This is a genomic window from Neisseria sp. 20925_1_37 (genome assembly GCF_041433255.1).
Lineage (GTDB): Bacteria > Pseudomonadota > Gammaproteobacteria > Burkholderiales > Neisseriaceae > Neisseria > Neisseria flavescens_D.
In genome coordinates this window covers 1-57,671 of sequence record NZ_JAPWBC010000009.1, presented here as the reverse complement: position 1 = coordinate 57,671, position 57,671 = coordinate 1, and the positions used below count along the sequence as shown (strand labels likewise).

The 57,671-nt window shown below is 50.3% G+C and carries 51 protein-coding genes, 3 tRNA genes and 1 pseudogene (1 of these 55 running past the window's edge); 37 read left to right on the top strand and 18 right to left on the bottom strand.

Annotated features, from left to right (window positions below):
• Positions 1-1,013: the 5' portion of a chaperonin GroEL gene (gene groL, locus O3661_RS08260; RefSeq protein ID WP_049322649.1), read on the bottom strand. The gene continues 622 nt to the left of window position 1, outside the view; only the first 1,013 of its 1,635 coding nucleotides appear in the window; the start codon lies at positions 1,011-1,013; its stop codon lies beyond the left edge, outside the window.
• A gap of 98 nt (positions 1,014-1,111) precedes the next feature.
• Complete coding sequence (groES, locus tag O3661_RS08255; RefSeq protein ID WP_003744509.1) at positions 1,112-1,399, bottom strand: co-chaperone GroES; 288 nt, start codon at positions 1,397-1,399, stop codon at positions 1,112-1,114.
• Between the two features lie 416 nt (positions 1,400-1,815).
• On the opposite strand from groES, the gene O3661_RS08250 reads away from it, so the two are divergent.
• The 7 genes from O3661_RS08250 (at position 1,816) to O3661_RS08220 (ending at position 10,685) form a co-directional block, all read left to right on the top strand.
• Complete coding sequence (locus tag O3661_RS08250) at positions 1,816-3,831, top strand: TonB-dependent receptor domain-containing protein (RefSeq protein WP_371493027.1); 2,016 nt, start codon at positions 1,816-1,818, stop codon at positions 3,829-3,831.
• A gap of 115 nt (positions 3,832-3,946) precedes the next feature.
• Complete coding sequence (locus tag O3661_RS08245) at positions 3,947-4,909, top strand: siderophore ABC transporter substrate-binding protein (RefSeq protein WP_371459741.1); 963 nt, start codon at positions 3,947-3,949, stop codon at positions 4,907-4,909.
• A gap of 231 nt (positions 4,910-5,140) precedes the next feature.
• The gene (locus tag O3661_RS08240) at positions 5,141-6,109 is read left to right on the top strand and encodes an ABC transporter permease (RefSeq protein WP_371459740.1); all 969 of its coding nucleotides are present in this window, start codon (positions 5,141-5,143) and stop codon (positions 6,107-6,109) included.
• Positions 6,099-7,070, top strand: coding sequence for an iron chelate uptake ABC transporter family permease subunit (locus O3661_RS08235; RefSeq protein WP_371493026.1), 972 nt, complete (start codon positions 6,099-6,101; stop codon positions 7,068-7,070). Before O3661_RS08240 ends, O3661_RS08235 begins: the two co-directional genes overlap by 11 nt.
• Positions 7,071-7,212: 142 nt before the next feature.
• Positions 7,213-9,078 (top strand): acyltransferase family protein, encoded by a 1,866-nt coding sequence (locus O3661_RS08230; protein WP_371493025.1) that lies wholly within the window; start codon positions 7,213-7,215, stop codon positions 9,076-9,078.
• Positions 9,079-9,218: 140 nt separating this feature from the next.
• Positions 9,219-9,845 (top strand): FmdE family protein, encoded by a 627-nt coding sequence (locus tag O3661_RS08225; protein WP_371493023.1) that lies wholly within the window; start codon positions 9,219-9,221, stop codon positions 9,843-9,845.
• 81 nt (positions 9,846-9,926) lie between these two features.
• A complete protein-coding gene (locus tag O3661_RS08220) occupies positions 9,927-10,685 on the top strand; it encodes an ABC transporter ATP-binding protein (protein ID WP_371493021.1) in 759 nt (252 codons plus the stop codon).
• A 68-nt stretch (positions 10,686-10,753) separates the two neighbouring features.
• Here O3661_RS08220 and O3661_RS08215 read toward each other — a convergent pair whose 3' ends face one another.
• Entirely contained in the window at positions 10,754-12,046 is a 1,293-nt protein-coding gene (locus tag O3661_RS08215) for a valine--pyruvate transaminase (protein WP_371493020.1), read from the bottom strand.
• Positions 12,047-12,159: 113 nt separating this feature from the next.
• Positions 12,160-12,459, bottom strand: a complete 300-nt coding sequence (locus O3661_RS08210) for a porin (RefSeq protein ID WP_004520970.1) — start codon at positions 12,457-12,459, stop codon at positions 12,160-12,162.
• Between the two features lie 95 nt (positions 12,460-12,554).
• On the opposite strand from O3661_RS08210, the gene O3661_RS08205 reads away from it, so the two are divergent.
• The 4 genes from O3661_RS08205 (at position 12,555) to O3661_RS08190 (ending at position 16,469) form a co-directional block, all read left to right on the top strand.
• On the top strand, positions 12,555-13,385 hold the full coding sequence (locus O3661_RS08205; protein WP_371493018.1) for a carbon-nitrogen hydrolase family protein: 831 nt from the start codon (positions 12,555-12,557) through the stop codon (positions 13,383-13,385).
• Positions 13,386-13,394: 9 nt separating this feature from the next.
• Positions 13,395-13,940 (top strand): crossover junction endodeoxyribonuclease RuvC, encoded by a 546-nt coding sequence (ruvC, locus tag O3661_RS08200; protein WP_371493016.1) that lies wholly within the window; start codon positions 13,395-13,397, stop codon positions 13,938-13,940.
• A gap of 78 nt (positions 13,941-14,018) precedes the next feature.
• Positions 14,019-14,903, top strand: coding sequence for a lipid A biosynthesis lauroyl acyltransferase (locus tag O3661_RS08195; protein ID WP_256593554.1), 885 nt, complete (start codon positions 14,019-14,021; stop codon positions 14,901-14,903).
• Between the two features lie 771 nt (positions 14,904-15,674).
• Positions 15,675-16,469, top strand: a complete 795-nt coding sequence (locus O3661_RS08190; protein ID WP_371493046.1) for a 3'-5' exonuclease — start codon at positions 15,675-15,677, stop codon at positions 16,467-16,469.
• An 85-nt stretch (positions 16,470-16,554) separates the two neighbouring features.
• On the opposite strand, the gene prmC is transcribed toward O3661_RS08190, so the two are convergent.
• The 9 genes from prmC to O3661_RS08145 all read right to left on the bottom strand — a co-directional run bounded on the left by prmC (position 16,555) and on the right by O3661_RS08145 (position 23,524).
• On the bottom strand, positions 16,555-17,367 hold the full coding sequence (gene prmC, locus O3661_RS08185) for a peptide chain release factor N(5)-glutamine methyltransferase (RefSeq protein ID WP_371493015.1): 813 nt from the start codon (positions 17,365-17,367) through the stop codon (positions 16,555-16,557).
• On the bottom strand, positions 17,357-17,818 hold the full coding sequence (locus O3661_RS08180; RefSeq protein ID WP_371493014.1) for a hypothetical protein: 462 nt from the start codon (positions 17,816-17,818) through the stop codon (positions 17,357-17,359). The genes prmC and O3661_RS08180 overlap by 11 nt, the downstream gene beginning before the upstream one ends.
• 53 nt (positions 17,819-17,871) lie before the next feature.
• Positions 17,872-19,314, bottom strand: a complete 1,443-nt coding sequence (gene tldD / locus O3661_RS08175; protein WP_371493012.1) for a metalloprotease TldD — start codon at positions 19,312-19,314, stop codon at positions 17,872-17,874.
• Between the two features lie 559 nt (positions 19,315-19,873).
• Positions 19,874-20,719 carry a cell division protein gene (locus tag O3661_RS08170; RefSeq protein ID WP_371493010.1) on the bottom strand — a complete coding sequence of 282 codons (846 nt, stop codon included), beginning with the start codon at positions 20,717-20,719 and terminating at the stop codon, positions 19,874-19,876.
• 15 nt (positions 20,720-20,734) lie between these two features.
• Positions 20,735-22,495 carry a bifunctional biotin--[acetyl-CoA-carboxylase] ligase/type III pantothenate kinase gene (locus O3661_RS08165; RefSeq protein ID WP_371493009.1) on the bottom strand — a complete coding sequence of 587 codons (1,761 nt, stop codon included), beginning with the start codon at positions 22,493-22,495 and terminating at the stop codon, positions 20,735-20,737.
• On the bottom strand, positions 22,492-22,998 hold the full coding sequence (locus O3661_RS08160; RefSeq protein ID WP_141745162.1) for an adenylyltransferase/cytidyltransferase family protein: 507 nt from the start codon (positions 22,996-22,998) through the stop codon (positions 22,492-22,494). The genes O3661_RS08165 and O3661_RS08160 overlap by 4 nt, the downstream gene beginning before the upstream one ends.
• Before the next feature lie 259 nt (positions 22,999-23,257).
• A tRNA-His gene (locus O3661_RS08155) sits at positions 23,258-23,333 on the bottom strand.
• Between the two features lie 9 nt (positions 23,334-23,342).
• Positions 23,343-23,419, bottom strand: a tRNA-Arg gene (locus O3661_RS08150).
• Between the two features lie 27 nt (positions 23,420-23,446).
• Positions 23,447-23,524: transfer RNA gene (locus O3661_RS08145), tRNA-Pro, on the bottom strand.
• A 200-nt stretch (positions 23,525-23,724) separates the two neighbouring features.
• Between O3661_RS08145 and folD the strand changes: the two genes are divergently transcribed.
• From folD to O3661_RS08120, 5 genes are all read left to right on the top strand, one after another.
• A complete protein-coding gene (folD, locus tag O3661_RS08140) occupies positions 23,725-24,576 on the top strand; it encodes a bifunctional methylenetetrahydrofolate dehydrogenase/methenyltetrahydrofolate cyclohydrolase FolD (protein ID WP_371493008.1) in 852 nt (283 codons plus the stop codon).
• A gap of 88 nt (positions 24,577-24,664) precedes the next feature.
• Entirely contained in the window at positions 24,665-25,738 is a 1,074-nt protein-coding gene (locus O3661_RS08135; protein ID WP_371493007.1) for an AI-2E family transporter, read from the top strand.
• A gap of 129 nt (positions 25,739-25,867) precedes the next feature.
• Positions 25,868-27,109 (top strand): aromatic amino acid transporter, encoded by a 1,242-nt coding sequence (locus O3661_RS08130; protein ID WP_371493006.1) that lies wholly within the window; start codon positions 25,868-25,870, stop codon positions 27,107-27,109.
• Between the two features lie 93 nt (positions 27,110-27,202).
• The gene (locus O3661_RS08125) at positions 27,203-27,673 is read left to right on the top strand and encodes a cell surface protein (RefSeq protein WP_371493005.1); all 471 of its coding nucleotides are present in this window, start codon (positions 27,203-27,205) and stop codon (positions 27,671-27,673) included.
• Complete coding sequence (locus O3661_RS08120; protein WP_371493045.1) at positions 27,673-28,728, top strand: glycosyltransferase family 4 protein; 1,056 nt, start codon at positions 27,673-27,675, stop codon at positions 28,726-28,728. The genes O3661_RS08125 and O3661_RS08120 overlap by 1 nt, the downstream gene beginning before the upstream one ends.
• A 516-nt stretch (positions 28,729-29,244) precedes the next feature.
• Here O3661_RS08120 and O3661_RS08115 read toward each other — a convergent pair.
• A complete protein-coding gene (locus tag O3661_RS08115; protein ID WP_371493004.1) occupies positions 29,245-30,894 on the bottom strand; it encodes an LTA synthase family protein in 1,650 nt (549 codons plus the stop codon).
• 137 nt (positions 30,895-31,031) lie between these two features.
• On the opposite strand from O3661_RS08115, the gene gmhB reads away from it, so the two are divergent.
• The 17 genes from gmhB (at position 31,032) to aroG (ending at position 46,419) form a co-directional block, all read left to right on the top strand.
• Positions 31,032-31,610: a D-glycero-beta-D-manno-heptose 1,7-bisphosphate 7-phosphatase gene (gene gmhB / locus O3661_RS08110; RefSeq protein ID WP_039862535.1), complete on the top strand. Its 579-nt coding sequence runs from the start codon at positions 31,032-31,034 to the stop codon at positions 31,608-31,610.
• A 71-nt stretch (positions 31,611-31,681) separates the two neighbouring features.
• Complete coding sequence (locus tag O3661_RS08105; protein WP_371493003.1) at positions 31,682-32,413, top strand: lysophospholipid acyltransferase family protein; 732 nt, start codon at positions 31,682-31,684, stop codon at positions 32,411-32,413.
• A gap of 38 nt (positions 32,414-32,451) precedes the next feature.
• Entirely contained in the window at positions 32,452-33,174 is a 723-nt protein-coding gene (locus O3661_RS08100) for a M48 family metallopeptidase (RefSeq protein WP_371493002.1), read from the top strand.
• A gap of 172 nt (positions 33,175-33,346) precedes the next feature.
• On the top strand, positions 33,347-33,718 hold the full coding sequence (locus tag O3661_RS08095; RefSeq protein ID WP_004520945.1) for a hypothetical protein: 372 nt from the start codon (positions 33,347-33,349) through the stop codon (positions 33,716-33,718).
• Between the two features lie 75 nt (positions 33,719-33,793).
• The gene (locus O3661_RS08090; RefSeq protein WP_371493001.1) at positions 33,794-35,350 is read left to right on the top strand and encodes a surface lipoprotein assembly modifier; all 1,557 of its coding nucleotides are present in this window, start codon (positions 33,794-33,796) and stop codon (positions 35,348-35,350) included.
• Positions 35,351-35,644: 294 nt separating this feature from the next.
• Positions 35,645-37,141 (top strand): subtype B tannase, encoded by a 1,497-nt coding sequence (locus O3661_RS08085; RefSeq protein ID WP_371493000.1) that lies wholly within the window; start codon positions 35,645-35,647, stop codon positions 37,139-37,141.
• Between the two features lie 171 nt (positions 37,142-37,312).
• The gene (locus O3661_RS08080) at positions 37,313-37,531 is read left to right on the top strand and encodes a hypothetical protein (RefSeq protein ID WP_070647004.1); all 219 of its coding nucleotides are present in this window, start codon (positions 37,313-37,315) and stop codon (positions 37,529-37,531) included.
• Positions 37,528-38,442 carry a phasyl DNA replicon protein arp gene (locus O3661_RS08075; RefSeq protein WP_371492999.1) on the top strand — a complete coding sequence of 305 codons (915 nt, stop codon included), beginning with the start codon at positions 37,528-37,530 and terminating at the stop codon, positions 38,440-38,442. Before O3661_RS08080 ends, O3661_RS08075 begins: the two co-directional genes overlap by 4 nt.
• Before the next feature lie 20 nt (positions 38,443-38,462).
• Positions 38,463-38,732 carry a hypothetical protein gene (locus O3661_RS08070; RefSeq protein WP_371492997.1) on the top strand — a complete coding sequence of 90 codons (270 nt, stop codon included), beginning with the start codon at positions 38,463-38,465 and terminating at the stop codon, positions 38,730-38,732.
• An 86-nt stretch (positions 38,733-38,818) separates the two neighbouring features.
• Positions 38,819-39,043: a hypothetical protein gene (locus O3661_RS08065; RefSeq protein ID WP_371492996.1), complete on the top strand. Its 225-nt coding sequence runs from the start codon at positions 38,819-38,821 to the stop codon at positions 39,041-39,043.
• 9 nt (positions 39,044-39,052) lie between these two features.
• The gene (locus O3661_RS08060) at positions 39,053-39,367 is read left to right on the top strand and encodes a hypothetical protein (protein ID WP_371492995.1); all 315 of its coding nucleotides are present in this window, start codon (positions 39,053-39,055) and stop codon (positions 39,365-39,367) included.
• Entirely contained in the window at positions 39,357-41,147 is a 1,791-nt protein-coding gene (locus O3661_RS08055; RefSeq protein ID WP_371492994.1) for a virulence factor TspB C-terminal domain-related protein, read from the top strand. Before O3661_RS08060 ends, O3661_RS08055 begins: the two co-directional genes overlap by 11 nt.
• A gap of 1 nt (position 41,148) precedes the next feature.
• Entirely contained in the window at positions 41,149-41,430 is a 282-nt protein-coding gene (locus tag O3661_RS08050; protein ID WP_003680019.1) for a DUF2523 family protein, read from the top strand.
• 12 nt (positions 41,431-41,442) lie between these two features.
• Complete coding sequence (locus tag O3661_RS08045) at positions 41,443-42,615, top strand: zonular occludens toxin family protein (RefSeq protein ID WP_371492992.1); 1,173 nt, start codon at positions 41,443-41,445, stop codon at positions 42,613-42,615.
• A 557-nt stretch (positions 42,616-43,172) separates the two neighbouring features.
• Positions 43,173-44,120, top strand: coding sequence for an IS110 family transposase (locus tag O3661_RS08040; protein WP_371492990.1), 948 nt, complete (start codon positions 43,173-43,175; stop codon positions 44,118-44,120).
• A 299-nt stretch (positions 44,121-44,419) separates the two neighbouring features.
• On the top strand, positions 44,420-45,097 hold the full coding sequence (locus tag O3661_RS08035) for a TIGR02117 family protein (RefSeq protein ID WP_371492989.1): 678 nt from the start codon (positions 44,420-44,422) through the stop codon (positions 45,095-45,097).
• A 278-nt stretch (positions 45,098-45,375) separates the two neighbouring features.
• A complete protein-coding gene (gene aroG, locus O3661_RS08030) occupies positions 45,376-46,419 on the top strand; it encodes a 3-deoxy-7-phosphoheptulonate synthase AroG (RefSeq protein WP_003683923.1) in 1,044 nt (347 codons plus the stop codon).
• A gap of 190 nt (positions 46,420-46,609) precedes the next feature.
• Here aroG and O3661_RS08025 read toward each other — a convergent pair.
• Together O3661_RS08025 and wrbA are read right to left on the bottom strand one after the other, a co-directional pair.
• Positions 46,610-48,786: pseudogene (locus O3661_RS08025) on the bottom strand (TonB-dependent siderophore receptor).
• A gap of 211 nt (positions 48,787-48,997) precedes the next feature.
• The gene (wrbA, locus tag O3661_RS08020) at positions 48,998-49,603 is read right to left on the bottom strand and encodes an NAD(P)H:quinone oxidoreductase (protein ID WP_371492988.1); all 606 of its coding nucleotides are present in this window, start codon (positions 49,601-49,603) and stop codon (positions 48,998-49,000) included.
• Positions 49,604-49,702: 99 nt separating this feature from the next.
• Here wrbA and O3661_RS08015 point away from each other — a divergent pair, with 99 nt between their 5' ends.
• From O3661_RS08015 to xth, 4 genes are all read left to right on the top strand, one after another.
• Positions 49,703-50,905: a YihY family inner membrane protein gene (locus O3661_RS08015; protein ID WP_371492986.1), complete on the top strand. Its 1,203-nt coding sequence runs from the start codon at positions 49,703-49,705 to the stop codon at positions 50,903-50,905.
• 99 nt (positions 50,906-51,004) lie between these two features.
• Entirely contained in the window at positions 51,005-52,786 is a 1,782-nt protein-coding gene (locus O3661_RS08010; protein WP_036493920.1) for an extracellular solute-binding protein, read from the top strand.
• A 404-nt stretch (positions 52,787-53,190) separates the two neighbouring features.
• Positions 53,191-53,469 (top strand): ArsR/SmtB family transcription factor, encoded by a 279-nt coding sequence (locus O3661_RS08005; protein ID WP_371492985.1) that lies wholly within the window; start codon positions 53,191-53,193, stop codon positions 53,467-53,469.
• Positions 53,470-53,637: 168 nt separating this feature from the next.
• Positions 53,638-54,408, top strand: coding sequence for an exodeoxyribonuclease III (gene xth / locus O3661_RS08000; protein WP_371492983.1), 771 nt, complete (start codon positions 53,638-53,640; stop codon positions 54,406-54,408).
• 147 nt (positions 54,409-54,555) lie between these two features.
• Here the strand turns inward: xth and O3661_RS07995 are convergent, their stop codons facing one another.
• Both O3661_RS07995 and uvrB read right to left on the bottom strand, forming a co-directional pair.
• Positions 54,556-55,389 (bottom strand): trypsin-like peptidase domain-containing protein, encoded by an 834-nt coding sequence (locus tag O3661_RS07995; protein ID WP_371492982.1) that lies wholly within the window; start codon positions 55,387-55,389, stop codon positions 54,556-54,558.
• A gap of 34 nt (positions 55,390-55,423) precedes the next feature.
• Positions 55,424-57,451, bottom strand: a complete 2,028-nt coding sequence (gene uvrB / locus O3661_RS07990; RefSeq protein WP_371492981.1) for an excinuclease ABC subunit UvrB — start codon at positions 57,449-57,451, stop codon at positions 55,424-55,426.
• Between the last annotated feature and the right edge of the window lie 220 nt (positions 57,452-57,671).

Here is a 57,671-nt window from a genome sequence, read left to right as displayed (position 1 = left end):
TCGCCGAAGCCGTCGATGATGGTAGTGTTTTCTTTACCGATTTCGATGCGTTTGGCTTGACCCAAGTCGTCCAAAGTTGCTTTTTCCAGAGACAGGCCGACTTCTTCGGAAATCACCACGCCGCCGGTCAGGATAGCGATGTCTTGCAACATGGCTTTGCGGCGGTCGCCGAAGCCAGGGGCTTTAACGGCAACGGTTTTCAGAATACCGCGGATGTTGTTCACAACCAAAGTCGCCAAGGCTTCGCCTTCTACGTCTTCAGCGATAATCAAGAGCGGACGGCTGGCTTTGGCCACTTGTTCCAAAACAGGCAACAAATCGCGGATGTTGCTGATTTTTTTGTCGAACAACAATACAAACGGATTGTCCAAAGCAGCAATTTGTTTTTCAGCGTCATTGATGAAGTAAGGAGACAGGTAGCCGCGGTCGAATTGCATACCTTCAACCACGTCCAGCTCGTTTTCCAAAGATTTGCCGTCTTCAACGGTAATCACGCCTTCTTTGCCGACTTTTTCCATCGCTTCGGCGATAATCGCGCCGACTTGTTCGTCAGAGTTGGCGGAAATAGAGCCAACTTGAGCGATTTCTTTAGAAGTGTCGCAAGGTTTGGCGATGTTTTTCAGCTCGTCAACCAAAGCGGCAACAGCTTTGTCGATACCGCGTTTCAGGTCGGTCGGGTTCATGCCGGCGGTAACGTATTTCATGCCTTCAGCAACGATGGATTGCGCCAATACGGTTGCAGTAGTCGTACCGTCGCCTGCTACGTCGTTGGTTTTGGACGCAACTTCTTTCACCATTTGCGCGCCCATGTTTTCGAATTTGTCTTTCAATTCAATTTCTTTTGCAACAGACACACCGTCTTTAGTGATGTGCGGGCCGCCGAAAGCGCGGTCGAGCACCACGTTGCGGCCTTTAGGGCCCAAAGTTACGCGTACGGCGTTTGCCAATACATTGACGCCGTTTACCATTTTTTGGCGAACTTCATTGCCGAATTGTACGTCTTTTGCTGCCATTTAAATTCTCCAAATCAATATTAAAAATCTGTTTGAGGTCGTCTGAAAACTTCATGTTTGATTCAGACGGCCTTTGGTTCTGAAACTTAATTCAACAATTATTCAACGATACCGAAGATGTCTTCTTCACGCATTACCAACAGCTCTTCGCCGTCGGCTTTTACAGTTTGGCCGCTGTATTTGCCGAAGATCACCTTGTCGCCGACTTTGACATCCAGCGGACGGCGCGCGCCGTCTTTACCGATTTTGCCCGCACCCACGGCGATCACTTCGCCCATGTCGGGTTTTTCAGCAGCCGCACCCGGCAAAACGATGCCGGAGGCGGTTTTTTCTTCAGCTTCTAAGCGTTTGACGACTACGCGGTCGTGTAAAGGGCGGATGGTCATGTCTTAATGCTCCGAATAAATAAATAGATTGAAAACAATTGTCTGTCGGACATGACAGACACGGTTTGCTTGAAAATAGCGACACGCTTATGGAAAGCCTGCCGTAATGGCGGGTAGATTTGGGTTGTTTGCGACAAATTCAAGGGAAAAAGTAAAAATTTCTATGCAGTCTTTCCAAATATTTTCATACGCAAAAATGTTCGAGTACATATTTTTCAGACGGCCTGATATACCAACTGCAAAGTTCGTTTAAAAACAACCCACTTCCTTTACAAATTCAATACAACTCTTTACAACTGTTTCTTTTATATGCATTATTATAAATGATGATTATTCTTAATTGCATATTTTAAAGATAATTTCTCTTTATTTGCTTTTATTTTTTATTACTGTCATTTTATTAAGGACATTTCTCAATGAATACGCCCCTGTTCCGACTGAGCCTGCTGTCACTGACACTGGCGGCCGGTTTTGCACACGCAGAAAATGAAGCCAAAGACAACGTTGTGCTTGATACCGTTACCGTCAAAGGTCAGGCCACAAGCGCCACACACCGCGTAACGACGAAACGTATGGAAGAAACAACTTCCACTGATTTAAAAGACGTATTGTTCAACGAACCCTCTATTAGTTTCGGCGGCGGCAACGGTCAGTCGCAGTGGGTAACCATCCGCGGCATGGGTCAAGACCAAATAGACTATAAAGTTGACGATACTTACACCGACAGCCAGATTTTCCACCACAACGGCCGCTTTATGCTTGACCCCGCATTGGTAAAAGTCGTTGCCGTGCAAAAAGGTACGGGTTCGGCCTCCGCAGGTATCGGTGCAACCAGCGGCGCGATTGTTGCCGAAACTGTTGAAGCCAAAGATTTGCTGAGGGAAGGTCAAAACGTCGGTTTCAAAGTCAATGCCGGTATCAGCAGCAATAAAGGCTATTCACGCGGCGCAAGCGTTTATGGTCAGGCGGGCGGTTTTGACGCTTTGGTTTCAGGCAATTTCGTACGCGACAAAGAATACACGGCAGGCAAAGGCTACCGTAATCTGCTCGGAAGCGATAAGGTTTTAAACAGTGGATTGGGTTCACGCGGCTTGTTGGGCAAAATCGTCTATCGTTTCAACGAGGACAACCGTATTGAATTAAGCCACCGCCAAGAGAAACAATATGGGGAACGCGCCCTGCGCGAAGAGTTCGATTTCTCGCAAGTCTTCCAAACCGACCGCCGTACGGGTCAATACGTTTTGGATGCCAACGGCAACCGTATTCCGAATGTCGCCACCAACTCGCCGCGTTACCGCACGCTGACCCAAGACACCACCAACTTGGAATTCAAAGGCGGAAACTTGGGCTTTATCGACAAAATCAAAGCCAATGTTTACCGTTTGAATACCAAACGTGACGAAGTCCCCAATCCAAATTATGAATTAGACGGCGAAGTACGGACATACGGAGCCAATCTGAATCTCGACAGCCGTCTATTTGACCGCCATACCTTGAAATACGGAGTAAACTGGCGCACTCAAAAAAGCAGCTCAAAAGGAGAAAACAGCGAGAAGAAAAACGATGCCGGTGTATATGTAGAAGGCATTTGGGATTTCTCACCGGTTACGCTGACCACAGGTTTGCGCTATGACCGCTGGAAAATGAAAACCAGCAGTAATACAGAAAATTCAGACGGCAACCTCAATCCAAGCATCGGGTTGGTTTATGACATTACCCCTGATTTTTCCATCAACACCAGCCTGAACTATGCAACCCGCAGCCCCCGCCTGTACGAAGCAGCTTTAGCAAACAACAGGCCGATTATTTCATCACCTGACTTGAAAGCAGAACGCTCGCGAAATGCAGAAATCGGCTTTAACTACCACTGGAATTCTGCCCTGACGCTCTCCGGCAGCTATTTCCATCAGCAAATCAAAGATGTACAGGCCATCCGTCAAGAAGGACGAAACAACGTCTGGTATAACGGCGGCAAGCTGAAAAACACAGGTTACGAACTGAACGCCGCCTACCGCTGGAAAGGTCTGACTGCACGTGCAGGCGTAGCCTACAGCAAACCGAAGCTGAACGGCGATACCGCCGACAAAGTAACGACCGCCATCCCGATGGGACGCACATGGACAACAGGTCTGTCGTACCAATTCGACAATCCGAATCTGGAAATCGGCTGGCGCGGACGTTATGTCCAAAATGCAGGCTATGCCCCAACCTCGCGCGGCTCTGATGTGGCTCTGAATGTCGTCCGCGCAGGCTACGGCGTCAACGATATATTCGCCAACTGGAAACCGACAGGCAAAGACGACTTGAACGTCAACTTCTCCGTCAACAATGTCTTTGATAAAAACTACAAGCCGCACAGCCAACGCGCAGGTGCCAATTCTCTGCCTGAACCAGGCCGCGATGTCCGCCTAAGCGTGAACTACCGCTTCTAAGCAATCAGCTTGAAAAAGCCGTCTGAAAACAAAAGTTTTCAGACGGCATCTAGCTTTATAGCCCGATACAAGTTATCATTTCGATTTACTTTATTTCCGACCACGGAGAAACCCTATGTTACGTTTGACCGCTTTAGCCGTATGCTGCACCCTCGCTTTGGGTGCGTGTTCACCGAAAGATTCTGCGTCCAACCAAGCCCAAACTGCTTCCGCTTCTGCCGCCCAAACCGAAGGTGCAAGCCTGACCGTTAAAACGGCTCGCGGCGATGCGAAAGTGCCGCAAAATCCAGAGCGTATCGCCGTTTACGATTTGGGCATGCTCGATACTTTAAACAAATTGGGCGTGAAAACCGGTTTGTCCATCGACAAAAACCGCCTGCCCTACTTGGCCGAATATTTCAAAACGACTAAACCTGCCGGCACGCTGTTTGAGCCTGACTACGAAGCCTTAAACGCTTACAAACCGCAGCTCATCATCATCGGCAGCCGTGCAGCCAAAGCGTTTGACAAGTTGAACGAGATTGCACCGACCATCGAAATGACCGCCGAAACCGCCAATCTGAAAGAAAGTTCCAAAGAGCGCATCGACGCGCTGGCGCAAATCTTCGGCAAACAGGCCGAAGCGGACAAGCTGAAAGCGGAAATCGATGCTTCGTTTGAAGCGGCGAAAACTGCTGCGCAAGGCAAAGGCAAGGGTTTGGTGGTATTGGTCAACGGCGGTAAGATGTCGGCTTTCGGCCCTTCCTCACGTTTGGGCGGTTGGTTGCATAAAGACATCGGCGTTCCCGCTGTTGATGAATCGATTAAAGAAGGCAGCCACGGCCAGCCTATCAGCTTTGAATACCTGAAAGAGAAAAACCCTGATTGGCTGTTTGTTTTAGACCGCGGCGCGGCCATCGGCGAAGAAGGTCAGGCTGCGAAAGATGTGTTGAACAATCCACTGGTTGCCGAAACGACCGCCTGGAAAAAAGGACAGGTGGTTTACCTTGTTCCTGAAACTTATTTGGCGGCCGGCGGCGCGCAAGAATTGCTGAACGCTTCCAAACAGGTAAGCGATGCGTTTAATGCAGCCAAATAATTCGGCACGGGCATAGCCGCCCGCTTCTTTCAGACGGCCTGAAGGGTTTGATGATGCACAGGATCAAGCTGCTTGACTTGAAGTCATTGGATCTAGGCCGTCTGAAAATACATGGTGCAAATGGACAATTTTTGCCTGTTTGCATCTGTTTTTATGATGGGCAAACCTGCCTTTTTTACCAAATACCTTAACCCTTCGTTCAGACGGCCTTATTTTTTTCCGAACCATTTTATGTTTCACAAACCTTCATTTTTAAATGCGATCAACGGTGTGGCGCTGCTGATATTGTTTGCCGTCAGCCTGTCGGTCGGCGTGGCCGAATTCAAATGGTCCACCCTGTTTTCGCTATCCGACAGCCAGCAGGTCATGTTCATCAGCCGCCTGCCGCGCACGTTTGCGATTGTGCTGACGGGTGCGTCGATGGCGGTGGCCGGCATGATTATGCAGATTTTGATGCGCAACCGTTTTGTCGAACCGTCGATGGTGGGCGCAAGTCAAAGCGCGGCTTTGGGTTTGCTGCTGATGACCCTGCTGCTGCCGGCCGCGCCGCTGCTGGCAAAAATGTCGGTTGCCGCCGTTGCCGCGCTGATCGGGATGTTGGTCTTTATGCTGCTGATCCGCCGCCTGCCACCGACCGCGCAACTGATGGTGCCTTTGGTCGGGATTATTTTCGGCGGCGTGATTGAGGCGGTGGCTACCTTTATCGCGTATGAAAACGAAATGTTGCAAATGCTGGGCGTGTGGCAACAGGGCGATTTTTCCGGCGTGTTGCTCGGGCGGTATGAGCTGTTGTGGGCAACGGGAATTTTGGCTTTGTTTGCCTATTTGATTGCCGACCAGCTGACGATTTTGGGTTTGGGCGAAACAGTAAGCGTAAACTTGGGGCTGAACCGGACGGCGATTCTGTGGTCGGGGTTGATTATTGTGGCGCTGATTACGTCTTTGGTGGTCGTGACAGTCGGTAATATTCCGTTTATCGGCTTGGTCGTGCCGAACATCATCAGCCGCCTGATGGGCGACAAGCTGCGCCAAAGCCTGCCTGCAGTGGCCTTGCTGGGCGCGTCTTTGGTGTTGCTGTGCGATATTGTCGGACGCGTGATTGTGTTTCCGTTTGAAATTCCGGTCTCTACGGTTTTTGGCGTGATGGGGACGGTTTTGTTTTTGTGGCTTTTATTAAGGAAACCTGCTCATGCCGTCTGAAAAAAATATCGGTTTTATGGCAGGAAGCAGCCGTCCGTTGTGGGTCGCCTTTGCGCTGTTGCTGGTTTCCTGCGTCCTGTTTATGACGCTCAACGTCAAAGGCGATTGGGACTTTGTCTTGCACCTGCGCCTGACCAAGCTTGCCGCGCTGCTGATGGTTGCCTATGCAGTCGGCGTGTCCACTCAACTCTTCCAAACGCTGACCAACAATCCGATTCTGACCCCTTCGATTTTGGGTTTCGATTCGCTGTATGTGTTTTTGCAGACCTTGCTGGTGTTTACGCTCGGCGGCGTGGGCTATGCTTCCCTGCCGTTGACGGGCAAATTCGGCTTTGAACTGGTCGTCATGATGGGCGGCTCGCTGCTGCTGTTCTACACGCTCATCAAACAAGGCGGACGCGATTTGTCGCGCATGATTTTAATCGGCGTGATTTTCGGGATTTTGTTCCGCAGTCTCTCGTCGCTGCTTTCGCGCATGATTGACCCCGAAGAATTTACCGCCGCGCAGGCGAATATGTTTGCCACTTTCAATACCGTCCATTCGGAATTGTTGGGTATCGGCGCAATCGTGTTGCTCATAAGCGCCGCCGTAATCTGGCGCGAACGCCACCGCCTCGATGTTTACCTACTCGGCCGCAATCAGGCCATCAATTTGGGCATCAACTACACGCGCAATACCTTATGGCTGCTGTTGTGGATCGCCGCACTGGTTGCAACCTCCACCGCCGTTGTCGGCCCGGTAAGCTTTTTCGGCCTGCTGGTTGCCGCGCTGGCCAACCATTTTTCCCCGTCGGTGAAACATTCCGTCCGCCTGCCCATGACTTTTTGTGTCGGCGGCATCCTGTTGGTCGGCGGGCAAACCATCTTCGAACACTTCCTCGGCATGCAGGCCGTATTGAGCGTGGTCGTCGAATTTGCAGGCGGATTGGTATTTTTATATTTGGTGTTGAAAAAGAAATAAATTAAACGTGCCCAAACGCTCGCAAAAATAAATTCAGGCCGTCTGAAATCCATGTTTTCAAAATATTTAATCCTTGAAATGAAACTAAATTTCTGACATGTACTCATAGTAAACATTACTGGATTTACTAGAATTACAAAAAATGAGCACGACATTAAAATACCGTCCCGACTTGGACGGCATCCGGGCTTTGGCAGTCTTGGCTGTCATTATTTTCCACATTGATGCCGCTTGGCTGCCCGGTGGTTTTCTCGGTGTGGATATGTTTTTCGTTTTGTCCGGCTACCTGATCACCACCATCATCAGCCGCGAAATGCAAAACGGCAGTTTTTCGTTTTTAGAGTTTTATAAACGCCGCGCGAAGCGCATTTTGCCCGTTTTCTCCTGCGTATTGCTGTGTACGAGCTTGGCCGCCGCAATCTTTTTCTTGTCGTTTGACCTGCGCCAATACGTCAAATCCGCAGTGTTTGCGTTGCTGTTTTCGGCCAACCTGTTTTTTGCACGGCGCGGCGGTTATTTCGATGCCGATGCGGCGGAAAAACCTTTGCAACACATTTGGTCTTTATCTCTGGAAGAGCAGTTTTACTTTGTTTTTCCAGTTTTGCTGACTGCTTTTTTCCGATTCAGCAAAGGGCGCAACATCCGCCAATTCATCCTTTTGCTGATTGTATTGAGCCTGTTGTCCGTCTTTTTGCCCACCTTCGGCATGGATCCTTATTTCCTGCCTTATGTGCGCGCATATGAGCTGCTGATCGGCGCGCTTTTTGCCTTTATTCCGCCTTCCCAAAACAACGACCGTTTCAGCACGCCTCTGGTCGGCTGGGCGATGATGGCGGTCATTGCCGCCATGCTGCTGCTTCCTTACGGCGTGTTGCCCGGCGAAGGCAATATCGAACGGCTGCTGTGCTGTACGGCGGTTGGCGGCTTGATTTACTCGGGCAAAACCCTGCAAACGCAAAATGGCTTCAATACCGCCAAACTGTTGAGCCTCAAGCCCGTTGTGTTTATCGGTTTGATTTCCTATTCGCTGTATCTGTGGCATTGGGTGGTCTTGGCCGTCATGCGCTATGTTTACATGGACACCGCTTTGCCGATGTCCGCGATTGTATTGGCAGTGGTGCTGATGTCCGGCTTGTCCGTTTTGTCCTATTACTTCGTCGAAACACCGGCGCGACGGATAAAGAATTTCACCACCAAGAAATTCATCGGGGTAATCGCCGCCTATTTCGCCCTGCTGATTCCTGCCGCCGGCTACCTGCTGACTGCCAAACCGGCCGCATACGAGGCAAACCTATATACGGTTGACGAAAGTAAAATCTGCGCGGATACCTTGACCAAAACCGACTGCGCCGTCGGCGCGGAAAATCAAAGCAGCAAAGTCCTGCTGATGGGCGACTCCCACGCCGCCCACCTGACGCCCTTTATCGATATGGTGGGCAAACAGGAAGGCTTTGCCGCCGACGTTATCTCGTCCAACAGTTGCGGCGTTGCCTTCGGCTTCCTCCTGCCGCAAAGCGACCGCCGTGCCAACCGTTGCAACCCTTACAACCGTTTTATCGCACAAAAAGTCGAAAACTATCCGGTGGTCTTTATCTCGCAACGTTGGTTCCTGCATACCGACAAACCCGGTTTTACGGAGCATTTCGGCAAAATGCTCGACACCCTGATTCAACAGGGCAAGCAGGTTTACGTCTTTGCCGACACGCCGATGAACGCGCAACTGCCCCTGCGCCATTACTACCTGAAACAGCGCCTCGGCATCGATATGCAATACGTTTCCGAGCATAAAAAAGCGGAAATTGCCCGCTCCGCCGAAGCCGACAAAACCATAGAAAACATCGTCAAACAGCGGCCTGCCGTACATTGGGTCAACATCATGGGTCCGATTCCGGCAGACAAAACCATAGACGGCCTGCCGATATATTTTGACACCAACCACCTCAATACCCACGGTGTGACAAAACTGGCGGAAAAATTTATACAGGACAAAAAAATACTCCTAAAATAACACCGCAGTTTCAGTCCGAAACCTTTGCCGCAATACTGAATGCAAATGCCGCTCAAAGCGCAGTAAACAGTATGCCGCAAAGGTTTCAGGCCGTCTGAAACCTTCAGACGGACTAAGCAAACCCATAAAGGACAACCCTCATGACACAAGAACGCCTCCCTTCATTCTTCGATGACGCCCCGACCATTACCGTCCAAGACGCATTGGCCGACTTCCTTGGCGCGGCCGAAAACGGCATCCTTACTTACCACTACGCCGATGCCGTGCGCCTGTGCGGCCATTCCTGCCCAACCGTCGCCGGTGCCTACCTAATGGTCATCAAAGGCCTGAAAGCCCTTTACGGCGAAGAGCTGCCGCAACGCGGCGACATCGAAGCCTTTATGCAGGGCGAGCGTGACGAAGGCACAACCGGTGTTACCGCTTCCGTCGTCCAACTCCTTACCGGCGCAGCACCCGAAACCGGCTTTGGCGGCGTAGGCCCGGCCGGACGCTTTGCCCGCCGCCACCTCTTGTCCTTTGGTGCAGGCGAAATCAACGGCACACTCGCACTCCGTCGCCGCGATACCGGCAAAACCGTTGCCGTTAGCCTCAACGCCGCGCTTCAACCCTTTGCGCCGCAAATGCGCGACATCATGCCCAAAGCCGTCAGCGGCAGCGCAAGTACCGACGAACTCAAACAATTCGGCGAGCTTTGGCAAGAACGCGTCCGCGCCTTCCTGATCGACCAAGCCGACAATCCCGAATTTGTCACCGTCAGCGAAATCTAAAACGTCATAATCAATAAGTTTCAGACGGCCTTAAAACTCAAGGCCGTCTGAAACCCCAATTTCCCATTTTCGGACCCGCCTATGATTACCATCCGCAACGTCAGCCACACCATCGGCAGCAACCCCATCCTCAACGACGTCAGCCTCGACATCCCCGAAGGCGGCATTACCGCGCTGATCGGCCCGAACGGCGCAGGCAAGTCCACCCTCCTCTCCTTTATGGCGCGCCTGCAGCCCTTGGTACGCGGCGACATCAGCTACGCAGGCAAAGACATCAAAACCACCCCCACCGCCGAACTCGCCCGCACGCTTTCCATCCTCACCCAAGAAAACAGCATCATGAGCCGCATTACCGTACGCGACCTGCTCATGTTCGGCCGCTATCCCTACCACCAAGGCAGGCCGTCTGAAACGGATAAAACCATCGTCGAAGAAGCGCTTGCCGAGTTCCACCTGCAAGACTTCGCCGACCGCTACCTAACCGAGCTTTCCGGCGGCCAACGCCAACGCGCCATGATTGCCATGGTGTTCTGTCAGCGCACCGACTACGTTTTGCTGGACGAACCGCTGAACAACCTCGACATGTATCATGCCCGCTCCCTCATGCAAATCCTACGCCGACTGACCGACGAACACAAACGCACCACCGTCGTCGTCCTGCATGACATCAACCAGGCCGCCGCCTACGCCGATTACGTCGTTGCCATGAAAAACGGCCAAGTCGCCATGCAGGGCAAGCCCAACGATATTTTCACCGCCGAAAACATCAAAACCCTATTCGATATGGACGTCAACGTCCTCGATTACGAAGGCAAAAAACTGGTTATCCACCATATCTAAATCCGACAAAAAGGCCGTCTGAAACCCGATTGCTCAGGTTTCAGACGGCCTTTGTCTATTCAAAGCATTTATTTTTTATCGTACAAACCGTGCACCACGCGACCGATCGCGACAATACCTTTTTCCAGCGTTTCCGCGTCTTGCGCAATGCTCATACGGATACACTCGTGCGCGTGCGGATAGTCTTGCGTATCGATGCCGACAAAGAAATGCTCGCCCGGAATAATCAGCGTGCCTTCGGCCTTGAGCATTTCGTACAAGGTTTGCGACGAAACCGGCAGGTTTTCAAACCAAAGCCATAAGAAAATCGCACCTTCAGGCTTGTGGATTTTCAACGGATACGCGCCCAATTCGCGTTTGAGCAGGGAAACCGACGTTTGCGCCTGCTGACGGTAAAACGGCTGAATCACTTGGTCGGCCAGCTGTTTCAGACGGCCGTTGTTTAACAGCGGAGCCGCAATCGCCGCGCCGAAACGGGTTGGCGACAAATTCACAATCGCATTCAAACTGCTGACGGCTTTGACCACTTCCGGCGCGGCGACAATAATGCCGGTACGCACACCGGGCAGGCCGATTTTAGAAAGGCTGAAGCAGAGGATGATGTTTTCGTGCCAGTTGAGCGTCACATCACTATAAATAATATTCGGGAACGGCATTCCGTAAGCGTTGTCGATAATCAGCGGAATCCCGTGCTCCTGCGCCAACGCGTCCAAACGCGCCATCTCACCGTCGGTCAACACATTGCCGGTCGGGTTGGTCGGGCGCGAACAGCAAATTGCACCGATTTTGCCCTCTTTCAATTCGGGCAGGCTTTCCAGCGCGTCAAAGTCCACGCGGTATTTGAAAAATCCCGCTTCGCCTTCGTGTTCGACATTTTCGATTTTCGGTTTTACCGAAATAAAATGCTGCCCTTCGACATGCACGTCGGCATAACCGATATATTCAGGCGCAAGCGGCAACAAAATGGCTTTCTCAGCCGTTTGGCCGTCTGAAAGATTGAATTTGCCGCCAAACAGGTTGAACAAATAGAAAAACGCGTTTTGCGAACCATTGGTCAGCGCAATATTGTCCGCTGTCAGATTCCAGCCGTATTCGCGGTTGAGAAACTCAGTCAAAGCCGCAATCAGCGCCGCATCGCCCTGCGGATTGGAATAATTGCCGATATTCTCAACAGCGTGTTCTGCCGCCAACTTGGAAAACACATCGGCGAACACCGCATTGACTTCAGCAATCCGCGCCGGATTGCCGCCGCCGAGCATATTGACGGGCTTATCGCTTTTGAGCGCGTCGCCCAAATCGTCCATCAACTGCAAAATACCACTGTGTTGTGTGAATTTTTCGCCGAATGCTGAAAACTGCATGGAAACTCCGTTGCTGAGTATGTAAAAAAATAAACCGCTATTATAAGAACAAAGGCCGTCTGAAAACCAGTTATCCTGATTTTTCAGACGGCCTTTACTATTCAACCTTTCCTTTAACGGCCAAAATTATCGCGACGTTCGCGCCAGTCTTGGCGGATGGAGCCGCTTTTGCCGACCGGTGTGTCTTGTTCGACTTCCCAAATAAAATTCGTTCCGCCGCCAATCGGATGCGAGCCGCGCAAGCCGATGTGGCTGCCTTGGTCGGCAACGGCGGTTCGGCTGTATGTTTGGCCTCCGAAACGGGTTTGCGAGGTTTCGATACCGCTTTTGATGCTACCGTAAAGCTGTACGTCGGCATGTGCGGCAAGTGCGGCGGTGGAAAGTGCGGCAGTGAGGAGAAGTTTCAAGTTCATGGTTTATCCTTTTTTTGGAGAGGAATTGTGTGCCGATTGTATCGGCCTTGTGCGTAAACAAGTTACAATTCTTGCAAAATCTGACAGGAGTTTTGATGATGCGCTCTTTACGCGCCGCCGCTGTGCAAATGGTGTCGTCCACCAACCCCGAAACCAATATTGCCACGATGAAACGCCTTGTCCGCGAGGCGGCCGAACAAGGGGCAGATTGGGTGTTGCTACCCGAATATTGGCCGCTGATGGGCAAAAACGACACGGACAAACTGGCATTTGCCGAGCCTTTGGACGATGGACGAGTTGGCGAAACCTGCGACACCCGTTTTCAGACGGCCTTAAGCGAAACGGCAAGGGAATGCGGCGTGGTGTTGTTTGGCGGTACGGTTCCGCTGCAAAGCCCAGACGCTGGCAAGGTGATGAACACGATGCTGGTGTATGACCGCGACGGCAGCCGAATCGGGCTTTACCACAAAATGCACCTTTTCGGCTTTTCCGGTTTGGGCGAACGCTACGCCGAAGCCGATACAATACTGGCAGGCAGCGATGTGCCGAAGTTAAGCGTGGATGATGTTTCTCTGGCGGTCGGCGTCTGCTACGATTTGCGCTTTCCTGAGTTTTTCCGCGCCCAGCAGCCGTTTGATGTTTTGCTGTTACCGGCTGCGTTTACCTATACGACCGGCAAGGCGCATTGGGAATTGCTGCTTCGCGCCCGTGCAGTGGAAAACCAATGCTACGTCATCGCATCGGCACAAGGCGGACTGCATGAAAGCGGCCGCCGCACATTCGGCCACAGTATGATTATCGACCCTTGGGGCGATGTGTTGGCGACGTTGCCGGAAGGCGAAGGCGTAATTTGTGCCAATTTGGATACTGCGCGCCTGCAAAGCGTGCGCACGCGCCTGCCAGCCCTGAAACACCGATTACTTTAAACACGCACTATGTCCCACTCTCAACCCACACGCATTCTTGGCATCGACCCCGGCAGCCGCGTGACCGGCTTTGGCGTGATTGATGTCCACGGCCGCGAACATCATTATGTTGCTTCCGGCTGTATCAAAACGCCGACCGGCGCGTCGCTTTCCGAACGCATCGCCGTGATTGTCCGCCATATCGATGAAATCATCCGCCACTATCAGCCGCATCAGGCGGCCATCGAGCAAGTGTTCGTCAACGTCAATCCGGCTGCAACGTTAATGCTTGGTCAGGCGCGCGGTGCGGCGATTGCCGCTTTAGTCATGCACGATTTGCCCGTATTTGAATACACCGCGCTTCAGGTCAAGCAGGCCGTGGTCGGCAAGGGCAAGGCCGCCAAAGAGCAGGTGCAGCATATGGTGGTCCAAATGCTTACACTTTCAGGTACGCCGCAAGCCGATGCCGCCGACGGACTCGCCGTCGCCCTCACCCATGCCCTGCGCAATCACGGATTGGCTTCGCAACTCAACCCCGACGGCTTGCAGGTCAAGCGCGGCCGTTTCCAATGGTAAGCCGACATTCAGGCCGTCTGAAATCGTGTTCAAGCCCGTTTTCAGATGGCCTTTCGGTTATAATAGCCCTTTGCCCACATACAGCGAGCCTTCATGAAAGCCGCCTTCCTTTTTCTCTACCTCATTCGCCTGCTGCCTTTTTGCGTGTTGCACAAGATTGCCGACGCGATCGGTATTCTCGCTTATTACGCAGTCAAACCGCGCCGCAAAGTCGGTGAGGTCAACCTCAAAAAATGCTTTCCCGAGCTGAACGACAGCCAGCGCACTGCCCTGCTCAAACGCCATTTCCAACACATGGCAAAGCTGATGCTCGAATACGGCCTCTACTGGTACGCGCCTGCGGACAAGCTGCGCTCGTTGGTACGCTATCAAGACAAACACCATCTTGACGAAGCCCTCGCCGCCGGCGAAAAAGTCATCATCCTCTATCCGCACTTTACCGCATTTGAAATGGCGGTTTACACGCTCAATCAGGATGTGCCGCTGACCAGCATGTATTCGCACCAAAAAAACAAAGCCCTGGACGAGCAAATCCTGAAAGGCCGCCACCGCTACAACAATGTTTTCCTGATCGGCCGCACAGAAGGCCTGCGCGCCATCATCAAACACCTGCGCAAAAGCGATGCGCCCTTTCTTTATCTGCCCGACCAAGACTTCGGCCGCAACGATTCCATTTTCGTCAATTTCTTCGGCATTCAGACGGCCACGATTACCGGCCTCAGCCGTATCGCCGGCATGACCAAAGCCAAAATCATTCCCGCCATCCCCACGCGCGAAGCCGACAATACCGTAACCCTGCGCTTCTATCCGGCTTGGGACAATTTCCCGACCGAAAATGTCGAAGCCGATACCCAGCGCATGAACGACTTCATCGAAGAGCGGGTACGCGAGCATCCCGAACAATATTTCTGGCTGCACAAACGCTTCAAAACCCGTCCCGAAGGCGAAAACAGCTTTTATTGACTACATTGAATTACAATTTAAATATGCAAAAAGCGGCGAAGTCCTTCTTTCGCCGCTTTTTCATTTTAATTGAATCAAACCGAAACTCATGTTTGACTTCAAACAATCAAATAATATTCCGCTTTAAATGCTTTAAAAACAACTTTTTTCATCGTGATTGAAACTTTCAAACAACCCTATATTTTTTCTCAAATGAAAAACATCAGACCCAATACACTTTTTTCATTTACATATTAAATTTAATTTCTTTTAAAAACAATATATTATAAAACAGTTCATCTGAAAAAATGCATTTTAATCATTCAAAATATGAAATAAAATTAAATTAAAATTTAAAAAAACAAAATAAATATCTAAATTTAAAATAATTATGAAATATAATTGCAAAAATATGACAAGACCTGAAATTTATACCAAAACAAGCCTTCAGAAAAAAATACTTGGCAAACTGTAAAAATTCGCGTAAATTTCACTACATCAAATTACAAAACATTCAGACAGCCTCGCCGGTTTTAGATACTTTTGTAAGCAGTTTTCTGATATTGCAAGAAATTGCGGTATTTTAGAGGATTTCGGTGCAATGCCCGAAATGAAAGTTTACTGATGCAGAGTTGAGCTGCATCTGTAAAGCCGCAGGTGAAAGCCTGTATTGTTTGTGAAGCGTAAATCTCTGATTTGAGGTATTGGGGCAATCCTGTGGGGGATTGCCTCTTTTTTTATCTGCGCCGTCATGCCACAATGACATCATCCCTTATCCAATCCGATCACGCCATGACTCCGATACTCGCCTTCGACATCGAAACCATTCCCGACGTAAACGGCATCCGCCAGCTTTACGATTTACCTGCTGATTTGCCCGACAACGAAGTCGTCCTGTTTGCCCAGCAGCAACGCCGTGCCAAAACCGGCAGCGACTTTATGCAACACCATCTGCACCAAGTCGTCGCCATCTCCTGCTGTATGCGCTGGGGTCAGGACAAGATCCGCGTCAGCACCATCGGCGATCCCGAAGACAGCGAAGAAGTCATGATTGCCAAGTTCTTCGAGGTCATCGAAAACTATACGCCGCAACTCATCAGCTGGAACGGCAACGGTTTCGACCTGCCCGTCCTCCACTACCGTGCCCTGATACACGGCATCAGCGCCGCCCGCTATTGGGACATGGGCGACGGCGATTTTGGCGACAGCCGCGACTTTAAGTGGAACAACTACATCAGCCGCTACCACACCCGCCATTGCGACCTGATGGATTTGCTCGCCCTCTACCAACCGCGTGCCAGCGTGCCTTTGGACGATATGGCCAAACTCTGCGGCTTCCCCGGCAAACTGGGCATGGACGGCAGCAAAGTTTGGGACGCTTATCATGCAGGCCGTCTGAAAGACATCCGCGACTATTGCGAAACCGATGCCGCCAATACCTACCTGATGTATATGCGCTTTCGCATGATGAGCGGCGCGCTCGATGCCGACGAATACGAAGTCGAAATCAAACGCATCAAACACTATCTGGCCGCACAAGCCGAAGAAAAACAACACTGGGCGGAGTTTGTTGCTGCTTGGCGTTAAACCAGGCCGTCTGAACAGCTAAACCAAAAAACCAAAAGGGCGTGATCGACACGCCCTTTTTTATATATTCGACAAACCATGCCCACTAAGCAGGCAAACACCCCAGCGTGATCCTGTCCAATCCTGCCAAATCCTGTTCGGTTGCCACTTCGGCAAAACCGTTCTCCAGCATAATGTTCCGCACTGCTTCACCTTGGTCATAGCCATGTTCAAACAGCAGCCAGCCGTTGGCTTTCAGGTATGTGGGGGCTTCTTGGGTAATGTGGCGGATATGGCTGAGGCCGTCTGAAAAGTCGGTCAACGCGTTTTGCGGTTCAAACCTCAAATCGCCTTGCGACAAATGTTCATCGCCGTCCTCGATATACGGCGGATTGGAAACAATCACATCGTATCCGCCTTCAGACGGCCTGTCGGTATCAAACCACGACCCCTGTGCAAACTCCACTTTTGCACCCAATTCGGCCGCATTTTGACGGGCAGTATCCAAAGCACCGACGCTGATGTCAGATGCGCGAACATCGGCATCAATGCGTTCAAGCGCGATGGTTACGGCAATGGCGCCGCTGCCCGTCCCTAAATCCCACACGCGGCCTTGCGGCGGCAAGCGTTTAAGCACGGCTTCCACCAAATGCTCAGTTTCATGGCGTGGAATCAGCACATGGGGATTGACGGTAAAGCGTCGTCCGTAGAACTCGCGCTCGCCCAACAGATAGGCCATCGGCTCGCCTTTCAGACGGCGTTGAGCCAAAGCCTCCAAGGTTTGCAGGGCAGAGTCTGCCAAATCGTCCGTACCGCGTGTCACCAGCTGCGCACGCGTGTAACCCAGCGCATATTGCAACAACATCCGCGCTTCGTTTTTGGGCAGTGCCGATTGGCGCAACCATTCATCAAGCGTCATTTTTCGTCCCATCTGCCAGCGTTGTGGCTTTTCTTTCCTTAATCTTTCCGGCAAACGTGCCGATGGTGGCAACCGCAAATGCGGCATACCACAAATAAAATCCTGCACCGTAGCGCACAATATCCGATGTATTCCCTGCTTCATCGACGTGTACGGCTTTCACACTGAAAGCCACCAGCGCCAAGCCCCAAAGCGCCGCATGGACAGGCACGACCTTCTTCCGCAACACCAGCAACACAATAGCCGCCAACCAAACATAATTCGCATAGGCCGCACAATATCTTATATCCAAAGAAGCAAATATCGACCCCAAAATCAAAACGGTCAAACCCTTCATGCTTTCATGATTGCCCAAATAAAATGCAACATTGGACAAAGACGCAATCCACAAGGCAACCGACACCAGCAACATCACGATGGGAAAACTTGATTTCCGATTCTGTTTCTGCATGGTTTTATCCTAATGCAAAAGGCCGTCTGAAAACCTTTCAGACGGCCTGCCGTTTAAATTTCGCTACCGCCGACGGTCAGTCCGGCATCAATCCTCAGGGTCGGTTGTCCTACGCCGACAGGAACGCTCTGCCCTTCTTTGCCGCAGACGCCGATGCCGCTGTCGAGCGCGGAGTCATTGCCTATCATGGAAACGTGTTTCAACACTTCGGGGCCGTTGCCAATGATGGTCGCGCCTTTGACAGGGTATTGCAGCTTGCCGCCTTCCACCCACCACGCTTCGGATGCGCTGAACACGAATTTGCCGCTGGTAATGTCCACTTGTCCGCCGCCAAAGTTGACGGCGTAAATGCCCTTGTCAATGGAAGCGATGATTTCTTCCGGCTCATAGCCGCCGTTTTCCATAAAGGTATTGGTCATGCGCGGCATAGGCGCAGAAGCGTAACTTTCGCGGCGGCCGTTGCCGGTCGATTGCGTACCCATCAGGCGGGCGTTGGTTTCGTCCTGCATATAGCCGACCAAAATACCGTCTTCAATCAATACAGTACGGCGGGTTTCATTGCCTTCGTCGTCGATATTGAGCGAACCGCGTCTGTCGGCAATATCGCCTTGATCCACAACGGTCACGCCTTTGGCGGCCACACGCTCGCCGATACGGCCGGAGAAAACGCTGGTTTCTTTGCGGTTGAAATCGCCTTCCAAACCATGTCCGACCGCTTCGTGCAGTAACACACCCGGCCAGCCGTTGCCCAAAACGACGGTCATCTCTCCGGCAGGCGCAGGACGGGATTCGAGATTGGTCAGGGCTTGTTTGACGGCGGCATCGACAAACCGATGCACCAAGTTTTCATCGAAATACGCCAAATCATAACGTCCGCCGCCGCCCGCGCTGCCCTGCTCGCGACGCTCGCCCTGCTTGGCAATGACAGTTACATTCATGCGCACCATCGGGCGGATATCGGCAGCGTGTTTACCGTCCAGACGGGCGATGTACACCATGTCGTATTCGCAGGTCAAACCAGCCATCACTTGCACAATACGCGGATCGGCAGCTTTGGCCAGCGTTTCGACTTTATTCAACAGCGCGACTTTGGCAGCAGAATCAAGACTGGCAATAGGGTCAATCGCCATGTGGACAGGCTTGCCGTAGGCAGGTGTCGGCACTTTGATGCTGGCTTCGCTACCGGCCGCACCAATCACGCGCACTGCTTTGGCAGAGCGGTTGATCGAATCAATACACAGGCTGTCGGCGTAGGCAAACGCAGTTTTATCGCCCGAAACGGCACGCACGCCCACGCCCTGATCGATTTGGAAGCTGCCCGATTTGACGATGCCTTCTTCCAGATGCCAGCTTTCATAGGCAGTGCGCTGACAATAGATGTCGGCATAATCGACATGGTTGGCGCCGATAATGCTCAGGCTTTGGGCGAGCAAATCGGGGGAAAGATGGTTGGCTTCGAGCAAATCTCGCTGTACGGCGGCGTAGGTTTGTTGCATAATTTTTCAGACGGCCCGACAAGCAGGCAAAGTTAATTTGGCCTTGATTATACGGTATTTTATATGGCTTTGGATATGTTGATTGCTTGGGTTTATGAGTGATTGAAACAAATCAAAAGGCCGTCTGAAAGATAGGGGCGAAATGTTTGCCTTACTCTATTTCAACCGGCCTGTTCGTTTGACGTTCAGACGGCCTTTTCAATCGCGGCAAAGCCAATACCGAAATTTAATTTCCATACAAAACAATATATTATAGAAAAATTCCTTATTTTTTTAGTTTTGCTATTGATAATAGTTATTATTAGCGTATAATCAAACCCACTCGGAAGACGTCCTAATCCGAGCCATTAAACGACAGATTTTATCCCCCTCTTCCCCATTATCTCTTGATACTCGGAGTGCGCATATACGAAACATACCTGTTCCCCTTTATATCAGATACTCAAAACCGAAAAACATGAAACCCACTGCCGATACAGTGGGTTTCGTGTTTTGTGGCGTTCGGTTTATCAGGCTTTTCCAACTGCTTATCAGGACGTCTGAAACCGAATAGACCTGATTATCGGCAGGTTTTCATGTTCAATTTGCCATAACGGCCGACAATGTTTCTGATGTCTTGAGCATCGCGCTCGTCGACCGCCATAAAGACTACGGTCATGCGCGCTACGCTCAAACCGGTATCGGGTGCGCTTCTGTCTTCCTGTTCGACAATGCGCGCGCCGCCGAAACCTGCGCTGGACAAGCGTGAAATCAAAACTTGGGCGGAAGAGCGGCTGCGTGTTACGTCAATGCTGATTTCGCCGTTGTGAATGCTGCCGCTAAAGCCGCGGCTGCCCAAGGCATCAAGCTGGGCGGAAGTGTCGCCGTCGGCAGGCAAGACCACGCGGAAGGTTTTGGAAGAAGTCTCGCCACCGGATGCGCCGTTGCGTTTTTCGATGCTGCGGCTGGCCGCATGAGGCCATTTGCCCAACAGGCCTTTGATGCGGTGGTAATCGTCTTCATCCATCACTACGGTGGCGCTGCTGGTACACAAGCGTTCCACGCCGGCTGCGTCCATCTCTTCTTCGGCGGCGCGGCGTTCTTGCGCTTCTTTCTCGCGGCGCATTTTTTCTTTTTTCTCTTTCAACTGCTGCGCTTCTTGCTTTTTACGCAAGGCTTCCGCTTCTTCGGATTCAGGTTCTGCCATAATCAGGCCGTCTGATTCATCCGCCACCCAATCGGGCTGCGATGCCTGCTGCGGCTCGGCTTTGGGCGCGTCCAAAGAAGACGGGCGCAATAATTCGTGCGTACCGCCTTCCAAAAAAGCAGATTCTAGTTTGGCGGTTTTATGTTGTGTCCGATAGGCAACCATGCTGCCAAAAACAATGATGTTGAGTGCGACCAAGACCGCAAACAGCCATTTCATGATGCGTTTTCCTTTTTATTGTCCGTTGCGATGGGCAATCCAATGCAAGAGCCCGTGAATCACGAGATTATCGACGATTTTCACTTGATTGTCATGAACAAATGACTCCGGCAGCGCCTGTACGACTCTGGCCGCGCCGCCGCCCGTGATAATAATATCGACCGGTTTGCCCTCGCCCGTTTTGTCTTTCAGACGGCCATGCATCATCATCAACGCGCCGCAAACGGCATCCATCATGCCGCTGGCAATGGCGTTCGGCGTTGTGGTTGGGAACGGATATACTTTGCCGATGGGGCGGTTGAGGTTGGCGGTTTTGAGCGCCATCGCCTCTTTCATTAAGTGGAAACCGGGCATGATGGTGCCGCCGAGATAATGATTGTCTTCCGTCAGCGCGTCGGTGGTTACGGCGGTGCCGCAGCTGACGACGACGCAGGCATTTTGCGTGAAGCGACGGCTGCCCAGCGCATTAAACCAGCGGTCGGAGCCATGTTCTTCAGGGCGGCGGTAATGGTTGCGGATACCCAAAGCCTGCGGCATGGAAGACAGCCATTCGACCGGACGGGTTAATTGTTCTTCTACCATTGCTTTTTTTACCGAACCGCACACGGCGCAACCGACAATCTTCACATCTTCATCGGCAAATCGCAGCCATTCTTCGCCCAGCTTAGCCAAATCACGATACGGCGCGCGGCTGACTTCGGTAAATGTGCCGTTCTCCACCCACGCCCATTTCAGCTGACTATTGCCGCCGTCCAGCAGTAAAAAGCGTTCCGGCTTGGCGGCGGCGGGTTGTGCCGGACGGTTATCCGGGCGCAAGCTGATTTCGCCGCTGACGATGGTTTTCTCGCCCTTGTCCGTCAGCAAACGCAACGCACCTTGCGCATCCACGCCTTTGACCACACCTTCGTGGACAACGCGCCCTTCTTGAAGCAGCAAGACCGGCCTGCCTGTGTCGCGGTTGGCGGCATCGTATTCGCCGACACATGACGCAAATCCGTTTTGCGCGTATTCGTTCAACAGCGCATCGAGTTGCGCCAACACCGCATTCAATAAGGCTTTGACGCTTACGCCCTGCTTAGAGGCCGTCTGAAATAGGGCCTGCACGGAAGTGGCGTTTTCCACTTCTTTCGGCAATACAAAATTAATGCCGATGCCGATGACGGCGACGGTTTTATTCTCCACCCGCGCCGTTTCAATCAAAATACCGGCCAATTTATCGTTGGCCACGACCAAATCGTTCGGCCACTTGATATTTACGTCCAAACCGATATCGGCAAGCGCGCGTCGGCAAGCCAATGCCACCACCAACGCCAGCGAACCCAGCTCATACTGCGGCTTGTCAAACGCCCAGCCCAAGCTGAACATCAGACATTCACCCTGTCGGTTGACCCAGCTTCGCCCTTGCCGTCCGCGTCCTTTGGTTTGGAAATGCGCCACGCACAAGGCCTTATGCGCCAAATCTGCCGACTGGCGCGCCAATGCCATGATTTCATCATTGCTGGACGAACATTCGTGTTTCAACTGCGCACGAAAACCCTGTTTTCCGGCCATTTGTTGCAGAGATTCTTCGGCAAACACAGCCAAAGGGCGCACCAAACGCCATTGCCCGTCGTGCTGGCGCAGCAAACCGCGGATATGGCCTGGCATCTGCTGCCAGAATCCGTTTAATTGTTGCGGCTTCATACCGACCACGCGCGCCAACTGAGAAACGTGTTGCGGCAGGCCGTCTGAAAGTGCGGCGAGCAAGGCCCAATGGCGGCTGTTCAAATCCGTCATTCGCCTCCTCCGGCTTCGCGAATTTTCGCCAACGTTTTGGTGGTCGAAGTCTGGTGTAAAAACGGAATCGAAAATACTTTGCCGCCACGCGCAAACGTCTCAGCCGCACCGACAATCTTATCCACAGGCCAGTCGCCGCCTTTAATCAATACATCAGGTTTGACCATTTCAATCAACGCAGCCGGCGTATCGTCATCAAACCATGTGACCAAATCCACGCTCGCCAATGCCGCTGCCACTGCCGCGCGGTTTTCCAAAGGATTAATCGGACGGTCGTCCCCTTTGCCCTGACGGCGCACCGAAGCATCGGTATTCAATGCCAACACCAAAGCCGCACCGGCCGATCGCGCCTGCGCCAGATACGTTACATGGCCCCTATGGAGAATATCGAAACAGCCGTTGGTAAACACCAGCGGACGGGGCAATGCCGCCAAACGCTCCGCCAGCTTTTCGGGCGGACAAATTTTGGATTCGAATTCTGGAGCTGACCATTCGGACATGATGCGGTTCCTTTGGAAATAAAACAGAAAATAATCGGGGTATTATAAAGGATAACGGCGAAACGCCATAAAAAGATACCGAACGGTATAATATTCGGGCTTGACTGCGTATTCATTGATATTTGATAACACAGCAAATGCCATTTTTGCCGATGCCATGATGAAACGGTTTGATAAATACTTTTTTGAAACCCAATTAAATCTGAAGTAAAATTCGGGTATAAACGGAAAAAAGCCTGCATACAACATGCAGGCTTTCATCTGGGGTGGCTGATGGGGCTCGAACCCACGACAACTGGAATCACAATCCAGGGCTCTACCAACTGAGCTACAGCCACCGTAAAAATTGGCACGCCCGACAGGAATCGAACCTGTAACCCCCGACTTAGAAGGTCGGTGCTCTATCCGGTTGAGCTACGGGCGCTCATGCCGATTCGTGCTAAGAATTTTGTGGTCGGGGCGGTGGGATTCGAACTCACGACCCTCTGCTCCCAAAGCAGATGCGCTAACCGGGCTGCGCTACGCCCCGACTGAAGACCTGAACTATACAGACCCTTTTCAAACCGGTCAACACTTACTTTGCTTTATTTTTTCATCTTTTGATTATCTTATTATTTTTAATCGTTATTTATTTTTATGTTTCGTAATCAGGGCCACTCTTTTGTGTCAGGCCGTCTGAAAAATGCGATAATTTAAACGCAATATTTATCCCTATTGAGGAGGAAAATCATGGCTGCACAACTTATAGACGGAAAAAAAATCTCCCAGCAACGCATCGAGGCGGTCGCGCAGGCGGTAAAAGCGCGTCAGGAAAAAGGTTTGCACACGCCTTGCTTGGCAGTGGTATTGGTTGGCGACGACCCTGCCAGCGCGGTTTATGTACGCAATAAAAAACTGGCCTGCCAAAAAAGCGGCATCGAATCGCGCTCTTATGAGCTGCCGTCTGAAACCACGCAAGACGATTTGCTGAAACTGGTGGACGAATTGAATGGCGACCCTACCGTCGACGGTATTTTGGTGCAACTGCCGCTGCCGGCACACATCGACAGCCAAGCGGTTTTGGAGCGTATCGAGCCGCATAAAGATGTGGACGGCTTCCACCCTTACAACGTCGGCCGTCTGGTCGTCAAAATGCCGCTGATGCGCCCGTGCACACCCAAAGGCGTGATGACTTTGTTGGAAGCCTACGGCATCGACCCGAAAGGCAAAAAAGCCGTCATCGTCGGCGCATCCAATATTGTCGGCCGCCCGCAGGCGTTGGAATTGCTGCTGTCCCGCGCGACGGTAACCATTTGCCACAGCGCCACGCAAAACCTTGCCGATGAAGTTGCCACCGCCGATATTTTGGTGGTCGGCGTGGGCATTCCGAATTTTGTTAAAGGCGAATGGGTCAAACCCGGCGCCGTCGTTATCGATGTGGGCATCAACCGCTTGGAAGACGGCAGCCTGTGCGGCGACGTGGAGTTTGACGTTGCCAAAGAACGCGCCTCCATGATTACGCCCGTTCCCGGCGGCGTCGGCCCGATGACGATTGCCACTTTGTTGGAAAACACGCTACACGCGGCCTCATTGCACGACTAACCGCCGTCATTAAATTAGGCCGTCTGAACATGTTTTTTCAGACGGCCCGACCTGTTTTTTTTTGTTTTTTTTACCTTATCGGCTTCACATGTCCTTACTCGCTTCCCACTCCGACAACCCGACTTTCCGCAACGCTTCCTATATCCTGATGGGTTTGGCCTTGCTGATTGTCTTGCACTACCATCTGCTGCCGCTGCTGCTGTCGGTTATCCTGACCTATATCTTTATTACGCGCACCAACGGTGTCATCCTCAAGCTCCGCCGCCGTGTTTTGCCGCGTAATACTCGGCTGCATAAATCGCTCAACGCGCACAATATCAACCTGATTTCCACTACGCTGACGCTGGCCATCGTGTTCAGCATCATTGCGATGATGTCTTTGGGCATTTACCACCTGATACACGGCGGCCATGTCGGTTTTATGCTGGCGAAGCTGGCGGCGATTTTGGAAGACACCAAAAACAGCCAAGACCTGCCTGCGGCCATTCTCAATATGCTGCCCAACAATATGGCCGAAATCAAAGCTTCGGCAATCAAGCTGATTGAAGAATACCGCGCCGCGCTGACCCGCATCAGTAAAAACAGCATCACGTCCTTCGTGTACATCCTCATCGGCATCATCATCGGCGCCATGCTCAGCTTCCACCGCCTGAAAATGCGTAAAAACCGCCGCAAAATGCCATTGTTTAAAGCCGAATTGGTGCAACGCATCGTCACTTTTGAAACCAGCTTTGAACGCGTGTTCCTCGCCCAAGTCAAAATCTCGCTGATCGACACCTTCCTGACCGGCCTTTACCTTTACTTGGTTTTACCGCTGTTCGGCGTTGAGCTGCCGTTTAAAATGACCGTCCTGATCGTCGCCTTTATCGTCGGCCTGATTCCGGTGGCGGGCAACCTGATTTCCAACACCATCATCATTATTTTGAGCCTCGGCGCATCGCTTTACGTCGCACTCGCCTCGCTGGTGTTCCTCGTTGTCATCCACAAGCTCGAATATTTCCTCAACGCCAAAATCATCGGCTCGGAAATCGAATCCAGCGCGTGGGAATTGCTGGTGGCAATGGTCGTCTTTGAACGCATTTTCGGCATCGGCGGCATCATCGTCGCGCCGGTTTATTACGCCTATCTGAAAAACGAATTGAAACTGCGAAAATTGATTTAATCAGTTGCATTTATACACATCAAAGGCCGTCTGAAAACGACAATCGGGTTTTCAGACGGCCTTTGCTTTACCTTTTCTTACACTTTACGGCATAATGACAACCACGCATTTCTAGAAGAAAGACAAACAATGTCAACCAAAACCCCATCCCTATTCGGCGGCGCGATGATTATCGCCGGTACGGTTATCGGCGCAGGCATGCTTGCCAATCCGACCGCCACGTCCGGCGTCTGGTTTGCCGGCTCGCTGGTCGTGTTGCTGTACACCTGGTTTTCCATGCTCTCCAGCGGCCTGATGATTTTGGAAGTCAACACCCATTATCCGCACGGCGCCAGCTTCGACACCATGGTCAAAGACCTGCTCGGCCCGGCTTGGAACGTCATCAACGGCGTTGCCGTCGCCTTCGTTTTATACCTGCTCACCTACGCCTACATCTTCGTCGGCGGCGACCTGACCGCCAAAGGCATCGGCAGCGCGGTAGGCGGCGAAATTTCGCTCACCGTCGGCCAACTCGTCTTCTTCGGCATTCTCGCCTTTTGCGTTTGGGCATCCGCACGCTTGGTTGACCGCTTCACCAGCATCCTCATCGGCGGCATGGTATTGACCTTTATTTGGGCAACCGGCGGCCTGATTGCCGATGCCAAAATGCCTGTCTTGTTTGACACCCAAGCCCCTGCCGGCACCAGCTACTGGATTTATGTCGCCACCGCCCTGCCCGTTTGCCTTGCCTCATTCGGCTTCCACGGCAACGTTTCCAGCCTGCTCAAATACTTTAAAGGCGACGCGCCCAAAGTGGCCAAATCCCTGTGGTCGGGTACGCTGATTGCCTTGGTGATTTACGTCCTCTGGCAAATCGCCATCCAAGGCAACCTGCCGCGCAGCGAGTTCGCACCGGTTATCGCCGCAGAAGGACAAGTTTCCGTCCTGATCGAAACGCTGTCCAAGTTCGCCCAAACCGGCAATATGGACAAAGTGTTGACCCTGTTCTCCTACATGGCGATTGCCACGTCCTTCCTCGGCGTAACGCTCGGCCTATTCGACTACATCGCCGACATCTTCAAATGGAACGACAGCATCTCCGGCCGCACCAAAACCGCCGCACTGACCTTCCTGCCGCCCCTGATTTCCTGCCTGCTCTTCCCCACCGGCTTCGTTACCGCCATCGGCTACGTCGGTCTGGCCGCCACCATCTGGACAGGCATCATCCCGGCCATGCTGCTCTACCGCTCGCGCAAAAAATTTGGCGTCGGCAAAAACTACCAAGTTTACGGCGGATTCCGGCTGATGGTTTGGGTTTTCCTCTTCGGCATCATCAACATTGCCGCCCAAATATTGAGCCAAATGGAGCTTGTTCCCGTATTTAAAGGTTAAATTCCCTTAAGGCCGTCTGAAACACCCTCTTTCAGACGGCCTAATTCATTATTTTCCGCTACAATACCCCCTTTCCCCCAACGAACCCCGTCCATGTACGACAATATCCGTTTCCACCTCGACGAAGACTACCCCGACCAGCTCCCGCCCGAAAACGCCGCCACCCACATCGGCATGTACTGGCAGTGGGCAGCAAAATCAGGCCTCGTCAACCCCGTCTGGCAAACAGCCCCCGAAACCGCGGCCGACTTCGCCGCCATGACCGCAGGCACAATCAGCGGACGGCACTTCCTGCTCAAACACATGGACGGCGCATTGACGGCGGACGACTTTACCGAACTCGGCCAACGGTTTACCGAGTTCTACTACACCGACGAAGAAGACGGCTACGGCGCATTTATGGAAGACTACGTCCTCGCCCTCGACACACCCTCGCTCGGCGGCTTCTACCACGTCAAAAACACCCCGGAAACCTTCGCCAAACTGACACCCGTTTTTCAGACGGCCTTTGAAAAATGGCAAAGCAGTTTGAAAGCAGAAAAATATTCGAAAGAACCCATATAATGAAGTCGAACTATTCTATCGACATTGCTATTAACTGCTTCCGTCCAGGTGGCGGTATGGAAAGCTACACCTTCGACCTTGTCCGTGGTTTAAGCGCACACGGCATCAAACCTACAGTCTTTGCTGCACAAATCGATACAACGGTTCCTGAATACCGCCAAGTTGATACGCATCACGTCAATCAAAAAAAGATTCCAAAAAAGTTGCGCCCTTTTTTCTTCAGTATGCAATTGGCCAAGCTTCGGCGAAACAGAAATATTCCCCTTATTGCCTGCAATCCCAGTGATTATGCTGATATCTTTATCTGCGGCGGTACACACTTAGGTTACCTGCACAACATGGGTAAAACCCCAAACTTACTTGATAGACTCATCATTCGGCGTAACCGTACCAACTACTCAACAGCAAAATTGATCATGGCGCATTCACACCTAATGCAACACGAGTTGATCAACCTCTATGGAGTGCCTTCTGAAAAAATCCGTGTTATCCATCCACCTGCCGATACTGCACGCTTCTACACCAAACCGGAAGAAATTCCTGCAACTCGTGCGAGATATGGATTTAAAGACAACGAAACTATTTTCCTATTTCCATCAACCGGACATACCCGAAAAGGCTTGGATTTATTAGCAGAATTTTTCGAGCATACCGATTTACCCATCAAACTGGCTGTTGCCGGATCGCCCTTACCTCGACCAATGAACAACGTCATTGAGCTTGGTTTTTGCAAAAATATGCCTGAACTTTACCGAGCTGCTGACTTCACCATTATGGCATCACTGTACGAACCATTCGGACTGGTTGGCATAGAATCTATTTTGTGCGGAACCCGAGTTGTTTTCTCCGACAATATGGCATGTACCGAAGTCATGAACGAAAATGCAGGCTTCTTTTTCTCACGTCAAAACCCAGAAACACTGGCACAAGCCATCACACAAGCAGTTTCGCTTAAACAACAGGGAAAACACAAAATTACCTCTCCTATGCAGGCATTAACCTATAATCCTACATTAACGCATCATATCGACCAGACTCTCAATATACTATACTGACAGATATCAGAATAATACTTCACTAAAGATATTGAGAGCTTTGAAACACAGGTTGAAATCAATGCGGGTAATAAGGATAAGTTAGAAATCAGAAAGGCTGTGCCATTGGCCAAGTGAAATATTTCCGAACATAGATAACAGTAGAATATGCAGGACATCCGCATGTAATATCAGAAGCAACGGGTTCTTTGATAATACAGTTAATGCTCAATAAGCTGCCAATCAAGCACTTGCTCTAACTACAACAAAGCGAAGTAACTGATGTGTGTTTAGCTATTATGTCTTTAGAGTTTTACTGAAATGCTCACGAACATTCCCATGAATAATCTTGATGGGCGTTTAAGGAGTTTTAGGAGAGTTTTGCAAAGATCTCAAACTACAAAAAGACGGGCATTCTTGCCCGTCTTTTCATGAAAACTACACTACAAATTATATAAACAAATGATGTATGGTTACGTAGATTCTCGTTGTACCTCTTTTTCTAGAAGCATACGTCTTATCATTTAAGTTAAATGCCTAACGTACAATTTTCAGGATGCTATACAAGTAATTTCGGTAATCATTAACAAGCTTACTATTGTAACAATCTTCAAGCCTACCATTGCTTAAACTTCGCATGGTCATATTTGCTTTCATGAAATTGTCTGTAGGAGAAAGACCTGCCACATTCATTAACATTCCTCCAGCAAAAGCAAGGTCAAGAAAATCCTGTTCTTGTCTAAATCCCGAGGTAATATTACTTCTAACCACAATTTGCGTAATATAGTCAGGATAAGCAAAATTTCCTTTTTTCTTAGGAGAAACACCATCAAATGATGCCTGATGGTCACCGAAATAAGCAAACACAAACGGTTTGTTACGTTCATGCAAATAATGGTTAAAACTTTCTGTCGCTTTATCCAAATCGACAATACGCTCGATATAGTCGTTGATTGCAGAAATAGTTTTCATATCTAAATCTGGAGAGTCCAGCCCAAACACATTATCCATGTCTGTCTTGTAAGGCCCATGTTCTTTCATAGTCAAAATATAGACGAACATCGGTTGCTGTACATCTGCTAAACTAGGATGACGTTTTTCTAGAATCATCCGCGCATATTGCATCATTTCTTCGCTAGAAATGTGCCATAAATTTTTGCCCATCGGGGCAGGATACCCCAAATCTTGAGGCTGTAACATAAGATCAAAACCAAAATGATCATAGGCGGCTTTGGCATTATAGTTACCCTTAGTAAAGGGCGACAAAGCTACACAAAAATAACCATGCTCACGCAAATTTCGGATAAGTCCAGTCTGTAAATGTGGCACCACTGAATAAAATACCCCGCTAGCCAATGCGCCAAAGTCAGTAGACGGCACACCTGCTAAAAACGCAAATTCAGATTTCCATGTTGCACCACCAAACGTATGTACGCGCAATGGAGAAGCAAACACGGTATCCATCTGCTGCTCAAACATCCTTAATTTAGGAATATCGGCTGATGTGAAATCAAATTGATGTGGATTAAGCGTCGATTCCATCAGCGTAATGACAATATCGGGTTTTTCCAATGTTTCAGGATATATGTTTTCAGTTAACAGTTTCTCAGCAAATTCCTGTCCATTACCTTCAAACATCGGCACTTGGAAAAATACTGCCCTGCAAGACATCGGCAAATTTAAAAATACATCCCTACCATCATCTGGCAACGAATCCAGCCATATTCTAACTGCTCCAGGATGCTTTGAAAAATACCACATTGCAAAAAATGACATTATGAATATGATTGCACCAGTATACTGCCACACTATATCCATAGGCTCCGCATCGTACCAACCAAACACGGCGTAAACAATCAATACCATTAATCCCAGTACGCCAACGATGGCTTCTTTATAATGAAACAATGTCTCCCAGTTACGCCAATCGACGATGAGTCGGAAGTCTGAAATCAATAATGGTTGTTTATAATAATGAATTTTTAATCTATGAAACAAAGCAAACACAACAAAACATACTGATGCAAAATTCAACGCTCGTTGCCACTGCCCTGTCAACATCAACATACCAGCCGCCAAAAACATAAATAGCATTGAAGCAAAAAAATAGGTCCAACGATAGTGTGACTTTATAATCAGTACTACTGCTGCTGACACAAACAAAAATAGGAAAACATAAGCAAACATGACGCTATCCCTTATTAATAAACTTCTACAAATACACAATTAGAAGCATTTCTGAAACAAGGTTACATAATAACACAACGTATGCACACTCTTTAATCTTCACTATAATATCGACACACCCCATATTAAAAAACACCATGAAACTCATCATCCTCGACCGCGACGGCGTCATCAATCAAGACCGCGACGATTTCGTCAAATCCGTTGACGAATGGATTCCCATCGAAGGCAGCATGGATGCCATCGCCTTTTTAACGCAGGCAGGCTACACCATCGCCGTGGCCACCAACCAATCCGGTATCGGCCGCAAATACTTTACCGTGCAAGACCTGACCGAAATGCACGCGAAAATGCACCGCCTTGCCGTTCAGGCAGGCGGCACCATCGACGGCATTTGGTTTTGCCCACACACTGCCGCCGACAACTGCGAATGCCGCAAACCCAAGCCCGGCATGATTATCGACATCATCGAACGCTTCAAGGCCAATGCCGCCGAAACCTGGCTGGTCGGAGACAGCCTGCGCGACCTGCAAGCCATTGATGCCGCAGGCGGCAAATCCGCGCTCGTCCTGACCGGCAAAGGCAAAAAAACGCTGGCCAAACACGAGCAAGACCTGCCCGAACACACCCAAGTCTTCGACAACCTGCTCGCTTTCTCGCAATACATCATGCGTGAAAACACACAAATCGAAGAAGCCGCGCAAGCCATCCTATAAATGACAAGGCCGTCTGAAACCAGCCGACAACGGCGTTCAGACGGCCTTCTAACGACAGACTTTTCCCCGATATGCTGATTATCCGCAACCTGATTTACTGGTTCATCCTTTCCTCTAGCATTATTTTACTGTTCCCCTTTATGCTGCTTGCCCTGCCCTTCCAAGGCGGTGCACACAAAATGGCGCAAGTTTGGGTGCGCATCCTCAACTGGTCGCTCAAGCACATCATCGGTTTGAACTACACCTTAAGCGGCGCGGAAAACATTCCCGACCGCCCTGCCATCATCTGCGCCAAACACCAAAGCGGCTGGGAAACCCTCGCCCTGCAAGAGATTTTTCCGCCGCAAGTCTATGTTGCAAAACGCGAACTCTTCAAAATCCCTTTCTTTGGCTGGGGCTTGAAGCTGGTTAAAACCATCGGCATCGACCGCAGCAACAGCCGCGAAGCCAACAAACAACTTTTAGAACAAGGCCTTGCGCGTAAAAACGAAGGCTATTGGATTACCATTTTCCCCGAAGGCACACGCCTGCCGCCCGGTGAAAAAGGCCACTACAAGCTCGGCGGCGCACGCATGGCAAAAATGTTTGAGATGGACATCATTCCCGTCGCGCTCAACAGCGGCGAGTTTTGGCCGCGAAATTCCTTCCTCAAATACCCCGGCACGGTCAGCGTCATCATCGGCAAACCCATTGCCCACAACAACGGCAATGAAGCCGAACTCATGGCCCAATGCGAGCAATGGATTGAAAACCAACAGCCCCTGATTACCGGACAAGGCCCGTTCGCGCCCAAAACCAAATAAATCATTCCATCGGGTGGGCCGCTATACCCACCCTTTCCATGCCGTCCAATATTTTTCTCAACATCATGCCCCACCTCCATACCCACACCCTTTCAGACGGCCTCACCATTCATATTCAGCTCAAACGCAGTGCCAAGAAAAACCTCATCTTGCGCCCCGTTTCCCCCGATACCGTCAGCATCAATATCCCTCCGTTTGTTACCCAGCGTACCTTTACCCAATGGCTGAACGACAACGAAGCCATCCTGCGCCGTACCCTAAACAAAACACCGGCTCGACAAACACCTACCGACACGCTTCCCGAATGGATTTGGTATCAAGGCGTTCAGACGGCCTTGTCCGTCCATGCAGCAAGCCACATCCAAATCAGGCCGTCTGAAATCCTGTTACCCGAAAAAGAAAACGCCGCCCAACTTACCCATTTGCGCCGCTTCCTGCACGAGCGTGCGCGTGAGTATCTGCTGCCGCGCCTCGAAGGCCATATCCGAACCACACGCCTGACCCCGAGCGCCATTTCCCTTTCCAACGCCAAAACCTTCTGGGGCGTTTGCCGCCATACTACCGGTATCCGCCTCAACTGGCGGCTCATCGGTGCGCCCGAATATGTCGCCGACTACGTCTGCCTGCACGAACTCGCCCACCTGCGCCATCCCGACCACAGTCCTGCATTTTGGGCTCTGACCCACTCGCTTACCCCGCATGTCGACCAAGCCAAACAATGGCTGAAGGCGCACGGTAGCGAATTGTTCCACCTCGGCTAAGTCTTTCCAGCAGCATTTTTCTGCAAGCAAACACCAGCCCAAAGCAAAGAATCAACGTCCTCCAAACAAATCATGTAGCCGCGCGTAAAATCAGGTTTATCCGCTTGCCGCCCCCTCAGGCATGCCGATAAGATGATGTCGTTCTCAAAACCCTTTTCAGAAAGGAAAACCGATGACCAAAGCAAAATCGTTACTGGCCACCGGCATTTTGGCTCTTTTCTCCGCCACGGCATTCGCCTCCCCGCTGCCTTCCGAAATTTACCGTCCGGATGGCGCGCACACCATCAAAGCCGATCATCAAGGCGACGGCGAATTTGAATACGAAGCCGAACTTTCCGGCCAACGCAATTCCATTCCTTCCTTGGCCAAAAAAGTGATCGCCCACGCGCGCAGCAAAGGTTTCCATGTGGTTGAGTCTGAAATCAAACACGACGATGCCGATCTGAAATTCAAACGCGGCAAACAAGAGCTGGACGTTTCCATCGAAGACAAAGGCCAAGGCCGCATCGAATACAAAGCCGATTTGGACTTGGACAAAAACTAAATCCGACTCGCAAACAAAGGCCGTCTGAAATCCCATCAGGTTTCAGACGGCCTTTTGTCGTCTTTATCAGATAAAATGGCACTCGGTTTGCAAAATTTCCGACTCAAAACATTGTACAATCTGCCCACTTATACCGATAACATCCCAAACATTGCCATGAGAAAACGTCTGTTCCTCCTCGCCATCCTTCCCCTTTCCCTTCACGCCGCCGATGTGCCGCCCGACGTAAAACCCGAGCTTCAAGTCAACACTGCCGAACCCCAACAACCCGAAGCGCACAACATCCCTGCCGAGCAGACAAACAGGCCGTCTGAAAAAATCATCAACGTCGATGCCGACATCCTGCTTGCCAACACCGAATTGCTGGCACGCGCCATGTATTCCGCCGTCGTCGCCCACAACATCCCCGGCATCAAAGCCGTTTTGCCCATTTACGAACAATGGCCCGAACACGACCGCGCCATGGCGCGCTATGCCAAAGGTTTGCTTGCCCAATCCGAAGGGCATGCCGCCGAAGCTGTCGGCCATTACCGCCGCTTTATCGCCGAGCAGCCCGATGCCTCCGCCGTCCGCTGGCAGCTTGCAACCGCCTTGTTTGAAGACAAACAAAACGAAGCTGCGGCCGACCAGTTTGACAAACTGCAAACCGAATCCCTCCCGCCCGCCTTGCAAGAACGCATCGAAACCTACCGCAAAGCCCTGCGCGAACGCGACTCATGGCAATTCAACGCCGGCTTGAACATCACGCGCGAGCAAAACATCAACCAAGCTCCCGGTCAACGCCGTCTTGGCAACCACCTGAGCGACGAACAATGCCGCGCCGTGCGCCTTGCCTATCCCGACGACGACTGCTTCCGAGGCTGGACATTCCCCGAACCCATCGATGCCACCGCCGTCCACTACCAAATCGGTGCAGAAAAAAAATGGTCGTTGCCACACGGCTTCTATGCCACGGCTGGCGCAGACCATTACGGCAAAATCTACCCCAAACACACCAACTACAACGACCTCACCACACGTTTCTCGGCAGGCATCGGCTATGCCGACCAGCGCAACGACGTCGGCATGACCCCGTTCCACGAGCGCCGCTTCTACGGCAATGACCCCTACACCTACACCAACGGCGCACGCCTCCACTACAACCATTGGTGGCAACCCAAGCTGCAAACCCTCAGCGCATTTGAAGCAGGCCGTCTGAAAAACAGCCGTCGCGAGTATTCTAACAATAACAGCCAACTACTCAGCAATTCCATCGTGTACTACCGCAACGCGCGCCAATACTGGGTAGCCGGTATCGACCTCTACCGCGAACGCAACCGCGACGACAAAGGCGACAGCTTCAACCGCTACGCCCTGCGCGGCACATGGGGACAAGAATGGCCCGAAGGCCTCTCCACCGTCCTACGCCTCAGCGCCGCCCAACGCCGTTACCAAGCCCCCGGCTTCTTCAGCAACGAACAAAACCGCCGCGACAAAGAAGCCTCCGCCTCCCTGAGCGTATGGCACCGCGCCCTCCATTTCAAAGGTATCACCCCGCGCCTGACCATTGCCCACAACAAAACATGGAGCAACGACAAGTTCTACGAATACGGCAAAACCAAAATGTTTGTCGAATTGAGCAAAACGTTCTGACAAGTACGTTGAATCCGCGAATCAAGCATAAATACCGCCACACCTGCTTACTAATTTACAAGACAGATTTACACTTTTACAGATACCGGATAAATAGATTTTTTAAGGCATAATTTCTTATTAAATTCATATTTATCAAATAGATAAAATCCAAGCCAATATTACTTTACAACGTAACGTACAACACTACATAACATTACAAAAAAATTAGGCCGTCTGAAACCCGACTTGGCGTTTCAGACGGCCTTGGTATTCGTTATCATATCCGCTCACACCTTTTCAGAAAGTATGATAATGAACGCCCTAAACAAAACCCTCTTATCCGTTTCTGTCACACTGGGATTGAGCGCCTGCGCTTCCGTCAAAACAGCAGACACCTACGACCTAGACTTCTCCAAACAAAAATACACCGAACAAAGCATCGAAGTGAACGGTCAAGCCGTCAAATTCCGCGCTTACGAAGGCGTGGTTTACGTCCGCAATCCTGTCGATACCCGTTACGAAATCATCAATATTTACGTCCCCGAAGCCTATTACAACGGAGGTGAGATAGACGGTTTCAACGCCGAAACCGCACCGATTTTCCTGCCCAACCAAATCGGCGGCTATATGCCTGCCAAACCGTGCAAACCTGCTTTAGAAGGCAAACGCGGCGAACCTGAAGACGGTCAAAAATCGCCGAACGCCGCGCTGACCGCCCTTTCCAAAGGCTACGTCGTCGCCTCCCCGGGCGCACGCGGCAGAACGGAACCTACCGGCAAAGCACCTGCCGCCATTGTCGATTTGAAAGCCGCCGTCCGCTATCTGAAAGCCAACGACAAAGTCATGCCCGGCGATGCCGAAAAAATCATTTCCAACGGCACAAGCGCAGGCGGCGCGATGTCCGCCCTCTTAGGCGCAACAGCCGACCAAAAAGATTACGAAAACCACCTCAAAGCCTTAGGTGCAGCAGACGGCAGCGACAAAGTTTTCGCCGTGTCCGCCTACTGCCCGATTACCGATTTAGACCATGCCGACATGGCTTACGAATGGCAGTTCAACGGTATCAACGACTATAAAAAAATGAACATTTCCATGCTCGACTACCGCGTCAAACGCGAGCTGGTCGCAGGTACACTGACCGATGACGAGAAAAAACTGTCCGACCTCCTCAAACCCTTATACCCCGCATACCTCAACAGCCTGAACCTGAAATCCCCCGAAGGCAAACCCCTGACACTGGACGCCCAAGGCAACGGCAGCTTTAAAAACCATATTGCCGGTTTAATTGCCAAATCCGCACAAGCCCAGCTTGATGCAGGCAAAGACCTGAGCGACCGCACTTGGCTGACCGTCCGCAAAGGCAAAATCGTCTCCGTCGATTTCGATGCCTACGCAAAAACCGCCGGCCGCCAAAAAACACCGCCGGCCTTTGACGGCGTAGATTTAAGCACAGGCGAAAACCAACTCTTCGGCACCAATACCGTCGACAAACGCCACTTTACCGCGTTCTCCATGCAACACAACACCGCCGCCAACGCCGAAATCGCAGATGAAGAAACCATCAAAATCATGAACCCGCTCAACTACATCGGCAAACCGGGCGTAAATCTGCCGCAAAACTGGCGCATCCGCGTCGGCACCAACGACCGCGACACCTCACTGGCAGTCTCCGCCGTCTTAGCCGCCAAACTGCAAAACAACGGCCAAACCGTCGACTACGCCCTGCCTTGGGATGTCGGCCACAGCGGCGATTATGACTTAGACGAACTGTTTGCCTGGATGAAACAAGTCAGCAGCTCTGCAAAATAATCAATCGTTCGCAACATAGATTGAGATGAGATTTGGTATCCCGTTTTGATTGTAAAAAGGCCGTCTGAATATTTCAGACGGCCTTATATATTGCACTCCGTTAAGGGAGTGTAAATTACAAACCAAACCCCTTGACAAGTTACGATTAACCGACTTTTCAAGGGGTCTGAAATGTCAACATTTGCCTACTACACAATTACACCGCAACCCGAAAAAAATCCCGTTGCCTACATCTTCCGCCTGTTTTCCGAGACCTGCGGAACCATCGATTGCTTGGAAACCAAAGCTTTTCCTATCCGCAATCCCAACAATCCCCAAATCACTTACGGCGAAGCCGATTTATACGGTCAATTAAGCGTATCCGCACTGATGGCGGAGGTGCAATCATGAACCGTTCCGCTTCTCGCAGCGCGGAAAGCGCTGTTCCTTGTCTAAATAGTAACAACTGCATTGGCGTAAAAAATACCAATGTAATCAAGGAAAAGCAAAAACCCGCAAACATAGAAAAATACCTGCCGAACACAGTAAAACCTGAATTCAACGAATTTTCCACCTCACACAAGAAATCCGCCGCCGCCCTTGAGATGAATGTACGCCAGTTCATCGAAGTTTTCGGAATTGAAAAGGTTGGATTCCTTACCCTTACATTTGCCGACGACGTACAAGACGTCAAAGAGGCAAGCCGCCGCTTTCACAGCCTGCGCACAAACTTTCTTAAAAAACATTTCGAACATTATGTCTGTGTATACGAGCGCATGAAAAGCGGTCGTATTCACTTCCATCTTATCGTCAACACCCGCGAAGACATCCGCCGTGGTTTGAATTTCCAACAAATTCAGGCTCGTAACTACACAAGCGCAAATAAAAATCTACGCCAGCTTTGGCAAGTCCTCCGTGAAAACATGGAAAAGTACGGGTTTGGACGATCCGAACTGCTTCCCGTCAAAACCAACAGCAAAGGACTTGCCCGCTACGTCGGCAAATATATCGCCAAACACATTGATAGCCGTCTGCCTGAAGACAAAGGCTATCGTCTGATTCGTACCACCATAGACAAAAAACAGTTGTGGAAGATTGCGAACAGCAATTTTTCGTTTGTATCTGCAGGTTCGCGCCAGTGGCGCGAGAAGCTGAAAAAGTGGGTTATTTGCATTGAACCCCTTTTGCAGGCGCATGCCGAGCTTTTTTACGAAAGAAAGCCCAAAAAGATTACAGAGGACAATTACAACGTCGTTCTATCAGCCCTTTTAAGCCCGAAATGGGCGTTTTATAACCGAGAAACCATCATCAATATGCCCTAAGTTGGCAGAAAGGAAACATCATGTCTCAAGAAACCGAACGCAAACAAGGTATTTTCGTCATTGCCGCATTTGATCGCATGTTCGCACGAGAACGCAAAAACCAAGACGGCACATTCAGCAAGACCCACTATGTCGGTTTGATTATCCGTTCAGACACAGAAACCCGCCTTTGCGAAGTTCGCACCAAACATCCCGAAAAGTACGAGCAGTACAAACCGCAGCAAATCGTCTCCATGCAAGTGTTTCCTCGTGCATTTAAAGACAACATCTACTATTCGGACGAAGCATAAACCAGTTTCAGGGGTTCGGCGGTGTTCCCTGAATTGACCCCGAAACACCGCCACAACCATTTTTTAACTCCATAAAGGAAAAAATCATGAATATCATGAAACTGAAAACCGCAGCGCGTAACGCCGCTGCAACCGTAGCAGTAGCCGCAATGTCTGCTCCCGTTTGGGCTGAAGGCACACCGTTGGAAGCCGCACAAACCGAAATCGGCGGCCTGAAAACGGGCATTGTAGCCCTTGGCGGCGTGATTCTCGGCATCGCCGTTGCAATCGTAACCATCGGCGTAATTAAACGCGCAGTATCCAAAGCCTAAGGAAACGACATGGGTTATCAAGTCGGAAGAATCTGCTACGGCACAGAAGCCGAAGCAGTCAACAGCGTGATGACCCAAGTCGTACCGACCATAGACAAAGACGGGGTGCTACATCACCCCGTTTTTAACGGCAGGACTTGGACATACAAACAGCAGGGGCATGAATACCCCGTAAAACCCACATTTCCCCAATGCGACCCAAACGAATACACAAACGCGGGCAGAGAAATAGGAATATCCATGTTAGGCGCGTTTGTAGTCGTTTGGATTATCCGCGCAGTAATTTCAACCCTAAAAATACTGAAAGAAAGAGATGAAGAATAATGCTCCCCGAAATTTTATTTTTAATTTCCGCCGCCCCCTACCTATTCTGCTGCTGGGCGTTGTCGTTCCTCATGCTCAAGTAAACGCAGACGCGCAACTACCCCCACCTGTACACCACCAAAACGTAGGCTTTCCATCAGCCCAAAAACTCGAGCAAATGGGATACAACAGAGAGACAGGCGTTTGGAAAGTACAAACAAACCCAACAGGCAAACCGACAGTAAGCAGCGGCGGCGGACAAATCACGGGAACGCAGGGGCAGCGCGTAACCGTGACGGACGGCTACGGTAACAAGGCAACGGTTAACACGCAAGTAACACAGCGCGTGAATACGGGTAGGGTTGAGATGGCGATTGGAGGCACGCTTGCAGGATTATCAGCAGCAGGCGGAGCTATTGGCTCTGACTATGCAGCTTGGGCATATAGAGATATTAAAGCAGGAGACTGGGGCGACGCAGCAAGAAATTCAGTTGGCGCGTTGTTATCAGGTCTAGCATCGTTGGATATAACTGGACTTGGTAGCGGAATTAATAATTTTTTAGATAAAACAGGTATTAGAAACAACTCAAGCGGCCAACAATTAGGCCAAATCGCTGCCCAACAACAAGCCGCCCAAGCCCAAGCAGAAAAAGCAGGCAACTATCAAAAAGCAGTAGCCCACGCCGCAGCAAAAAAAGCAGCAGAAGCAGCCGCCAAAGCCAAAGCCGCACAAGAAGCCGCACAACTTCCGCCTACAAAAAATGAAAACGGTAAAACAAAATATAGGTACTTTGTTCGTTTTAATGAGACCGCTTTAAGAATGGACAAAAATGGTAGTTGGGTTGAGGGATGTTGTAAACATACCCAATGGGTTTCAGGCTATTCAGATTCACCAATTGGAAGATATGACGAAGGTAATATTTTAAATGATAAAGGATTAAAAGAGTTTAAATACAAACTAAAAGGCAAAGACATTTTTTTAAATTATAAATTTAAGTTTACTGGTCAAAAAGATTATTACGATATGGTAAGCATTTCAGTTTACGATTTTGATTCAAAAATTCCTGATGAAGAAACAAGACCCGAAGTAAACACCAAAGACTTCCAACTAACCCAACAGGAAATGTTAGACATTCTCAAGCGTATGCTTGAGAACCAACAAACCAACCATGCCGAACTGATGAACCAGCTCGCCAAAATGGGCAACGTCGTACCCGATTCGACAACATCGACCGAGTTCACACCGGCAACGGCTACTACCGCACCTTATACTCCGTCAGGCTCAAACACACCGCAGCAGACCCAAATCACAATAAATAAAGACGGCAGCGTAACAACAAGCGTTATTCCACGTCCCGACCTCGTACCGAACAGCCCACAAGCTCCAACGCGAAGCTCGTTGATACCCAACAACCCCAGTACCCCAACCACGCCGACAAGTCCGACAAGTCCGACCACCCCCACGACTCCGACTAGCCCAAACAACCCAAGCACACCTGTCACACCCGATAATCAGACCGTGCCAAACAAGCCAAAAGAAGACCAACCACCGCAGGAAAATACAGCCTATGAAGACCCCGACATACCCACCAAAACCGTAGATTTAGACTTTAAACAAGCCGATATATTTTCAGTTGACGGCGTATGCCCAGAGCCGAGAACCGTAGATTTCGGCATGTTCGGCCAACATGAATTTTCATATGACCCCCTATGCGATTTTGCCCGAAAAATAAGGCCGATTTTGATACTTATCACAATCGTATCCTGCTCCTTTTTCGTTTACTCATCACTGAAAGACTAAAATGAATATTGGGAACATCATAACCGCCGTACTGATGACCGTAGCAGGCAGACTAATCGCAGCGTTTGGCCTGTCGTTTGTAACCTACGTCGGTCTGAACGAAGTACAGAGCCGTATAGTTGCGGCAATTGCCGAAAACCTGAACAACATTCCAAAAGAAGCCTTGCAGATTGCCTATATCGCAGGCTTGGGCGTGGTGCTTAACTGGATAATCGGCGCATTTGCCTTTGTCATTTCAACAAAAAGCCTGACCAAACTGGCCGCAGGCATATCCAAAAAATAGAGAGAAAAAGCCATGTTATATCTGTTCACAGGCGTACCAGGTTCCGGTAAAACCCTGAATGTCGTCTCCATGCTCGCAAAACGTCCCGACCTTAAAAACCGCCCGTTGTTTATAGACGGTATTCCAGATTTAAAAATCCCACATGAACAAATCCCCGAGGGCGAAAGTATCCAAACGTGGCCGAAGTGGGCACCTACAGGCGCAATCATCGTGGTTGACGAATGCCAGCGCATCTTTAGGCCGCGCCCCAGCGGATCGAAAGTACCCGACTACGTTTCAGAGCTTGAAACCCATCGCCATCGCGGCCTAGACTTCTTCTTTATAACCCAACACCCCCGATTAATTGATGCCAACCTAAGAAGCCTGATTGAGCATCACACCCACGTAAGCAAGACCGAACTAGGCGTAAGGCGCAAATTAGAATGGAGTACGGGCGGCGCGAAAAATCCCGAAAGCAGGGCAGACGTAAGAGACGCACTCAAAAGCGTGTACAAGCTCGATAAAAGCGTCTACGGCCTATACAAATCAGCCGAAGAACACACCAAAATCAAAACAGGCCGCAGCAAAGTCTTTTACCTGATTCCTGTCATACTTTTGATGATAATCGGCGGCCTTTGGGGCTTTTATGACTTTTGGGGAGACTTCAAAAAAACACCGACACCCACGGCGCAGCAGGAAGTTGCCGCGCCAGCGGCAAGCCCCGAAACGGGCGGCACGGTGGGGGCGCAAGCCCAAAACGGGACGCACGGGACGGGGCAATACCCCGAAGCGCAGCCAACGCCCGAGCCGCAGCAGCAGCGGCCACACCTGACCGAAGACGATTACAAGCCTGCCATAGACGGCCAACCCCACACCGCGCCGATATACGACCAATACAACAAAGCAGTAAAAACCATGCCCTATCCAGTCGCTTGCGTCAAAAACGCCGACCGCTGCACCTGCTACACAGACCAAGGAACAGCGATTAAAGGCTTCAGCAAAAACCAATGTCTTGAGTTCGTAGAGAACGGCATATACAATCCGTATAAAGAAGCGGCGGCCACACCGACACCGACGGCAGCGGCAGAGCCGAAAGAGAGCGGCGGCCAAGTGCTGACAATGGGCGGAGAGAGTCCGCAAAATCTGATGTATGATGGGTACAACGAAAAATCGTTAAGTAATAAAGGGGCAAAAGTAGGGATATGAATTGTTTATTATCATTCTTTCTGGGTATTGTTGTAGCGACGGCCTATGAACGTAAAGGCTGGAAAGGTTTAATTGGCATGCGATGGCCTTTTAAAATTGCCCTTTTATTAATTGTAACGCTTGGGATATTTCTAATAACCCAAAATCCTTAAACCCCCACCCACCTAACCACAAGTCAAGGGGAGGACGTCCAGAAAGTTTTGTAAAGGCGCGTTTTTTGCCTTTATAAAACTTTTTGGATACCCCTTTACTCTCAAGAACCCAAAAACGCTAGGGCAAAGGGGTGGGGTGGTTTTTTTACCCCACCCCCTGCCACGTGGCGAACGCCCTCGGAGAGCAGGTTTGGACAGCGTCCAACACATTCAGACCCAACCCCCTATTGTTTTAAAAGCAGAACAATACAGGGTTTGGCCTCATGACCCAAACCGCCGCCCGCGACTTCCTAAGTACGGCAAGGCCGAAAAGGCCGTAAAAAAGACTGAAGCGCGGGCGATTCCCTACCCAAGTTTGTACACTATCTAGGGCAATAATAGCCCGTATTCATAAGGCAAAAAATCATGAACCTAGGGATAGACGTTTCAAAGAACACGTTAGATTGCTGTCTGATTTCAGACGGCATTTTTTTTGAACGGCAGTTTAAAAACAACAGAGCAGGATTTGAGCAACTCAAATCATGGCTGGATAAAAACGGCGCAACCAACGCCCTACATTGCTGCTGCGAAGCAACAGGCAAATACTACGAAGCCGCCGCCGACTACTTGGCCGAAAGCTACGTCATGAGCGTGGAGAACCCACGAAAAATAAAAGGCTACGGCAACGCCAAGCTGCAAAGGTCAAAAACGGACAGATTAGACGCCAGGATAATTGCCCAATACTGCCGTGATATGAAGCCGCGAGCGTGGCAAAAGCCAAGCGAAGCACAAACCCAACTTAAAGAACTCAACCAATACCGCCAACGGCTGAAAGCCAAAAAGGCCGCAGAGCAAACCAAACTACACACCGCGCCCGACTACCTCGCCCCACTCATCGAAGACACCATCAGACACCTGCAAAAGCAGATTAAGGCCGTTCAGGAAAAAATCGGCAAATTCCACCAAGACCACCCCGATTACAAAGCAAACAGAAACCGCCTTAAGACCATCACAGGCGTAGGCGACAACGCAGCCGACACACTGTTAACCGTATTGGCCGAACAAGACCGATTTGAAAACCAGCGGCAATTTACCGCCTATCTCGGACTAGACCCCAAGCAATTCAAATCAGGCACGAGCGTCAAAGGCCGAGAGCGTATATCAAAAGTCGGCAGCAGCCGACTACGAACCGCCCTGTATATGCCAGCCATGCACGCCTACCGCAGCCGAACCTTTGCTTCGTTTGTAAGCCGCCTGCAAGCTAACGGCAAAAGGCCGAAACAAATCATAGTCGCCTTGATGCGCAAACTTGCCGTCATCGCCTACAACCTGATAAAGACAGGGAAAGACTTTGAGTCGGAAAGATATAAATGAAAAATTAAACCGGGCTTTCGCCGGCGATTTTTAATTTACTGAAAAATAAATAAAAAAATAAAACGCAAAACCATTTAATATCAAACAAAACACCCTGAACAAATCAGGGTGCGTATTGTTTCAACTTTAAGAAATGTAAAGTTTATTGACTGTGAAATACACTATCTTTTTTATTCAAGTTAAACAACCATTTTTATCATTAGTCGCAAGATACCTACTACCCACTCATTTCTAATGAAAAAAGTACAAATTTAATGGAAAATACACACCTTCAAACTTAATTGCCTTTAAAAAAACGAATGCGCTCCTTCCTTCACATCCTTAAGAAAATTGGCAAAATAGCGCTGATAATCCCTATTTTTGCCCTATTGTATTTTTTATCTGCTTGGATGATGGCTTCATTGCCGCTTAATGAAGAGCAGCCCAAAGGGGAAATTACTTTATATTTAGTCAGTAACGGCGTGCATACTGATGTAGTCATGCCGCTGAAGAATGATATTTTTGATTGGTCGGATGTCGTCAATCCCAAAGATACGCTCACTGCTGATCCTCAGATAACGCATATCGGTTTAGGCTGGGGGGAACGCAATTTTTATTTATACACACCTGAGTGGAAAGATTTGACTTTCTCCAATGCTTTAGGTGCATTAAGCGGGCTGAACCGTACGCTGATTCATGTTACTTATTATCCTTTTGAACCACGAGAAAATAGCCACGTCGTCAAATTTTTGGTCACGCCTGAGCAATACAGGAATTTAACAAAATCGCTCTTGGCCGGTTTTCAACAAGAAAATGGACACCCCATCTTGCTAAAAGGAATCCATCATCAATCTAACGATGCTTTTTATGAAGCCAAAGGACGCTATCATTTATTCAATACTTGTAACACTTGGCTGAATGACAAATTGGTTGAAAGCGGCCTTAAAGGCGTGTATTGGACTCCTTTCTCTTCGCCCTTGCTGGAACAATACCGATAGCCTTCACGCTTTTCAATTTATGGGTCTATGTAAAACTTCAGGCCGTCTGAAATTTTCAGACGGCCTGTATTTTGATAAAAACTCAAAGCCCTTTATTATATAAATGAAATTTTTAAATAGCATTAAATATTAATTTTTATAAATAAACTAATTTTAAATTCTATAAAATAATTAAAATAAAGAAATTTTAGAATAAAATTGCTAAAACAAAAAACTAAGCCTTGTTTAATTCTGCTAAAACCTGTAACCTGTATCAAAAATAAACAAGAGAGTTCATCATGTCCCAACACCACCCTACCGACGACATTAAAATTAAGGAAGTCAAAGAGTTACTCCCTCCAATCGCGCATTTGTATGAGCTGCCTGTTACGCCTCAGGTTGCCAATTTGGTTTATAAAACACGTCATGAGATTTCGGATTTGGTTCACGGCCGCGACAACCGTTTACTGGTCATTATCGGCCCATGCTCGATTCACGATACTAAGGCGGCGGTTGAATATGCGCAAAAATTGCTGCCCTTGCGCAAAAAATATGAGAAAGAGCTGCTGATTGTAATGCGCGTGTATTTTGAGAAACCGCGTACAACTGTTGGCTGGAAAGGTCTGATTAACGATCCGCACCTGGACGGTACGTTTGACATCAACTACGGCCTGCGCCAAGCGCGTCAGTTGTTGCTGACTTTGAACGAAATGGGCATGCCTGCTTCAACTGAATTCTTGGACATGATTACGCCGCAATACTACGCCGACCTGATTTCTTGGGGAGCGATTGGTGCGCGTACGACTGAAAGCCAGGTACACCGCGAATTGGCCAGCGGCCTCTCCTGCCCTGTCGGTTTTAAAAACGGTACGGACGGCAATCTGAAAATCGCCATCGACGCCATCGGTGCCGCCAATCATCCGCACCACTTCCTGTCTGTAACCAAAGCCGGTCATTCCGCGATTGTCCACACCAGCGGCAATCCTGACTGCCATGCGATTTTGCGTGGCGGTAAAGAGCCTAATTACAGCGCGGAACACGTTAAAGACGCGGTTGCGCAGCTTCAAAAAGCCGGCGTGAGCAGCAAACTGATGGTGGACTGCAGCCATGCCAACAGCCGTAAAGACTTCCGCAAACAAATGGATGTAGCGCGCGATGTTGCGGCGCAGCTGAAAGCCGGTGAAGAAAACATCATGGGCGTGATGGTGGAAAGCCACTTGGTTGAAGGCCGCCAAGACAAGCCTGAAGTTTACGGTCAAAGTATTACGGATGCCTGCATCGGTTGGGATACGACTGAAGAATTGCTGGCCCTGCTTGCCGAAGCGAAAGGTTACCAAGCGTAAGTGCGAAATCATTAAAAAGACCGGATATGTTCCGGTCTTTTTTGTGCCTGTCATTTTGATTTCTTTGCTCAAGATACCGAGCAAGTTTTAGTCAGGTTTGACATCAAAACAATATGAGAAAAAAATTCAGGCCGTCTGAAAACCCGATGATTCAGGTTTTCAGACGGCCTGTCCTACTTCTGCTATTCAATTAAAACGTATGTTTAACCGTTGCAGTCACACTACGCGGCGTGCCGTAAACGTGAATATCCGGCATGGTGCGATAGCGTTTGTTAAAGACGTTTTCAAAGTCCAAACTGATGCGGGTGGATTTGCCGATTTTGTAATGACCGGTCAAATCCAGCGTGGCGTACGGACGTTGGGTCAATGCGGCGGCAGCAGCAGGATTGATGTCTGCAGGGTATTCATCCAGCGTATGGCTGCGGCTTTGCCAGTTGACGTTGGCACCCAGGTTCAAACGGTCGGTTACGTCATACGCGGTAAAGAGTTTGAACAAATGAACCGGATAAGATGGATGCAGTTGAACCCCTTCGCTGTCTTTGATTTTGGAACGTGCATAAGACGCATTCAGCAGCCATTTATCACTCAGGCGGCCGCCGACAGAGAGTTCCACGCCTTTTGTTGTGGTGTTGTCGGCTGCACGGTAGTATTCCTCGCCATTCGCGAATTTGCCTGCGACAACGCCCAAATGGTCGCGTTTGTTCATAAAGACGGAAGCGGAAGCATTCAGACGGCCTTCAAACCATGACGCTTTCAAACCGGTCTCGTAAGTTTTGCCGCGCTGCGGTTTGAGCGCCGCGCCGTCTTTGGTCAGGTAACGCACTTGCGGACGGAAAATGGTGGTGTAAGACGCATAGGCAGTCAGATTGTCGCCGATGTCGTAGGTTACGCCCAAATAAGGAATGAAAACGTTTTGTTTGTGGCTGCTGTGTGCGAATTTGTTGCGGTCAGTGCTGTAACGGTAACGCCAATCCACAAAACGGCTGCCGCCGATAAAGGCGAGTTTGTCGGTCAGTTTGAAACGGGTCGAGCCGTAAACCGACAGGTTTTTCATGCGTGAAAAACCATCGCGCAGATACGGCATATATGGTTTGGCGATGTTGCCGTCAAATTTACGCAAATCAGGAATCGTCGATTCGCCTTCTTCGTAGAAAGAAAGGTTTTCTTTGTTGTCCTGATAGCTGATACCGACATTGAACTCGTGCGAGCGGCCCAACGCCGGATAATCGCCGTCCAAGGCCAGCGTAAAATTCTGATCGCGGTATTTGCTGCGGTCACGGTCGGATGTAAAGAGCGCGGAGTAATCGGAATTAATGACAAAAGTACCGGCAATGCCTGAAACGATGTCGTTTTTACCCGAAACATGGCTGTAATCGCCTGTCAGTTTCCAGCCGTTGTCAAACTCATGGCTGAGGGAAGTGAATACTTCGGCACTGGTGTCTTTGCCGTATGCCCAGCGTGCGGAAGAATTGCTGCGCGGCGAAGACTCAAACGGTATGAATCCAGTACGGCGCGAACCTGCTGCGGTCAGATAGCTGAAACGCGAGCTGCCGTTGTTGCGGAAACGGTGTATTTCCGTACCGAGGCGCCATTGGGTTTGCGGCGTGATATCGTAAGACAACGTACCGTAGAAAGTGTGATTGTGGCGCGAAGTGTTCGGCAGGTAATCGCCGCCATGGTCGCTGACCAAAATAGCGCGGCCGCGCAAGGTATTGTCTGCATTCAAAGGCTGATTGGCATCAAGGACGAAACGGTAGTGGTTCCACGAACCGACACCGGCTTCTACGCTGATGGCTGGCTTGGCAGTCGGTTTTTTGCGTTCCAAAGCAACCGTACCGCCCGGCTCGCCCATACCGCCGTTGGACAAACCGCTTGCGCTGCGCACGACGACGACTTGTTCGTACAACGTGCTGTCCAGATTGTTGGTACCGCGGCGGATGGCTTACCGTCGTAAAGGAATTTGGGCGCGCCATCAACGGAAATGCTGTCAATCGCCTGACTGCGCGAAATAAATTGGCTGTGGCCGGATACGTTGTTGCCCATTTTGCTGTGGAACACGCCCGGTGTTTGTTTCAATACGTCCTGCAAGGTATCCAAACCTTGGTCGTCCATTTGTTTTTCAGTGACGACAGACAAGGACTGCGGCGTTTCGCGCTGGGTCAGGCGGATGCCTGTCGCGGCGGAGGAAGCGGGAATGGTGTAGTTGGAAGTAGTCTGTTTTCCGACACCTTGGACGGTAACTGTCGGTAAATCGACACGCTCTTGCGGCTGGGTATTTTCTACTTCGGTCGCAAAAGAATACGCCGAACACAGCGCCAGACTGACGGCAAAGCTTAATTTGCCATAGGGAAATACAGGTAGTGACATAGCCTCTCCAATTAGCTGATGTTTCAATTTGGTGGCAGATTCTATCAAAAAGATGTAGTCCGATGAAACTATGTTCTAATCACTATTTTCTAAGTAGTTCGTTTAATTTAAAATATTTATTTTTAATCTAGTTCTAATTAACTAAAAAGGCCGTCTGAAAACCCGCATCATCAGGTTTTCAGACGGCCTTAATCTTTTTATTACAAGGTAATCAGTCTGCCAATTTTCGTGCCAATTCTGCCAAACGTTTACCTTGAGCAAAGGCAATATCGTTTTCTTCAGCAGTCAATGCCGGCTTGCTGTCGTGGCTGGAAACATGGCTTGCTCCGTAAGGTGTGCCGCCGCTTTGGGTATTGCTGAGCGCGGACTCGGTATATGGAATGCCGCTGATGACCATGCCGTGGTGCAACAGGGGCAGCATCATGGTCAGCAAGGTGCTTTCTTGGCCGCCGTGCAGAGAAGATGTGCTGGTGAATACGGTGGCAGGTTTGCCGACGAGTTCTGCACCGAGCCAAAGGGGAATGGTGCCGTCGATAAAGTATTTCATTGCGGCGGCCATATTGCCGAAACGTGTTGGGCTGCCGAGCGCAAGGCCGGCGCAATTTTTGAGGTCGTCGGCAGTCGCGTATGGCGCGCCTTCGTCTGGAATGGCTTTTTCAACGGCTTCGCAAACGGTGGAAACTTTGGGAACAGTACGCAACACGGCTTCGCAACCGTCCACGCTTTCGATACCGCGTGCGATTTGGCAGGCAAGGTTGCGCGTGCTGCCATTTTGGGAATAAAAGAGGACGAGGATTTTCAGAGGATTTGGGTTCATTTGGGGTTTCCGTTACAATGCTGTCAGGTTTCAGACGGCCTTTTAAATACTCGGGCCGTCTGAAAAGAAGAAATTTCAATTTAAAAGTGGGAAAAGGTTATGCCGTTTTCGCAATGGTGGCAAGGTTTTTTAAAGAGTAAAGGCGTAGCGTTCGCTTGGTTTGTCGTGCGCCGTTTTGATGACGAGTGTGTGCCGCAGGTAGCGGCAAACATGACGTTTACGACGCTTTTGGCTTTGGTACCCGTGTTGACGGTGATGGTCGTCATCGCTTCGGCCTTCCCCGTTTTCGACCAATGGTCGGGGGAATTTGTCTCTTTTATCAACCGCACCATTGTGCCGCAGGGCGCGGATATGGTGTTCGACTACATCAATGCGTTCCGCGATAAGGCCACCAAGCTGACGGCGATCGGCAGTGTGATGTTGGTCGTAACCTCGCTGATGCTGATTCGGACGATAGACAATGCGTTCAACCGGATTTGGCGCGTCAATTCGCAACGGCCTTGGATGATGCAGTTTTTGGTGTATTGGGCGTTGCTGACGTTTGGGCCTTTGTCTTTGGGTGTAGGCTTGTCGGTTGTAATCGGTCAGGTGCAAGTAGTGGGCGGCTCGGAATGGCTGAGGGTTATCACTACGGTTTCATTTATTACGGCGCTGCTGTGGGGCTTGTACCGCTTTGTGCCCAACCGTTTCGTACCGGCCAGCCATGCTTTGGTCGGCGCGGCCGTAACGGCGTTTTGCTTGGAAACGGCACGCTTTTTGTTCGCTTGGTACATGGGCAACTTTGACGGCTACAAATCGATTTACGGCGCATTTGCCGCGGTACCGTTTTTCCTGTTGTGGCTCAACCTGTTGTGGACGCTGGTATTGGGCGGTGCGGTCTTGACCTCGTCCCTGTCTTACTGGCGCGGCGAAGCGTTCCGCCGCAGTCTGGATGCGCGCGGCCGATTTGACGATGTATTGAAAATCCTGCTGCTGCTCGATTCTGCCCAACAAAACGGCAAGGCGTTGCCGGTGCAGGAGTTCAGACGGCATATCAATATGGGCTTTGACGAATTGGGCGAGCTTTTGGAAAAACTGGCGCGACACGGTTATGTCTATTCCGGCCGCCAAGGCTGGGTCTTGAAAACAGGGGCGGAGTCCATCGACTTGGCGGAGCTGTTCAAACTCTTTGTCTACCGTCCGCAAACGCTCAACAAAGACAAGGTCAATCAAACGGTTGACCACATCATGCAGCCCTGCTTGGAAACCTTGAACATGACGCTTGCCGAGTTCGGCGCCCATACGAAAAAGCAATCCTCTTAAACCTGACGCCGTCTGAAAGCAAAAATATCAAGTTTCAGACGGCCTTTGCTATAATCAGCACACTACTGAATACAATATTCAACCTACAAGGAAAAATAGATGAAAACACCAGCCCTACTCTCTCTGCTCGGTTTGATTCCATCTGCCGCCTTTGCCGCCCACGGCGTAGGCCTCGGCCAACCGCCCAAATATCCGGCCAACTTCACCGCTTTCGAATACGTCAACCCCAACGCCCCCAAAGGCGGCACATTTACCACGCCTTTCCTCGGTGCTTTTGACACGCTCAACCCCTTTACCCTCAAAGGCAACCACGAATACGGCATCAGCATGCTGACGCTCGACACCCTGACCGAGCAAAGCATGGACGAACCTTACGCCGTTTACGGGCTGATTGCCGAAGACATCGCCCTGGCTCCGGACGGCCTTTCCGTTACCTTCAAAATCAACCCCAAAGCCAAATTCCACAACGGCGACCCCGTTTTGGCCAAAGACGTTGCCGCTTCATTTAACATCCTGACCAAAGACAAAGCCGCCGCCCCCATGTACCACTTCTACTGGAGCGACGTGGCCAAAGTAGAAACGCCCAACGACCGCACCGTCGTGTTCCGCTTCAAGCAGCGCAACTCAGAATTGCACATGATTCTCGGCAGCCTGCCCGTCTTCTCGCATAAAAGCTATCCCAAAGGCCTGGCCGCCGCGCCCAACAGCCTGCCCATCGGCTCCGGCCCCTACCGTTTTGCCAAAGCCGAAAACGGCCGTATCAGCGAGTTTGTCCGCGACAAAAACTACTGGGCTCAAAACCTGCCCGTGCGCAAAGGCCGCTACAACTACGACCACATCCGCATCAAATACGTCAAAGACGAAGTTGTCCGCATCGAAGGGTTAAAAGGCGGCCAATATGACTTCGTACAAGAAAACGTCGCCCGCAACTGGGCGCGCGCCTACTCCGACGAAGTCCTCAAAAAACGCAATCTGTCCAAACACGAATGGCTGCAAAACAGCACCGCCGGTATGCAAGGCTTCGTCATCAATATGCGCCACAAGCCCTTGGACAATATTTACGTCCGCCGCGCCTTGATTGAAAGCTTCGACTACGAAAGCGTCAACAGCCGCATCTTCTACGGCGCATACCGCCGCACCGACAGCTTCTTCACCAACAGCACCATGGCCGCAACTGGCAAGCCCGACCGTGCAGAAACCGCATTGCTCAAATCATTGGGTACCAAGCTGCCCGAGGGCGTATTGGATCAAGACGTCCCCATGCCGCCGGTTACCGACCCCAAACTGGGCGTGCGCCCGAACCTGCTCAAAGCACGCGCCCTGCTTGAAAAAGGCGGCTACCAATACAAAAACGGCAAAGCAGTCGACAAACAAGGCAAACCGCTGACCTTTGAATTCCTCGCCCCCAGCAAGAACTACGAACGCATTACCGCCAAATGGCAGCGCGACCTCGCCAAAATCGGCATTACCATGAACGTGCGCACCGCCGATTCCGCCGTGTACCAAAAACGCATGAACGACTTCGATTTTGACGTAACCACCGGCTATTACGGCAACAGCGAAAGCCCCGGCAACGAGCAATACGACTACTTCAGCTGCGCCGCCGCCAAAACCGAAGGCAGCCGCAACCTGTCCGGCGTCTGTCATCCCGCGGTTGAAAAACTGCTGACCCATTTCAACAGCTTTACCAACCGCCAAGAGCTGCAAACCACCTCGCGCGCGCTCGACCGACTGATCCGCCACCAATACACCATCGTTCCAAACTGGTTCGCCGACCGCTACCGCGTCGTGTACCGTAACGATGTGGGCATTCCGTCCAAGCTGCCGAAATACTATGATCCCATCACCTTCGCCATGACCGCAGGCTGGAAGAAAAAGTAGTCGCATTTCGACAACACGCCCAAACGTCTGACAAACCCTTGACGCGTAGCCTTTGGCATAAAAACCCATTATTCGTTTAAAACCAATTAATCCATCCAAACCAAATAATCACAAAAGAAAAAACAACTTAAAGCCAAATCAAAGGCCGTCTGAAACATCCGTCAGCAAAATCATCTGCAACGGAATATTTCAGACGGCCTTTTCGTCTTTTTTCAATCCAGTTTCGCAACCGAAACAAAATATCAAAAATTAACAAAAAAATTGCAACACAATACCCTCAAAATTTACAAAACCGTGTACACTTCCAACTTAAGATTTTGAATTATAAGAATAATCGCAATAAGAACTACAATCATCCCAATTTAACCAACATCAAGCGTTCATATAATAAAAGGAACAAAAACATGGAAATTAAACGTCTGTCTACCATTCTCAAACTGATTGTCAACCCCGAACGCATGGCCATCCTTTTCCTGCTGCTGGACGGCGACCGCAGCATTACCGAACTGGCACAGGCGCTCGATTCCTCCCCGACCGGCATCGCCAACCACCTCGCACGCCTGCGCACCGAAGGCATCATTGATTTCACGCGTTACCACCGCATTATCGAATACCGCCTCATCTCCGAAGAAGCCGCCACCATCCTCAATACCTTGCGCACACTCAAAGACCCAGCCGAATAAACAAATTATTCCACATCACAACATCAAGGCTGTCTGAAAACATTAGCTTTCAGACAGCCTGCCACTTTCAACCCATATCGAAAAATAAACCAATCCGCTATACAATACCGCCCATGCCCACAGGTGCAATCCGCCGCCTTCCCACCCAACAGCACACACGGAAACATCATGAAAATCGCCACTTGGAACGTCAATTCCCTCAACGTCCGCCTGCCCCAAGTACAAAACTGGCTGGTCGACCACCAAGCCGACATACTCGCCTTACAAGAACTCAAACTCGACCAAGACAAATTCCCGGCCGCCGCCCTGCAAATGATGGGCTGGCACTGCGTCTGGAGCGGCCAAAAAACCTACAACGGCGTCGCCATCATCAGCCGCCACGAACCGCAAAACGTACATTGTGGCCTTCCCGCCCTCCCCGATGACCCGCAACGTCGCGTCATCGCCGCCACCATCAACGGCGTGCGCGTCATCAACGTCTATTGCGTCAACGGCGAAGCCCTGGACAGCCCCAAATTCCAATACAAAGAACAATGGTTTGCCGCATTGACCGAGTTCGTCCGCACCGAAATGGCCGCCCACCCCAAACTCGTCCTGCTCGGCGACTTCAACATCGCCCCGGCCGATGCCGACTGCTACGACCCCGAAAAATGGCACGAAAAAATCCATTGTTCCTCCATCGAAAGACAATGGTTTAAAAACCTGCTCGACCTCGGCCTGACCGACAGCCTGCGCAAAATCCACTCCGAAGGCGCGTTCTACACATGGTTCGACTACCGCGGCGCCATGTTCCAACGCAAACTCGGCCTGCGCATCGACCACATCCTCACCAGCCCCGAACTTGCCGCCACACTTACCGATGTCACCGTCGACCTAGAAACCCGTGCCCAAGAACGCCCCAGCGACCATGCACCGGTAATTGCCGAGTTTGACTACTAACACTTTGAATTAAGAAAAAATAAGGCCGTCTGAAAACTGGATTTCAGACGGCCTTATTGCAAAAGGTTTTCAGACGACGTTTGTGGTCGTCTGAATGTTTGAAACAATGGTGTGAACAGCAAAAAACGCGTGCGTACCGCACACACCCTACGCTTGCTTTTCTAGTTTCTGTATAGCTTCTAAAACATATTTAATTTTAGTGGCTAATAAAACTTTTTTAAGTTTATGGTATTCAATTAGGACTCCTGATATTTTGATATCAGGGATTATATCTTGCAAATAATCATTAGCTTCTACGTTAAATGTGACCAATGGCCCACCGCTCATTCCAATAGGAGTAGAAGATTTATGAATGTTGTTATCATGATCTTTTACTTTTTTATCATATTCAATAAAAATATGATCTTTGGAATTTGCCCCAATAGAAATAAATATGTCCTCTTTATTAATTATTAAGGAAGAGTGGAATAAGCATTCCATTTTCAAGTTATGACGAGAAATTTTATTCTTGGAGTTTGGGTAACCTATTGCTACTCCTAATTTTTTAGTAACACTATTGCTGTTATATTCTAAATAATCAAACGATAGTGCAACAAGATTCTTCCAGTTTATTAAGTTATATCTTGTTTCTTCTAGCTTTATCACTGCTATATCAATTTTATCTGTTTTACTATTTTTAGAATTAAGAAAAATGGTATCACCAATGATATTAATTAATCCATCATACTTTCCTCTAATCCCAATATATAAATTTGTTTTTGATTGTTCTTTTTCATTTATAACGTGTGAAGCTGTAATCAGAAATTTCTTAAAATTACGCTCTATAATAAAACAACTTCCAATATGGATAGGATTTCCTTGATTATCTGCGCCATAGATTGGATAGACAACATTTGAAAGCATGTTAAATATGTGTTCTGTACATTTTTTATAATATTCACTTGCTATCTCTGTATGAGTTTTGATTACTCTGTTGCTCATCTTGTGTTTCCTTTTTTAGTTTAACTAAAATTTCTCACTCCGCCCCAAACAACAAATTCTCTTTAATCCCCCGAATCCTATCCCGCAACACAGCCGCTTCTTCAAACTGTAAATCCCTAGCCGCCTGCTGCATGGCTTTTTCCAGTTTGGCGATTTCTTTAATCGCGTCTTCTTCGTTGTGGATTTCGCCGACTTTAACTTTGTTTTTGCCTTTCAGACGGCCTTTGCCGCCGTCTTCTTCGTGGTACACGCCGTCGATGATGTCTTTGACCTGTTTTTTAATCTGCTGCGGCACGATGCCGTGTTCTTCGTTGAATTTAATCTGTTTTTCGCGGCGGCGTTCGGTTTCGTCGATAGCGGCTTTCATGGAGTCGGTAATTTTGTCGGCGTACAGGATGGCGACGCCATTCACGTTACGCGCGGCGCGGCCTATGGTTTGAATCAGGCTGCGGTGCGAGCGCAGGAAGCCTTCTTTGTCGGCGTCGAGGATAGCGACGAGGGAGACTTCGGGGATGTCCAAGCCTTCGCGCAAGAGGTTGATGCCGACGAGTACGTCAAACAGACCGAGCCGTAAATCTCTAATGATTTCAACGCGCTCGACGGTGTCGATGTCGCTGTGCAGGTAGCGCACTTTGATGCCGAGTTCGCTGTAATAGTCGGTGAGTTGTTCCGCCATGCGTTTGGTGAGGGTGGTAACGAGCACGCGTTCGCCTTTTTGGATGCGGTCGTTGATTTCGCTCATTAAGTCATCAACTTGGGTAGCAACGGGACGGATGATGATTTGGGGATCGACCAGCCCTGTGGGGCGGACGACTTGTTCGACCACTTGTCCAGCGTGTTCTTCTTCGTATTTGGCGGGGGTGGCGGAAACGAAGATGGTTTGCGGCATGACTTTTTCAAATTCGTGGAATTTGAGCGGGCGGTTGTCGCGGGCGGAAGGCAGGCGGAAGCCGTAGTCGACGAGGTTTTGCTTGCGCGATGCGTCGCCTTTGTACATGCCGCCGATTTGGGTGACGGTAACGTGGCTTTCGTCGATGAACATGATGGCGTTGTCGGGCAGGTAGTCCATCAGCGTGGGCGGCGGTTCGCCTTCTTTTTTGCCGGAGAAGTGGCGGGAGTAGTTTTCGATACCTTTGCAGAAGCCCATTTCGTAGAGCATTTCGAGGTCGAAGCGGGTGCGCTGTTCGATGCGTTGTTGTTCGACGGGGCGTTGTTCGCGGGCGAAAAATTCGATGCGTTCGCGCAATTCTTCTTTGATGGACTCGCAGGCGCGCAAGACAGTGTCGCGTGGGGTAACGTAGTGGCTGGACGGGAAGACGGTGTAGCGGCCAACGCGTTGGATAAGGCTGCCTGAAAGCGGGTCGAACATATCGAGGCGGTCGATTTCGTCGTCGAACAGGCTGATGCGTAAGGCGTTTTCGGAGCTTTCGGCAGGGTACACGTCAATCACATCGCCGCGCACGCGGAAGCTGCCGCGTTTGAAGTCCAAATCGCCGCGTTCGTACTGCATGGAAACAAGCGTGGCGATGATGTCGCGCTGCTCGATGGTGTCGCCTTCTTTGACGGACAACACCATTTGTTGATACTCGGTCGGGTCGCCGATACCGTAAATGGCAGACACGGTGGCGACGATAATCACGTCGTCGCGCGTCATCAGGTTCTTGGTGGCGGAAAGGCGCATTTGTTCGATGTGTTCGTTGATCGCGCTGTCTTTTTCGATGAACAAATCGCGGCTGGGCACATAGGCTTCGGGCTGATAATAGTCGTAGTAGGAGACGAAATATTCCACTGCGTTTTCGGGGAAAAATTCACGCATTTCGGCGTAGAGTTGGGCAGCAAGGGTTTTGTTGTGCGCCATAATGATAGCGGGTCGGCCGCTTTGGGCGATGACGTTCGCCATGGTATAGGTTTTGCCCGAACCAGTTACACCGAGCAGGGTTTGATAGGCCAGGCCGTCTGAAAGCCCTTCGAGCAGGCCGGCAATGGCGGTGGGCTGGTCACCGGCGGGTGGGAAGGACTGGTGGAGTTTAAACGGAGAATTGGGGTATTGGATGACTTCCATAAGACAGCCTGTTTTATGTTCAGGTAAAGAGAAGATTATAACAAAGGGCCGTCTGAAAATTGATAGTGTGCCAATCTGATAAAACTAAATATTTCATCTCCTCTCTTTGCTACTTGAGGTTTATTCTGTTGAATCTCTCCTCTTCATTCCCCTACCCCATAAAAGGCCGACACTCCGCATCATTACCCCTAAATATCTCCTCGCCGTCCGTACAGCTGCC

Bases quoted from the DNA above. Each gene is read 5' to 3' on its own strand.
- O3661_RS08105 (WP_371493003.1), top strand. From the start codon at position 31,682: ATGCTGATTATCCGCAACCTGATTTACTGGTTCATCCTTTCCTCTAGC.
- O3661_RS08010 (WP_036493920.1), top strand. From the start codon at position 51,005: ATGAAAACACCAGCCCTACTCTCTCTGCTCGGTTTGATTCCATCTGCC.
- O3661_RS08220 (WP_371493021.1), top strand. From the start codon at position 9,927: ATGATTACCATCCGCAACGTCAGCCACACCATCGGCAGCAACCCCATC.
- O3661_RS08055 (WP_371492994.1), top strand. From the start codon at position 39,357: ATGAAGAATAATGCTCCCCGAAATTTTATTTTTAATTTCCGCCGCCCC.
- O3661_RS08075 (WP_371492999.1), top strand. From the start codon at position 37,528: ATGAACCGTTCCGCTTCTCGCAGCGCGGAAAGCGCTGTTCCTTGTCTA.
- O3661_RS08005 (WP_371492985.1), top strand. From the start codon at position 53,191: ATGGAAATTAAACGTCTGTCTACCATTCTCAAACTGATTGTCAACCCC.
- prmC (WP_371493015.1), bottom strand. From the start codon at position 17,367: ATGACGCTTGATGAATGGTTGCGCCAATCGGCACTGCCCAAAAACGAA.
- O3661_RS08045 (WP_371492992.1), top strand. From the start codon at position 41,443: ATGTTATATCTGTTCACAGGCGTACCAGGTTCCGGTAAAACCCTGAAT.
- O3661_RS08130 (WP_371493006.1), top strand. From the start codon at position 25,868: ATGTCAACCAAAACCCCATCCCTATTCGGCGGCGCGATGATTATCGCC.
- tldD (WP_371493012.1), bottom strand. From the start codon at position 19,314: ATGCAACAAACCTACGCCGCCGTACAGCGAGATTTGCTCGAAGCCAAC.
- O3661_RS08190 (WP_371493046.1), top strand. From the start codon at position 15,675: ATGACTCCGATACTCGCCTTCGACATCGAAACCATTCCCGACGTAAAC.
- O3661_RS08205 (WP_371493018.1), top strand. From the start codon at position 12,555: ATGATGCGCTCTTTACGCGCCGCCGCTGTGCAAATGGTGTCGTCCACC.
- O3661_RS08245 (WP_371459741.1), top strand. From the start codon at position 3,947: ATGTTACGTTTGACCGCTTTAGCCGTATGCTGCACCCTCGCTTTGGGT.
- gmhB (WP_039862535.1), top strand. From the start codon at position 31,032: ATGAAACTCATCATCCTCGACCGCGACGGCGTCATCAATCAAGACCGC.
- O3661_RS08250 (WP_371493027.1), top strand. From the start codon at position 1,816: ATGAATACGCCCCTGTTCCGACTGAGCCTGCTGTCACTGACACTGGCG.
- O3661_RS08080 (WP_070647004.1), top strand. From the start codon at position 37,313: ATGTCAACATTTGCCTACTACACAATTACACCGCAACCCGAAAAAAAT.
- O3661_RS08035 (WP_371492989.1), top strand. From the start codon at position 44,420: ATGCGCTCCTTCCTTCACATCCTTAAGAAAATTGGCAAAATAGCGCTG.
- O3661_RS08135 (WP_371493007.1), top strand. From the start codon at position 24,665: ATGTCCTTACTCGCTTCCCACTCCGACAACCCGACTTTCCGCAACGCT.
- O3661_RS07995 (WP_371492982.1), bottom strand. From the start codon at position 55,389: ATGAGCAACAGAGTAATCAAAACTCATACAGAGATAGCAAGTGAATAT.
- xth (WP_371492983.1), top strand. From the start codon at position 53,638: ATGAAAATCGCCACTTGGAACGTCAATTCCCTCAACGTCCGCCTGCCC.
- aroG (WP_003683923.1), top strand. From the start codon at position 45,376: ATGTCCCAACACCACCCTACCGACGACATTAAAATTAAGGAAGTCAAA.
- O3661_RS08165 (WP_371493009.1), bottom strand. From the start codon at position 22,495: ATGACGGATTTGAACAGCCGCCATTGGGCCTTGCTCGCCGCACTTTCA.
- O3661_RS08065 (WP_371492996.1), top strand. From the start codon at position 38,819: ATGAATATCATGAAACTGAAAACCGCAGCGCGTAACGCCGCTGCAACC.
- O3661_RS08210 (WP_004520970.1), bottom strand. From the start codon at position 12,459: ATGAACTTGAAACTTCTCCTCACTGCCGCACTTTCCACCGCCGCACTT.
- O3661_RS08115 (WP_371493004.1), bottom strand. From the start codon at position 30,894: ATGTTTGCTTATGTTTTCCTATTTTTGTTTGTGTCAGCAGCAGTAGTA.
- groES (WP_003744509.1), bottom strand. From the start codon at position 1,399: ATGACCATCCGCCCTTTACACGACCGCGTAGTCGTCAAACGCTTAGAA.
- O3661_RS08050 (WP_003680019.1), top strand. From the start codon at position 41,149: ATGAATATTGGGAACATCATAACCGCCGTACTGATGACCGTAGCAGGC.
- wrbA (WP_371492988.1), bottom strand. From the start codon at position 49,603: ATGAACCCAAATCCTCTGAAAATCCTCGTCCTCTTTTATTCCCAAAAT.
- O3661_RS08225 (WP_371493023.1), top strand. From the start codon at position 9,219: ATGACACAAGAACGCCTCCCTTCATTCTTCGATGACGCCCCGACCATT.
- O3661_RS08235 (WP_371493026.1), top strand. From the start codon at position 6,099: ATGCCGTCTGAAAAAAATATCGGTTTTATGGCAGGAAGCAGCCGTCCG.
- O3661_RS08015 (WP_371492986.1), top strand. From the start codon at position 49,703: ATGCCGTTTTCGCAATGGTGGCAAGGTTTTTTAAAGAGTAAAGGCGTA.
- O3661_RS08120 (WP_371493045.1), top strand. From the start codon at position 27,673: ATGAAGTCGAACTATTCTATCGACATTGCTATTAACTGCTTCCGTCCA.
- O3661_RS08215 (WP_371493020.1), bottom strand. From the start codon at position 12,046: ATGCAGTTTTCAGCATTCGGCGAAAAATTCACACAACACAGTGGTATT.
- O3661_RS08240 (WP_371459740.1), top strand. From the start codon at position 5,141: ATGTTTCACAAACCTTCATTTTTAAATGCGATCAACGGTGTGGCGCTG.
- O3661_RS08090 (WP_371493001.1), top strand. From the start codon at position 33,794: ATGGCACTCGGTTTGCAAAATTTCCGACTCAAAACATTGTACAATCTG.
- O3661_RS08095 (WP_004520945.1), top strand. From the start codon at position 33,347: ATGACCAAAGCAAAATCGTTACTGGCCACCGGCATTTTGGCTCTTTTC.
- O3661_RS08040 (WP_371492990.1), top strand. From the start codon at position 43,173: ATGAACCTAGGGATAGACGTTTCAAAGAACACGTTAGATTGCTGTCTG.
- O3661_RS08180 (WP_371493014.1), bottom strand. From the start codon at position 17,818: ATGCAGAAACAGAATCGGAAATCAAGTTTTCCCATCGTGATGTTGCTG.
- O3661_RS08085 (WP_371493000.1), top strand. From the start codon at position 35,645: ATGAACGCCCTAAACAAAACCCTCTTATCCGTTTCTGTCACACTGGGA.
- O3661_RS08070 (WP_371492997.1), top strand. From the start codon at position 38,463: ATGTCTCAAGAAACCGAACGCAAACAAGGTATTTTCGTCATTGCCGCA.
- uvrB (WP_371492981.1), bottom strand. From the start codon at position 57,451: ATGGAAGTCATCCAATACCCCAATTCTCCGTTTAAACTCCACCAGTCC.
- O3661_RS08100 (WP_371493002.1), top strand. From the start codon at position 32,452: ATGCCGTCCAATATTTTTCTCAACATCATGCCCCACCTCCATACCCAC.
- O3661_RS08170 (WP_371493010.1), bottom strand. From the start codon at position 20,719: ATGAAATGGCTGTTTGCGGTCTTGGTCGCACTCAACATCATTGTTTTT.
- O3661_RS08060 (WP_371492995.1), top strand. From the start codon at position 39,053: ATGGGTTATCAAGTCGGAAGAATCTGCTACGGCACAGAAGCCGAAGCA.
- ruvC (WP_371493016.1), top strand. From the start codon at position 13,395: ATGTCCCACTCTCAACCCACACGCATTCTTGGCATCGACCCCGGCAGC.
- O3661_RS08125 (WP_371493005.1), top strand. From the start codon at position 27,203: ATGTACGACAATATCCGTTTCCACCTCGACGAAGACTACCCCGACCAG.
- folD (WP_371493008.1), top strand. From the start codon at position 23,725: ATGGCTGCACAACTTATAGACGGAAAAAAAATCTCCCAGCAACGCATC.
- O3661_RS08230 (WP_371493025.1), top strand. From the start codon at position 7,213: ATGAGCACGACATTAAAATACCGTCCCGACTTGGACGGCATCCGGGCT.